Raw genomic sequence first — 55882 nt, forward strand, 5'->3', positions numbered from 1 at the left:
CGCGGCTTCGATGCCGCCATGGCTGTTGCGCAGGAAGCCGTAGATGATGATGCCCCCGACGCGATTGCGCGAGCAGAAGTCCACCAGCTTTTCGTAGTCCGCCAAAAAGCCGCCGGGCGGTTTCTGGTAGGGATTGAAGACGCCGATTTCCTGATGGCCGATCTGGGAAAGCTCCCAGTTGGTGGAGTGGTCCCAGGTCCAAAATGAGCGATAGGCCATGCCGGGCGCGCCAGTGATTGGGGCCTTAGACAGGGCTGAGAGGTCATGATCGGTGGCAATGCGTTCGATGAGTTCTTCGACGCCGTAGATCACACCCGAAAACGGTCCGCCGCGCACCTCGATGACGTCGCCCTTGGCGCTGATGACATGGGCGCCTTCGGCCAGCGAAGCGTCCAGCACCAAGCTTATGGCTCGCGTCGCAAGCGGGGTGTTTGCCAGAGCGTCGCGCAGGCGTTTGGCCGCATGGGGGTGCTCAATTGCGCCATCAATCGTCATAGGGCGGGGTCCATCTCCTCAGATTGACAGAGTAGAGCAGCAGGACTATCAAATATCAACATCAATTTTTGCTGGTGATAATTGATGATGGTCCCCAGCACACCCTTCGGAGTGTTCATGTCAGCGGAAATCCACCCCAATCTCGCCGGTTTGCAGCAGACCTGGCCGATGCCGAGCGCGCCGCGGCCGATCACCATATTGGGGGCGGGCGGCATTGTTCGGGATGGGCATCTGCCAGCCTATCGCAAAATGAATTTGCCCGTCGCGGGCATCTTTGACGTAAACCCGGAAACGGCACGCAAGCTGGCGGCTGACTTCGGCGTTTCAGTCGTGCACGCAACGCTGGAAGAGGCGCTGGCTGCATGCGGTACGGATGGCATTTTTGATCTGGCGCTGCCGCCGGCGGCAATCCTCTCGACAGTCGAACAATTGCCGCACAATAGCGTGGCGCTGATCCAGAAGCCGTTGGGTCCGGATGGCGCTACGGCGCGCAAGATCGTCTCGGCGCTCGATGCCCGCTCGGTTACTGCCGCGACCAATTTCCAGCTGCGCTTTACCCCGTCGATGCTGGCCATTCGCGACGCTGTGCGCAAAGGTCTGCTCGGCGACGTGGTGGATGTCGAGGTGCGGCTCGCGGTCTATATGCCGTGGGAATTGTGGTCGTTCATCCCGCATCTCGATGCGGTGGAAATCCCGCTGCACTCGATCCACTATCTCGACTGGATCCGCTCCTTGCTGGGTGAGCCGGAAAGCGTTTACGCCAAGGCGGTCAAGCATCCGCGCTATCCGACTTTGGCCGATGCGCGATCCAGCATCATTCTGGACTATGGCGACCGGGTGCGCTGCGCCCTGTCGCTCAACCACACCTACAATTATGGCCCCGAACATGTCGAAGCGACGATCCGGGTCGAGGGCAGCAAGGGCGCGGCGCATCTGACCGTCGGCTATCTGATCGACTACATCAAACCCGTTCCCGAAAAGCTCGAATTCATCACCGAAGGCGGCACCTGGACTGAGCTGCCGCTGCAGGGCGAGCGCGTGCCAGACGCGTTCGGATTCGTCATGGCAAATCTACAGCGTTACGCGGCGGGCGAGGACACGGTGCTCGATACCGATGTGCACGACTCGGTGCGGACGATGGCGCTGGTCGATGCTGCGCTCAAGTCCAGCAGGCTGGGCGGCGTGGTGCCGGAATAATCGCGATTCTGATTTCGTATAAGAAATTACACTTTCATAAGTCAAAGTTCTCGTGCTAGCGTTTTGAGGTGGAGTTGGGCCGGAGTGGGATTGGCCTTGCTCGATGACGAGGGAAGTCGCGCCGCCGTAGCCGAGGGGCAGGGGCCGACTGCAAAGGAAGGGAAGCGGACATGACGACAGTTTTGAATTTCGCGACGATGCGTCGGCAGCTGCAAGCTGGCTGCGCGGCGGTCGTGCTTGGTGTCGCGGCGCTCGGCGCGCCGGTTTTTGCGCAGGACGTGACGACGATCAAGGTCTTGAACTGGCAGCCGGGCGGTCCCGAATATTGGGCAGCGCTGGTGGCAGCCTTCGAGGCTGAGAACCCCGATATCAAGGTCGCGCTCGAGACAGTGCCCTTCGATCGCTACCCTGAAGTGCAGGGGCCTTACATCACCACCAAGAGTGGCCCGGATGTGATGGAGAACAATGGCGGGCTCGAATTGTTCGACCGCCGCTCCGCCTATCTGGCGCTACCACCAGAGGTAATGGCTGCAGGTGATGATCTCATCACGCATAGCGGCGGTTGCCTCAATTTCGATCCGACCCAGGCCTGCTACGGACTGCCCTTCGGCTATCAGGGCAACGTCATGTATTACAACAAGGCCGTGCTGACCGAGGCTGGCCTCGATGCTGCAAATCCACCCACGACGTGGGACGAAATGGATGCCGCCTGCAAGGCAGTCCAAGCCATCGGCAAGACCTGCCTCGCGCATGGCATGACGGGCGTGTTCCCGGCCTATTGGAACTTCCCCGAGATCGCGCGCAACTACCTGACCGAAGACGATATGCGCGCCATTCTGGCCGGCGACATGCCGTGGACTGATCCAAAGATGATCAGCATTCTGGAAGCCATGGCATCGATCGGTGAGCGCGGCTGGATCAACTCCAACTCGCCCTCGATCAGCATGCTGCCCGATGGCGCCGATATCTTCTCGAGCGGCAATGCAGCGTTCGCCAGCACCATCATTGCAGACGCGGTCAACTGGCAGGCTTTTGGCACTGCTCTGGGCGACGAAAATGTTGGCGCCATGCGCTGGCCAATGCTGGTTCCCGACGCGCCGCTCGCCAAGAGCTTCTCGGGTGTCGAAAGCTCGGTGTTCGGCGTCAGCTCGTGGACCGACAAGCAGGAAGCATCGCTTAAGTTCGTCAAGTTCATTGCCGGCGTTGAAAACGGCAATCTGCTGACTTCGCTGGGTGGCGGCATTGCGCTCAACAAGAATGTCGATCCCAACCTGATCCCCAAGTCGCAGGCGCTGGCTCAGATCCGCGAAATCATCAAGACGCCAACCCTGCATGTGGGCGTGTTGCTGAGCGGTCAGGAAGCCGATGCGCTTGGTCGCGGCTGGCAGGAGGTGACCCTCGGTCGCCTGAGCGTTGCTGACTGGGCCGCGCGCCTCCAGATCGCGCTCGAAGAAAGCCCCGGCAAGAACTGATTGCCCAATCGCGGGGTGGCTTTGGTCACCCCGCACCAATCATCTGCAAGGCAGGATCATGAGTTCTCCGGACATCGTCACACCCCGGGCCGCGTCTATCGCGCCCAAGAAGCGTCGCGGCCTGTTGCGGCCCAATACGCTGCTGATCATTGCCTTGGTCCTGCCCGGCCTGTTGCTGGCTGTGCTGTTCAAGCTGGTGCCGCTGATCCGCGCCTTCTGGCTAAGCCTGTTGCAAACGCGCGGCTTTGAAGAGCCGACATTTGCGTGGTTCGCCAACTACCAATCCATGCTGCGCGACCCTGTGTTCGCTCAGTCATTCAAGAACGCCGCGATGGTGTTCGTCACGCTGCCGGTATGGATTTTCCTGCCGCTGGTGATTGCGCTGCTGCTGTTTCAGCGCACGCCGGGCTGGAAGCTGTTCCGCGCCGTTTATTTCCTGCCCTACATGATCGCGCCTGTCGTGGTCGGCATCATGTTCCGTCAGATTCTGTCGCCCGAAGGTCCGCTCAACGCGTTCCTGATCGGCATTGGTTTGGGCCCGCTCGCCATCGAATGGCTCAACGGGCCGACCAGCGCGCTGTTTTCGCTGACGGCTGTGGCGCTCTGGGCCTTCTTTGGTCTGGGCGTGCTGACCTATCTCTCCGGTCTCGCTACGGTACCACAGGATGTTGTCGAGGCGGCGCGGCTTGATGGCGCCGGGTTCTGGCGCCTGCTGGTGAGCATTGCCATGCCGCTGATCAAGCCGGTGATCGGCTATTGGACGGTGCTGTGCATGTCGAGCATGCTGATCTGGATGTTCCCGCTGATCTACGCATTGACGCGTGGCGGGCCAGGCAGCGCGACCATGCTGCCCGAATATCTGGTGTTCATCACCACGTTCGAATTCCTCAATCGCGGCAAGGGTGCGGCCATCGGCATGGCGCTGTTCGTCTTCGCCGCTCTGGTGTCGGCCTTCGTGGTCCGCCGCATGTATCTCGAAGGCAAGGGGCGATCATCATGAGCGTGACCGCACAAATGATCGATCACACCAGTCGCTCAAGGGCGCGCAGCATCGTCAAGCGCGGACTGGCCAAATGGCTAGTGACCTTCGCGCTGGTGGTCGTTGCCGTTGCCGCGCTTTATCCACTGCTGTTCACCATCATCAACTCGATGAAGTCGCGTGTCGGCTATGCGCAGAACCCGCTGGGCCTGCCGCTCGACATCACGTTCGAGAACTATTTCGACACCTTCAACCGGATGAATGTGCCACGTCTGCTGTTCAACAGCATCATCACCACAACCGGTGGTCTGCTGCTGTCGACGGTGGCTGCTCTGTTCATTGCCTATGCGGTGACCAAACTGCGGATGCGCGGTGGCAATCTCTTGTTCCTGTTCATCATTTCGATGCTGGTCATTCCGAGCCAGGTGGTCATCTATCCGCTCTACGAGACCATTCTGGGCCTTGGGTTTGGTGGCACCTATCAGGGTCTGATCCTCGCCTATGCAGCCTTCGGTCTACCGATGAGCACCTATCTGCTGGTGGCCTATTTCCGGGCTATCCCTGACGAGTTGATCGAAGCCGCGCGACTCGATGGTGCGGGCGACATGCGCATCCTGTTTCAGGTTTTGCTGCCGATTTCGACCCCGGCCATTGCGGCGCTGTCGATCCTCAACTTCGTCTGGATGTGGAACGATCTGCTGCTGCCGCTGGTCATCATGGGCGGGTCAGACAAGACCACGCTGATGGTGGGTGTGGCTTTGCTATCGGGTCAGTATGATGTGTCGATCCCGTTGATCAGCGCCGGTTTGATCATCGCGCTGTTGCCGGTAATGCTGGTCTATTTCCTGTTCCAGCGGCAGATCCTGAACGGCGCAATTGCTGGGGCCGTGCGATGAGCGACACGGGGCCAGCCGCGCCGATCCTTTACATCTATCGCCTGAAGCCGGGCATGGGTGCGGAGTATGATCGGCTGCATCAGGCGGTCTGGCCGGACCTGCTCGCGCTGCTCGATGAGGCGGGGATTTACGATTACCAGATCTGGCGACACGCCGAGATTGTGGTCGCACGAATGCGAACACGTGATGGGTTCGATCATGCGCAGGCAGTAACAGGTGCTAGCGCTGTTCAGGCGCGCTGGACGGCGGCGCTCCGGCATGTGTTTGCCGAGATTGCCGACAAAAACGGCGAGCCGCTTTGGCTCACCGAAGTGTTCAGCCATCGACCCGCCGAGCAGGTGCGGTGATGCAGCCTCAATCAGGTTGGGCGGGCCGGGGGACGCTTTTCACGGATCGGCGCCAAGGGGAAACTCGGCGTTGGCAATGTGCCGCCGAACGCAGCGGTAATCGTGCTCGCCGCCTCGAACTGGGTGCGGCACGCGGCCTCGAACGTCACGCGTTCCTTGGCCGAGGGCAGATATGGCATGGTCAGTACGGCCAGCGCACTGCCTTCCGCGTCAAGGATCGGAAAGCTCACATCGGTAATGCCCTGCAGGCCTTCGCCGGCGATCATTTCATAGCCACGGCGACGGATAGCGTCGATGCGCTGCTCGAGCGCTTTGGCCTCTTCGGCCGACGAGTTGCGCTCGATTTCCTTGAAGGCCCAGTCCTTGATGACCGGGCGCTGGAAGGCAATCAGCACGCGGCCCGAGGCGGTTGCGGCGGCCGGGTTTTGTGTTCCGACGCGCAGTCGGAAACCCAGCGGCGCGGGGCTATCGACCTGGGCGATAACGCGAATTTCGAGATGGTCGAGAATGGCAATGTGCAGCGCCTGGTAGGCGGTGACCGAGGCCGAATTCATGATCGGAACGGCAATGTCGAGCAGGCGCCGCATCGGCGGATAGCGGTTGGACAGGTCATGCAGGCGGTTGGACAAAAAGAATCCGTCATCGCCAGGTCGTCGCTGGATATAGCCGCGACGTTCCAGCACCATCACGACGCGGTAGACTTCCTGCAGCGAGCGGCCGAGCAGTTGGGCAATTTCGCTCTGGCTGACGCCGCGCGACATGCCGGCCAAAAGCTCAAGCACATCAATGCCTTTTTCCAGCGCCGGAGCGCCATAAGCCTGCTTGGCTTCGCTGGGCGCAGATGGCTTGGCGGCCGCTTTGCGGGCGCGCGTTGGCGGGGTCTCGGCGGCGGCTTTGGGTGTCTTTGGCATGCTGTCCTGCTCGTTCGAGTCGGGAGCGTCAATATCACAAGAGAGAATGAATTATCATATATAAAATCAACTGCGACGTCACGTCATTGCGTGCCGCCAGCTTTGACGCGTCTTTCCAAAGACTCCCTGCACTCCAATACCAAGAGCAGTAAATGGATCGCAATATAGCTAAACAATTGACCCCTGCCACTGTCGACTTCGACAAGCCCGGCAAGCAGATCGGCGTGTTCCATGTGCCCCTGTCTGTCCATGATGACGCCTGGGGTGTCGTTCCGGTTCCCGTTGCAGTGATCGGCAATGGCAAGGGCCCGACAGTGATCCTTGAAGGCGGCAATCACGGCGACGAATATGAGGGCCCGATTGCGCTTGGCGAGATGATCCGCGATCTCGATCCCGCGACCGTGCAGGGTCGGCTGATCTTTATTCCCGCCATCAACCAGCCTGCCGTTGTCTCGGCGCGGCGTACGTCGCCGATTGACGGCATCAACATGAATCGCACTTTTCCGGGCGACCCGATGGGCACCACGACCCGGCAGATCGCGGCCTATGTGAACGATGTACTGTTCCCGATGGGCGATGTTTTCATCGATCTCCATTCGGGCGGCTCGTCGCTCGATATCATCCCAAGCGCGGTGATCGAGCCCGGCACAACGCCCGAGCAGCACGCGGCCAATGTCGCGGCAGCCCAGGCATTCGGCGCGCCGATTGCGGTGGTGATCGACAATCGCGGCGATCCGCGCACGGCGACGGCGTCGGCCGCCTTGGCCGGCATGACGGTGATCGGCACCGAAATGGCGGGTGGCGGGACGGTGTCGATTGACGCGCTGGCTTTGTGCCGTCGCGGCATTCGCAATGTGCTGGCGCATGTTGGCGTACTGCCACAAAGCGAGGCCTCGCCCATCGAAACCGCATCCAAGCTCTATGAGCTGACCTCGCTAGCGCATGTTATTTCCGAAGATGACGGCGTGTTCGAGCCGATGCATCGTCTGGGCACCGATGTGGTGGCAGGCGAGCTGGCCGGGCGCATCCATTTTCTGACCCAGCCGGGCCGGACGCCGGTTGACCTCCACTATCGCACCAGCGGTTTGGTTTATGGACGGCGTCAGCCCGGTCGGGTTCGCCCCGGCAACTGCTGCCTGGTGGTCGCAACGCCATATGGGAGGCCTGACGCATGATCACGCTGAGCGACGTTCAGGCGGCGGCACCCCGCATCGCGCCCTATGTGCGGCACACCCCGACCATCGCGGTAAACGCCGTCTCCGAACCGGTGACCGACGCCAGGTTGTCGCTCAAGCTGGAATGCCTGCAGGCCACCGGCTCGTTCAAGGCGCGCGGTGCGACCAACAAGCTGTTGTCGCTGCCCAAGGAGGCTTTGGCCAAGGGCATCGTGACCGCTTCGGGCGGTAATCACGGGCTGGCGGTGGCGCGCGCCGCGCGTCTCGCCGGGGTGCCAGCGACGGTCTATGTTACCGAAAGCGCCACGGCCGAAAAGCGTGAGAAGCTTAAGCGCTGGGGCGCGACGGTTGAGGTGTTGGGCGCGATCTGGAACGAGACCAACAAGGCCGCTTTGGCCTTCGCGGATCAAACCGGTGCCGCCTATTTTCACCCGTTTGCCGACCCCGCCGTTGTCGCAGGACAAGGCACGGCGGGCTTGGAACTGCTTGAGGCGATGCCTGACATCGATGTCGTTCTGGTTGCCATCGGCGGTGGCGGCTTGGTGTCGGGGATGGCCGTCGCGCTCAAGGCAATGAAGCCCTCGATCCGCATTATCGGTATCGAGCCGGAAGGCTCGCCAACGCTCAAGGCGTGTCTCGATGCGGGACGTCTCGTGCATCTCGACAAGGTGACCAGCCGCGTCGCGACCATGAGCTGCGCCGAGACGGACCAGCGCGTGTTCGAGACGGTTCGCGACAATGTCGACGACATCGTGCTGGTGCCCGATGATGCCATGCTGGATGCAGCGCGCTGGCTGTGGTTCGAGATGGGCATTGCGGCCGATCTGAGCGGAGCGGCGGCTGTCGCTGCCCTGCGCACCAAGACCGTCAAGTTTTCGGCGGAGACGGTGGTTGGCGCGCTGGTCTGTGGGGCCGGGCCGGACGGGCTCTAGAATTCTCCCTGGGAGTCGAAGGCCAGAAAGGGGGGCGTTTCGAGCATGCCGGGGACGGCGTAGTTCGAAGCGGCTTCCTGCAACAGGGTGAGCAGGGTGGAATAGGGTTCGACCCGACGATATTGCGATGGGATGAGAGCGACGATGCGGCGGGGCGGGGCCTGAACCCGGTAGAGCCGCACGCCGGTTGCGGCCCCATTGGTGCCCAAGGTTGCAAGGGCTGGTGCCATGCAAATGCCGGAGCCGGCGCGGACCAGACCGATGGCGGTTTCAAAGCTGCGGCATTGGGCGACGATGCGGTGCTGCGGCAGCATGCGGTCGTACCAATCGGCGACGCGATTGGCGTGCTGGCTGCCGAAGATGAACTGGATGGATTGGTTGAGGATCGTCCAGTGCTCGGGAGCCAGTTGGCTCTGCGGATCGGTCAACCCTTCCAGTTCCAGCTGCTCGGGCACGACCAGCACATAGGGGTCATCGAGCAGTGGCACCTGCATGAAGCCGACGCCCGCCTGGGCGACCGAATTGGCGGCCAGCAGACCGACATTGATGCGGCGGCCATAGAGCAGGTCGAGGATCTCGTTGGGCGCGCTTTCCTGGATGTCGAAATCAAGTTCTGGGAAGCGCTTTTGCATGATGCCAATGGCCGTCGGCAAAAGGCCGCGGATGGCAGAATTGATGCCGGCGAGGCGCAGCGTCAGACGTTGCCCGCCGCTGAATTGAGCCAGCCCGTCTTCGAGCTCGTTGATGGTGCGCAGCACCTGTTCCACCTTTGGCAACAGGTAGTTACCGGCCTCGGTCAGCTCCATTTCGTTGGAGCGACGGTGAAACAATAGCGTGCCGACATTGACCTCAAGCTTGCTCAATTGCTGGGACAAAGAGGGCTGCGCCAGACCCAATTGCTTGGCGGCTTTAGTCAGGGTTTCCGAGCGCGCCACGGCCCAGAAAACTCGCAGCTGATGCAGGGTCAGATCGGCGACTTTTTGCTGGCGGGCACGGCTGCGCGGCGCGGTTTTCGGGCGGGGCGGAGGCCCATCGGCTGCGCCGGAACGGTCGTCGTCCATTGGTGTATCATCCTCCCTGTTCGCAGCGCGTCTGTGTCGCTGTCGACGGCCAAAGTCTACTTCAAGCTGCTCGCCTTGGGAGAAAATATTTGTTTGCCATTCACGGTTTGGCCGCTACCCATTAGGCGAGTCGCGGTCGGACAGGGAGGGCAGTCCGGACGACGAAACGCTCAGTTCGCCCGCTAAACGACGTTCCAAAGGACACCGCTCATGACCGAGCTGGCGCCGCCGCCAAGTCGCGCAGAACCGCCTGTTGCGGCGCCTCCGGGCTCAACCATTTCGTCGGTTGCAACGCTTGCCGCCCGCGCCAAGAATCGCCGTCGCCGCGAGCGTGGCGCCGTGCTGGGCACCCAGTTCTGCATCGCGCTTTTGCTGCTGGTGGGGATGTATGCCCTCAACGCCACGGCGGGCAACCTGACCATGCCGAGCCCTTTGGCGGTGTTCGACCAGAGCGTCAAAATGTGGTCGGACGGGACCATGATCAAGGCGCTGGGTGAGTCGCTGACGGTGCTCGGCCTTGGCTTCCTGCTGTCGGCAACGACTGGCATTGCGGTGGGCATTTTGCTCGGTGGCTTTCGGTTTATGGGTCGGGTGATGGACCCGTTCGTCAATGCGATGAACTCGACACCGGGCGCGGCTTTCATTCCGCTGATCATTGTCTGGTTCGGGCTCTACACCGAGGCAAAGGTCGTCGTGGTGTGGAATGCGGCGCTGTTCCCGATCCTGATCAACACGGCTGCCGGCATTTCCAATGCCAACAAGGATCTGGTCGAAATGGCCCGGGCTTTTGGCGCCAATCGGGCGACGCTGTTCTGGAAGGTCATGGTGCCTGACGCGCTGCCGTCGATCCTGAGCGGGCTGCGCATCGGCGCGGCCATCAGCACCGTCGGCACCGTCATCGCCGAGTTGACCATGGCGCAATCCGGCCTTGGCGGCCTGCTGATCGCGGCCGGCAATCGCTTCCAAATGGACCGTTATTTCGCTGTCGTCATCGTGCTGATGGCGCTGGGCACAATCATCACCGCGCTGCTGCGCCTTGCCGAACGCCGTATCGGCCGCTGGCGCCTGTCACTGGCGGATGGACGCTGATTATGGACACGACATCTGAACCCCTGATCTCGCTGCGCCATGTCGGCAAGTCGTTCAAGGACGGCAAGGTCCGCGCGCTCGAAGACATCTCGTTTGACGTGCGTCCCGGCGAATTCATCAGCCTTGTGGGCCCCAGCGGTTGTGGCAAGACCACGTTGCTGCGGCTGATCAACGGGTTGATCCCGACCGATGACGGCACGGTGCGCGTGATGGGCGCGACGCCGCAGCCGGGGCCCGATCTGGCGATGGTTTTCCAGTCGGCGCGGCTGCTGCCCTGGCTTACGGTGACGGGCAATATCGAGTTTGCGCTGTCGCTGCGCGGGCTTGATCGCAAGGAGCAGAGCAAGCGCTCGATGTCGCTGCTCGGGGCCGTCGGCTTGCGCGATTTTGCCGAGGCTTTTCCGCATGAATTGTCGGGCGGCATGCAGCAGCGCGTCGGGCTGGCGCGGGCTTTGGCGGTGGAGCCTAAGGTCTTGCTGATGGACGAACCCTTTGCGGCGCTCGATGCCATGACCCGCGAAGTGCTGCGGCGGGAATTGCTGCAAATGTGGTCGAGCCGGCGCATGGCGATCGTTTTTGTGACGCACGATATCGACGAGGCCATCATGCTGTCGCAGCGCATCGTGCTGCTGCGTCCGCGCCCCGGCCGGGTCGATGAAATCGTCGATGTCGACCTGCCAGAGCCGCGTTGGCAGAACGATCCGCGGACGCTGCCGGCCTTTGCCGCGATGCGGGACCATCTGTGGTCGCGCATCCATGACATGGTCCGTGATGGAGCCGAACTCGAAGAATTGGCAGGGGCGTTTCCCAAGGCCGACGCGGGCGAAACTCCAGTCCGATAGGAATTTCCTATAGCAGTGATAGGTGCTTAGGTCGTCGCGGCAACTGGCTTTGTGGCGACCGCTACCCTAGCATTTCCATACAAGGCTCCGCGGGGGATCGGGGCCATAAGGTATGGTTTTGCATGGACGGACTACGCGCTGAATTCTTGTCGCCGCTACAGCGCGCTGACTGGACTTATGATCGGGCGGCACATCTGCTGGAGCGTGCTGGCTTTGGTGGCACCCCCAAAGAGATCGAGCGCCTTGCCGCGCTGACGCCGGAAGAAGCTGTAGCGTCACTGGTCGATTACGCCGAGATCGACAACAGCCATCTCGCAGCGTTTGAGGAATCGGGTTTCTGGGACCCGACGCTCAAGGACTTTCCGGTCAGCCGTCCGGCGGCGACCACGCTTGCCGAAACCACTGGCGAAGCTATGGGGGTGCAGGTCAAGCCTGCCGGTGCGCGGCCACTGCAGCCGGTGACCAATCGATTCTTTTTCTGGCTGCGCGCCAGTGTGCTCGAAACTCGACGCCTCGGTTTCTGGTGGGTCGACCGGATGGTGCGCACGACGCGGCCGCTCGAAGAAAAGATGACGCTGTTCTGGCATGGTCACTTTGCCACCAGCGAAGAAAAGCTGCGTGATTATCGCAAGATCAAGCTGCAACTCGAAACCCTGCGCGCTGGCGCGACGGGTAATTTTGGAGCGCTGCTGGTGGCGGTGGCCAAAGACCCGGCCATGCTGGTTTTTCTGGACGCGGCGCAGAACGTGAAGGGCGCGCCCAACGAGAATTTCGGCCGCGAGGTCATGGAATTGTTCACGATGGGCGTGGGCAATTACACCGAAGACGACATCCGCGAAGCCGCCCGGGCGTTTACCGGGTGGGGCAATGACGACCTGACCTTCGTCGTCGATCCCGACAAGCATGATGACGGCACCAAGACCTTCCTTGGATGCACCGGAAATTTCACCGGCGAAGACATTCTGCGCATCATTCTCGACCAGCCGCAGACGGCGATCTACATCGCGAGCAAACTCTACAGCTTTTTCGTACGCGAAGAGATTTCGTCCGGTTTCGCATCACAGCTGGGCGCGCTGCTGCTGCAGAACCGCTACGAGATCGCGCCGTTCCTGCGCACAATTTTTCTGTCCGAAGATTTCTACAGCGAAGCCTCGACGGGCACGCATATCAAGTCGCCGACCGAGCTTTTGGTCTCGACCTATCGCAAGCTCGGGCTGGCCGAACTGCCGGGTATTCCTGACCCCTACATGGTCAGCAAGACGCTGGGCCAGGTGCTGCTCTATCCGCCGACCGTCGCCGGTTGGGGGCAGGGGCGTGCGTGGATCACGCCGGGACTGTTGTTCGAGCGCGGCAATTTTGCGCGCGAAGTGATGTTCCCCAACATGCTCGATTTCGTCGACCCCAACCACGATGCCGGTGGCGAAGTGCGGCGGGTCAATCGCAACATTATCGCAGGCATGGAAATCACGGCGGCAACGCTGGAAGAGGGATCGGCGCTCAGCTCTGCGGCAGGCATCCAGGAGACGTTCAACACGCGTTATGCCAGCCTTGTCGGCTACCAGGAAGCGCTGCGCAAGCTCAAGCCAACACCACGCGCGGCGGCCCAGTTCAGCCTCTCGGACATCGTCACGGCTGAGGGGGCGACAACCACCACAGAAGCGGTCGATGCGCTGACACGGCGGCTGTTGCGCCTGCCGCTTTCGCCGCCTGCGCGAGAGGCGCTGATCGCGACGCTCGACGAGCAGTTGGGTACCAGCCAGCTGGCTGAGGCCGACACGTACATGGAGCACGCGCTTCGGCTCGTGGGCCATCTCATCATGAGTTCACCCCAGTACCAACTCGCCTGACCGGGCGGCAGCGGAGACGGCACAATGGCCAAATCACCCAAGCTTACCGGCGCCGACAAGGCCGGGCTTTTGCAATCTGGCTTCGGTAGTATGGTGCTGGGCGGCGCCGGTGGCATCAGCACCTCGCCCGTGTGGTCGAAGGTGGCCGGCGCGCAGGCCGATCTCAATGACCGCATCCTGGTTATCGTCGAACTCTCCGGCGGCAATGACGGGCTCAATACCGTCATCCCCTATGCCGACGACGCCTATTACAATGCCCGGCCCAATCTGGGGATCAGAAAGGACAAGCTGCTCAAGATCGACGAGCATTTCGGCTTTCAGAAAACCATGGCCGGGTTCGAGCGGCTTTATAAAGACGGGATGATGAGCGTGGTGCATGGCGTGGGCTATGACCAGCCGTCGTTTTCGCACTTTTCGTCGATGGCCTTCTGGCAGACCGGCGCGCCCAATAGCGGCGAGGCCTATGGCTGGCTGGGGCGCATGGCCGACGCAATTGATCCGCTCGGCCACACCACAAATTTCCTTGTCAATATCGACGATCATCAGTCGCTTGCCGTGCGCTCGATGAACCATGTGCCGCTGGTGTTCGATAATCCCAATAACTTCACCCGCCGCATGTTCGACGAAGAGAAGGCCGCTTTCGCCGCCATCGACAGTCGCGGCAATGGCAGCGCCAATGCGGCGCAGGATTTCCTGTTCGATATTGCGGCCAGCGCCAACAGCTCCGAGCAGTTGGTGCGTGATGCGTGGAACAGCTACACGTCGCCCATCGACTATGGCCTCGTACCATTCGGGCTGGAACGCGTCGCGGCGCTGATCGCGTCGGACTTCCCGACCAAGGTCTATTACGTCCCCTACCGCAACAACGCCTTCGACACGCACGTCTATCAGGGCGATCTGCATGCGCGTCTCTGGTCCTACACGTCCGACCATATCTCGGCCTTTGTGCGCGACATGGAGCGGATCGGGCGGGGCGATGATGTGGTCGTCATGGTGTTCAGCGAATTCGGCCGCCGCGTCGCCGAAAACACCAGCCTTGGTACAGATCACGGTACGGCGGGTCCCGCCTTTGTCATCGGCAAGCCGGTGACCGGCGGCCAGTATGGCGGCATTGCCAGCCTGACCGATCTCGATGACGGCAATCTCAAATTCACCACCGACTATCGCCGCATTTATTCGACGCTGATCAATGGCTGGATGGGGCATGAGCACCCCTCCGCCATCCTGCGCGACGAGTTCAAGCCGCTGCCGATTTTCGGGCGCGGCGCCTGACCCCCAATTTCGATCCAAAAAGCGGCAAGAGTCCGCAGGAGAACCTTATGACTGTGCAAATGAAATCCTGGGCCCGCGTGGCCGCCTTGCTGCTGAGCGCGGCAACTCTGGGCCTTGTGGCTGCCGGCCCTGCGATGAGCCAGCCTAAGGATGTGTTGGAGATCAAGCTGGCGCTCGGCGTGATCGATGCCAATTTCAACCCGACCAACGCTTCGGTATTCAAACTGGCCGAGAGCATGGGCTTTTATGCCAAGCACGGCGTCAAGGTTGAGATCATTGCGCTGGACGGTAGTCCGCAGGCGGTCGCCGCACTCAATTCGGGCGCAGTCGATATCGCCGATATCAGCATCGACGCCGCGATCCGTCTGCGCGCAGACAATGATCTGCCGGTGCGCGGCATTGTCGGCGTGTCGATGGGCGGCAATTTCCTGATCGCCGCCAAGGACGAAATCCAGACCATCGAAGACCTTAAGGGCAAGGCCTATGCGATTGCCGACAACGGCAGTCTTGATCACCAGCTGACCCGCGTCGTGCTGCGCAGCTTTGGTTTCCCAGAAACCGATCTGAGTTTTGTCTCAATCGGCGCGCCAGACGTGCGCGTGCAGGCGCTCGCCGCCGGTCGCGTTGATGCGACGACGGTGTCGTTTGGCACCTATATGTCGATAGCCGATGTGAAGGGCGTGCATGTGCTGCTCGACTCCAACGAATTCTCCCAGCGCGGGCCAGCGCTGTCGAAATTCGTCGCGGCGCTCGACAGCACGATTGAAACCAAGCGCGAGGCGCTGCAGCGCTTCACCGACGCCCTCATCGATACCTCGCGCGCCATGGCTGAACACCCGCAGGAATGGATCGACGCTGCCGTCGAAGCCCGTCCTGACCTGACGCCAGCCAATATCAAGTCGACCTCGGACCTGATCGCCAAGCGCTGGTGCGTCTATGGTTGCATGAACCCGACCGAGTTGGAGAAGTCGGTCGACTTCGTTTACGGCAACCCAGACTTTGCTGAAGTGAAGGTGGTTGGCTTTAATGACGTCGTCGATCTCAGCTTCACCGAAAAGGCTTACGAAAATCTCGGCGCCTATGACGGCACGGTGCTGGACGTTCGCTAACGCGCTCAAGTATTTTGGGCCGGATAACGTCCGGCCCAAATGTGATGACGCCCAACAGGTTGTGAAACGTCAAAATAATTGCGCATCCCGGCCCAAGGTTTTATCCATCTGCCTCGTCATAGGATGAAGCAGATGAGGGGGCAGGGGACGGGCGTGGTGTCGTAAGGGTCGAGCTTTGCGTTCGAATACCCTTGCTGGTCGTGTGGTTGGAGCGGGCGCATTGGCGGGCCGACAATCGGTTTCGACTGCGGCAGATGCTCATTTCGTGCTCCCAAGGACTATCCCAGGAAGCGCCATGAACGTCGCCAGATTCGTATTTTCGCTCGCTCTCGTTGCTCTCGCGCCAGTCTCGCAGGCCTTTGCTCAAGAGGAGCTTGGGCCGCTGGCCGGTGCTCCTGATCAGCAATTGCTCAAGGGCTGGTTTGGTGGGGCGCAGGACGGCTGGTATGTGCTGCGCAATGATACGCTCGAAGGCTCCGAGCAGACGCTGATGCTCGATGCTGGCGCGGCGCCACCGGCCGGGCGCGCCGTTTCGGTCAATGTGTCGCTCAAGTCCAGCGTGTCCGAAGCGGCGATTGGTATTCTGGCGCGCAGCGCGAGCAATGACGATCTGTGCCTGATGGAAATCACTGCCGACGCGGCGGCAAACCTGTTCTGCATCATCGGTGGCGAACACAAGGCCATCGCCAAGGTGGCCAAGGCCGCCCGCATGGATGGCAGCGACGTCATCGAAATGATCGAGGTGCCGGGCAGCGCCCGCTTCCTGCTCAACGGCGCGACCATCGGCGATGTTACCTATGCTTCGGCGCTTGGCGGCGAGCTGGGCATCATGGCCTATGAGCGCGGCACGTTCGGGCTGGCCGATTTTGAAATTGTCGATCTTGGCCCTGCCGCTGGTGGTTCGGGTCTGCCGCCCAAGGGTGGGGCCGGTCTGCCACAGGCGGAAGGCACCGGCCTGCCGCCAAAGGGCGGTACGGGCAGCACAGCTCCGGCAGAAACAGCGTCGGAAGCCAGCGGTTCAAACACCGGTAGCCGGATGGCAGACATTATGGGTCCGCTGGCCGATGCCATCATGGCTGCGGACGATAAAGAGGGCTGGCAGCTGGCCTTTGAGGGCAATTGGCTGGTTTTCATCAATGATGAAACGCCCTCCAGCGAGAACTTCTTCACCGTGCCTTCAGGGCCGCTCAATTCGGGCCAGCGCATCACCAGCCTTGAGGTTGGCATCCTGCCGCCGCAGGGCAAGAAGGCGAGCGACTTTGCCAAGTCGGCTGCGGGCATCCTGATCGAAAGCAATGATCGGGCAGCGTCCTGCCTCGGCGAGATCACGGCCGGTGGCGATGGTCTGGTGCTGTGCTTTGGCGCCGATGGCAAGTCGACCGAGATGGGCCGACTGGCTGGCGCCGCGCTCGGTGGCGGCGACGACGTGCTGGAATTTGTCGAACGGCCCGGCACCGGCGAGTTCCGGCTGAATGGCAAACGCCTCGCTGAAATCCCGAACCATCCAGCTTTGGGCGGTCACATCGGTGTTTTGGCCTATGAGCGCGGCGAGTTCTATTTCGGCGGCTTCACCATTTCGTCGGGCGCGCCCTCGGCACAGGGCAGCAATAGCGGCAGCAGCAGTGACAATACCGCAAGCGACGGCAGCGGCCCCCTGCCGATGTTCGGCCACGAAGAAACGCGCCTGATCGGCGTCTATCTTGGGCTCGCCAATGGCATTTTTATGCACGAATTCGGCCACGCGCTGATCGGTGAACTGGACGTACCATCGACCGGTCCCGAAGAAGACGCGGTCGATATTTTCTCGGCGCTGCGCGTGGTCGAGCCGACCATGTATCCGACGGATGATGCGACGCTTAATGCCATTGGGCGCGAGGTGGCGATCTATTCGGCGCTGCCCTGGTATTATGGTGGCCTGATCAGCGAAAAGACCGGCATGCAGACGCCGTGGCAGGACGAGCATACCGGCGACCTCAAGCGGTTCCGCAATGTGTTCTGCGTGATCTATGGCGGTAATCCCGGACTTTATGGCCATGTTGCCGAACAGGTCGGACTTGATGAGCGTACGTTGGACCGTTGCGAGGGAGAGTTCACTCGCCAGAACCGGGCGTGGCGCACCATTTTGGCGCCACATACCCGCGTTGGTGAATGGCATCCGGAAGGGCTGTTGCCTGCTGATGCGCCGGGCGCTCGCATCCAGACCATATTTGAGCCGTCAAAATCGCGCGTCGGGCAATTTATCGCCGAGGCTTTCAGCGAAGGGCTGACCGGGTTTGGCGACGAGTTGGCCAAGACCTACGCTCTGCCACGAGACCTCAAGGTGATCTACAAAGATTGCGGCGAGCTCAACGCCTGGTACAGCCCGCGCGAGGGTGTGATCACCATGTGTTACGACCTGATCGAAGATCTGGCCGTGATGATCTCGGATGTCGAAATGGGCACCGAGGGCGGCATGGATGTGAGCGCGACGACGACGTCGCCAGCGCAATCCTCGGCACCGACAGGCACTACGGCAACGGCCAGCAAGGGCTCGGGCAAGAGTGTCGGTGTGGCCGCGACCGGCAATGCGTCCAACCCAATCGACGAGCTGGCTGAACTGGGTGTTCCGACGACCAGCGTGCTGTTTCCTGCGCCCTATCGCGGCGCGACGCCCGCCGGGCATTCGCGAGCCAAACTGGTGACCACAGGCGATCTTGCCGCGCTGATCGGTGGCGGCAAGCCATTGTTGCTGATTGATACGCGCGGGCAGGACGAGATCATCCCCGGCGCCTATTCGGTGGTCGATGCCGGCAAGGACGGTAGCCTGACCGATAGCTTCCAGTCGGTCGTCAACAGCTGGCTCGAAGGCGAGGCGTCCAACGACAAGTCGCTACCGGTTATCTTTTACGGTGAAGGCCTGCAGGACCGCTCATCCTACAATGCCGCTTTGCGCGCCGGCGCCTTGGGCTGGAATGCACAATGGTATCGCGGCGGGACGGAAGCCTGGCGCTCCAATGGCCTGCCACTGGTCGAACAGGAATAAACGTAATCGACGTAAAAAGGCCTCGGCACACTGAAATGTGCCGAGGCCTTTGTCGTTTCTAGAGATCGCTGACGCTGTCGGCCAGGGCCTGCTGCTTTTCAGTCAGCTGCTGCTGGGCCTGCTGGCGGCGGGCTTCGAGATCGACGATGCGATCTTCCTGCTCTTCCAGTGAGGCGATGTAGCGCTGGGCCAGCGTGCTATCGGCTGGAACGGCCGCCAGGTTCTCGCGGATGCGGGCCTGCGTGTCCGACGCGTTTTCGAGATCGGCGTCGAGGCCATAGACCGTCTGCTCGATAGTTGCGAGTTCGCCACGGCGCTCGATCAGATCGGCCAGAATTGCCGAGACTTTTGGATCATCGGTAAGGCTGGCCCAATAGGTCAACGAGGACGCATCGGCATCGACGAGGCCGAACTCATCGCTATTGGTGCGTTCGATGGTGGCGCGAACCTCTGCGGTGCCACCGGCTTCCACGCTGGCGCGCAGGCGATAGTGGGTCGGGGTCTGTTCATCGAGCGAAGGCGACGAGAAGGTCCAGCCTTCGCTGCGGGGCTGCTCGATGATGACAGTGCGGGCAGCGTCCTGTGCGCCCTTGATGGTATAGACCGTCTCGGAACGGGTGGTGCTGGTCATGCGGAACACACCCTTGGCGACGCTGGCGCGATAGGTGGTCTGCTGCTCGCCACGATCAGTCGTGACCTCGACCTTGCGGTCCGAGGCAAAGCTGAGCATGCGGCTTTCCTCGCTTGGAACACCCATCAATTGCGCGTCGCCGGCATAGCCTTCTTCTTGCGGCGCGTAGACCGTGACAATGCCTGGTGACAGGCTGGCGCCGGTGGTGTTCTTGAGCCGCAGCGCCGAGATGGGGTGAACGTCGCCCAGTTCGGGGCGGTAGAGGGCGATACGCTCGGCGCTGAGTTCGGTATCGATGAAGGGCACCGAAAGCGTCTGCCCGGCGAGCAGGTTGACCGGCGTCGGCAATGCATAGGTCGCGGCGGTTTCACCATCTGCAGCAACGGCCTGAGCCACCGGGCCGGAAGCCATGCCGCCCGAGATTGGCGCGGGGGCAAAGGCGGGTGCCGCCTGCACCACGGGCATGTCGAACGACATTTCGCGGTTGAGCATGTCGGCGCTCTGTTCCAGCGCCATGCCCTTGAACTGGTCGGGTGGCGGTGGGGCGCTGGCCTGTGCGAGCACCGCAATCTCGGGGCGCTGGTGCCAATAGCGATCATAGAGGCGCTGCGACAGGGTCACCGGCGCGCCCGAGGTCAGTGTCAGGGACACGTCGGACCAGTCTTCGCCGGTGGCGTTTTCGATCACCGCCCAAGCCTGCAGGCGCGCGACACCATCGGCATCAAGGATCAGGCGATAGGCGGTTTTCCAGATCGGGGCGGGCACGACATAGTCGAGCCAGACGTCACGCGCCGTACCGCCTTGCAGGGCGATGGTGACGGCGCGCATATCTTCGATCTGGCTCTTGCCGCTGACGGTCGCTGCGGCGCGGAGCTTTTCGCGCATGGCAGCGTCGAGAATATCGAGTTGGGTGTCCGAGCGCAGTTTGAGCACCGCGATCTGGCCCTCTTTGGTCATGACCGAGAGCAGCGGCTCGCCGTCCTTGCCCTCCTGCTCGCCACTGACTCCCAGCACCATGCCTTCGACCACGCGACCAGCCGAAGCGGCTCGAACGGAAATGCCCTGCAGGCTGCGCAACAGGGTCGGCAGCGCATTCATGTCGTCGGGGGTAAAGGGCAGGCCGCGGAAGGTCTCATCGACGGCCGATGGACCATCGAGCGTGATGGAAGCGACGCCGCCGGCTGGATCATAGACTAGAAGGCTTTTGAGGATGTCGCTGACCTGATCGATCGGCACGTCAAAACCAAGCGCATCGGTGCCGTTGACATGCACACCGCGCCGAATTTCGGCGAGGCCACCAGCCGATAGCGTCACTGCTTCGATCTTGTAGCCGGTATCGTCCTGCGCAAAGGCCGACCCCATCGGCAGCGTCATGGCCAGGCAGGCGCCCAGCAGCACGCGGCGCAGCGGCATCGGAGATGACTGTCGCTGTGAGCCCAGCACCATCTGGGGCGTGCCAAACCGCGCCAGCTGGCAGGTATCTTGTTGGTGCATTGCGTGGGAATTGTTGCCGTATGTCATGCTGATACTCCGTCTGACTGTCTTGAGGATGGCATTGTCAGTGAGACGACAGTGGGGCAGCACTCCTTTGGCGACGCCAGTAAAAAATAGTGCGGGGCTCCGGCTTTGGCCAAACCCCCGCTACGGTAGATTTCACTTCATCAGATTGCAGAAGATCATGAAGGACGAGATGGTGTCGTTGAAACCGTATTGGCTGAGGTTGACCAGGCCCTGGCCACCCCAAAGGATGATCTCGCGACCGCCCTTGTTGGTGTGCTCATAGAGCCCGACCGAGCAACGGACGCGACTGCTGTCATCGCATTTGAGCGAGGAAATGCGGTCGTTCCACCATTCGCCGGTATAGGTGACATATTCGGCGTAGGAATCCTGATTGGAATAGGAATTGGCCAGCCAGCCGACAGATTTGTGCCAGGCTTCGCCGCGGCCATTGTCATGTTCGTAGAAAGTGCAGCCCTTACCGCGGATGGCGGCGGGCAGGGCGACGTTGCGCAAGTTGGTGACACTGGTGTCGATCTGAATATTGTCGAACGTCTTTATGCCGAAGGCAAAGGCGGGGTTTGCCAGGCAGGAAATGGTGATGACGGCTGCAGCAATAGTCTTGATGTTGATCATGATAATAATCCCTCTATTTGATCGCTATCAATGTGCGTTGCTTGCGCTGAACTCGTTCTGAATGAGCCGGTCATCCTTGGTTGCCGGTTGGATGATGCGTGTTGTTTCAGCGTCGGCGATGCTGCGGCCGATAATGACCGCCCAGCACAGATTGGCATCCGTCATTTGAAGGAGGGATCGCGGCCCGGTCAGGCCGTGATGGCGTTGGGCTTGTAGATTGCCAGTGGCCGGATCTCGTACGCGCCGCCCTGCGGATTGGCCACGGCCAGATCCCTGGCGAAGGCGATGGCTTCATCGAGCGTGTCGCAATCGGCGACGAAGAAGCCGAGGAACTGTTCCTTGGTCTCGGCGAAGGGGCCGTCGATGATCAGCGGTTCGCCCGAGGTCTTGCGCAAGGTGGTGGCCGAGGTGGTGTTCTGCAGCCGCACGACTGGGCCGAGTTTGCCCTTGCTGGCCATTTTGTCTTCGACCTGCGCGAGACGGAGCATGCAGGCGTCGTCTTCCTCCTTGGTCCAGGTGGCGACGGCGTTTTCATCGTTATAGCACAAGATTGCATAGAGCATTTGGGGCCCTCCTCGTCAGCATGGTGACGATGAACTATGCCCAAAACAAAGCTGCTCTGCAGAGGTTTTTATGCGACCGGTGGCGGCGTGTTGCGGGCGATGGTGACGGTGGCGCCCAGCGAAGCAAAAATGATCGCGGCGATGCCGGCCAGTTGCCAGTGGGTCAGGTTTTCGCTGAGGATGAGAAAGCCCGACAGCGCGCCGAGCGCCGGCTGTCCGCTCATTAGGATTCCGAACAGGCGCGACGGGATATGGGGCAGCGCCACCATGTCGAGCGCATAGGGAATGGCGCTGGACAACAGCGCTACGCCCAGCGCGATCGGCAGGATGGCCGGATTGAGCAGGTCGGTGCCGGCTGTGGCAATGCCAAAGGGCAGGGCGATGATGGCGGCAATCGAGACGCCAAGCGCCGTGATATGGGGTCCGCCGCCTGTGCCGGCGCGTTGGCCAAAAATGATGTAGCCAGCCCAGCATGCTCCGGCGCAGAGCGCCATCACGACACCCATCGGGTCGAGGCCTTCGCTGGTCTGGCCCAGTGGCAACAGCATGGCGAGGCCGCCGATGGCCAAAATGATCCAGAAAAAGTCGAGCGGCTTGCGGGAGCCGGCCAGTGCCACGGCCAGCGGGCCGGTGAATTCCAGCGCCACGCCAACGCCCAACGGAATGGTGGTGATGGCGGCGTAGAAAAACAGGTTCATCGCGCCCATCACGACGCCATACATAAAGACAGCGCGCCATTGCCTTGCGTCGAGCTTTTTGCGCCATGGTTGGAAAATGGCGAGCAGCACGATGGCGGCCAGCGTCAGGCGCAGCGTCGTTGCACCGGCCGCGCCCACCAGCGGAAACAGTCCCTTGGCAAAGGATGCCCCGGTCTGGGTAAACACCATGCCGAGCGTGACGAGGATGACGGAGAACAGAACGGATTGGGGCCGCACGAGGAGGGCTTTCGCAGTGACAAGATTGCTCTAGCAGGGTTTAGCAATCACGCCTACTAGGGGCTACGACCCCTTACCTCTCCCTTCGGGGGAGAGGTCGATCCGAAAGGATCGGGTGAGGGGGCCTGGGGGCAGATACGGTGCTTGGACAAGGCCCCCTCACCCGTCGCGGCGCGCCGACCTCTCCCCCGAAGGGAGAGGTGAGGAAGCGATGAACATTGACCCGACTCTCAATGCGCTTTAGCCCTATCCGGACAAGAACAAAGGCGGAATGGTATGGAATACCGTTATCTCGGACGCTCGGGTCTCAAGGTTTCGACGCTGACCATGGGCACCATGACCTTTGGCGGATCGGAAAAGGTCGGCCATACCGAACAGACTGACGCCACCCGCCAGGTTGATCTGTGCCTTGATGCCGGGATCAATCTGTTCGACACGGCAAACGTCTATAACGCTGGTGTCTCCGAGGAGATGCTGGGCGCGGCCCTGTCGCAAAACGGCCGCCGCCAGAAGGCGCTTGTCGCGACCAAGGTCCGGTTCAAGATGGGCGAGGGCCCCAATGAAATTGGCCTGTCGCGCCATCACATCATCGCGCAGTGTCATGCGAGCCTGAAGCGCCTCAAGACCGATGTGATCGATCTTTATCAGGTGCATGAATGGGACGGCATGACGCCCATCGAAGAGACCATGGAAGCGCTCGATACTTTGGTGCGCCATGGCCATGTTCGCTATATCGGCTGCTCGAACTATTCGGGCTGGCACATCATGAAGGCGCTGGCCGCCGCTGACAGCCGCCACAACCAGCGCTTTGTCTCCCAGCAGATCCACTACACGCTGCATTCGCGCGAAGCCGAGTATGAACTGGTGCCGATCAGCCAGGACCAAGGGCTGGGCATGTTGATCTGGTCGCCACTCGCCGGTGGCCTGCTCTCGGGCAAATACCGTCGCAATGGTGGGCCAGAGACGGGCCGCCATGTGGGCGGGCATCGCGAGCCGCCGGTTTATGATTGGGAAAAGCTTTACGACATCGTCGATGTCGTGGTGGCCATTGCCGAGGAGCGTGGCGTGTCCGGCGCGCAAGTCTCGCTGGCCTGGTTGCTTGGGCGTCCGGGCGTGACCTCCGTCATCATTGGCGGGCGGACCGACCAGCAGTTTGCCGACAACCTCAGGGCCGCCAATTTCAAGCTCAGCGATGGCGAACGCGCGCGGCTTGATGCGGTCAGCCAGCCGCCACTGATCTATCCTTACTGGCACCAGACCTTTACGGCCAATGACCGGTTGGGGCCGGCTGATCGTGACCTGCTCACCCCCTACGTGGAAGACTTCAAGCGTGGCTGATTTTCTGTTCGAGCCGCATGCTCCCGTGAGCATTCCTATTGCGCGCGGTGGCCTGTTTGCCGTGCGCCGCGTCTATTGCGTTGGCCGCAACTATGCCGAGCACATTCGCGAAATGGGCAATGACACGCGCGATCCGCCGTTCTTTTTTGCCAAGCCCGCCGATGCGGTCGTGGTGGGTGGCGCGGGCATCCCATACCCGCCTCAGACCGAAGATCTGCACCACGAGGTCGAACTCGTCGTGGCTATTGGCGTCGACGGCAGCGACATCGCGGTCAAAGACGCGCTGAGCCACGTCTACGGCTATGCCGTCGGGCTCGACATGACGCGGCGCGATCTGCAGGCCGACGCCAAAAAGGCCGGTCGTCCTTGGGAAATGGCCAAGGCCTTCGATTTTTCAGCGCCCATCGGCACCATCGAACCCGCCAGCGCCATCGGCCATCCGGACAAAGGCGCTATCACGCTTTTGGTCAACGGCGCCGAACGGCAGCGTGGCGATCTGGGCGACCAGATCTGGAATGTCAGCGAAGCCATCGCCTATCTCTCCCAGTTCGTCACCCTCAAGGCAGGCGATCTTATCATGACGGGTACCCCGGCCGGTGTCGGTGCGGTGGTGCGCGGCGATGTGCTTGAAGGCAGCATTGCCGGTGTCGGTAGCGTCAGGACTTCGATTATCTGATGACAGTCTGGTCTCCCCAGCAGGACGCAGCGCTCAAAGCGGTGTCCGATTGGCTCAAGGATCGCAATGGTCCGCAGGTGTTCCGGCTGTTCGGCTGGGCGGGCACGGGCAAGTCGACGCTTGCCGTGCATCTGGCGCAGGATGTGCGCAGCGTCAAGTTTGCGGCCTTTACCGGCAAGGCGGCCCTGGTCATGCGCAAGCGCGGCTGCAAGGGCGCGCAGACCATCCATAGCCTGATCTATACGCTTGTCAGCGAGAAGGAAGGCGAGCCGCGCTTCGTGCTCGATGACGAAAGCCCGGCCGCCGATGCTGATCTCATCGTCATCGACGAAGTCTCGATGGTCGATGAGCAGTTGGGCCGCGATCTGCTGAGCTTTGGCGTCAAGGTGCTGGTGCTGGGCGATCCGTTCCAGCTCCCGCCGGTGCAGGGCGCTGGCTTTTTCACTGCCGACGAACCCGATATCATGCTGACCGAAATCCATCGGCAGGCCGCGGATAACCCGATCATTCACCTTTCGATGCAGGTGCGTGAAGGCGGTTACCTCGAGCGTGGCAGCTATGGGGAATCCATCGTCGTCGGGCGCGAGAATGTCGATCGCAATGCTGTGCTCGAAGCCGATCAGGTGCTGGTCGGCCGCAACAAGACGCGGCTGCAATACAATGACCGATTGCGCGAGCTGAAGGGCTTGCCCTTCCATGAGCCGGTGCTGGGCGACCGCATGGTTTGCCTGCGCAACAATCCGCGCAAGAAGCTGCTCAACGGCCAAATCTGGATCGTCACCGAAGCCACGCGCCGCACCAATGGCAAGTGGTCGCTGCTGCTCGGCGCCGACGAAGGCAAGGGCGAGGCCAAAGTTCTGACCCACAAGGCGTTCTTCTCGGGCGAAGAAGACGCGATGAGTTGGCCGGAACGACGCCAGTTTGATGAGTTCACCTTTGGCTATTGCCTGACTGTCCACAAGGCGCAGGGCAGCCAGTGGGACAATGTCTATTTATTTGACGAAAGCTTCGTGTTCCGCGAGGAGCGCGCGCGCTGGCTTTATACCGGCATCACCCGCGCCGCCGAAAAGATCACGGTCGTCTCGTGACCCTGCTCTCGGTACGGCACGAGACCGTCTATCGCTATGCGCGGCCGGTCAAATTTGGCGATCACCGCATGCTGGTGCGTCCGCGCGACAGCGCCGAGCAGACGCTGGAATCGTTCAAGCTGCACATCACGCCCGAACCGGCCCATATCCGTTGGATTCACGACGTGTTCGGCAATGGCATCGCCATCGCAGAATTCGGCAATGAAGCCGAGGAGCTGCGCATCGTCGCCTCGATGGTGCTCGACCACGAACGTCCGCCGCTGCCGACGTTTGAAATCGACCAGCGCGCCCGCAACTACCCGTTCGACTATGGCGATGTCGATGTCATCGACCTGACACCGACGCGGCGTCGCCAGTTCCCCGAGGAAACCGAGGTGGATGACTGGGCGCGCCAGTTCATCAACAAGCAGGGCGCAACGGATACGGCCGTGATGCTGATGGACATGACCCATGGCATCAAGGCGCAGTTCAACTATCTGCGTCGGCCTGATCCGGGCACGCAGCGACCCGCAACAACGCTCTCAAGCGGGCAGGGCACCTGCCGCGATTTTGCGCTGCTGATGATCGAGGCGGTGCGTTCGCTGGGTTTGGCGGCACGCTTTGTCACCGGCTATCTCTATTCGCCAAGCCGCGAAGACAGCCATCAGGGCGGCGGCGCGACCCATGCCTGGTGTCAGGTCTATCTGCCGGGCGCGGGTTGGGTCGAGTTCGATCCGACCAATGGCATTATCGGCACGCGCGACCTGATCCGGGTTGGGGTCGCCCGTGAGCCACGACAGGCCATCCCGATTTCGGGGACCTTTGTGGGCAATAAATCGGACTATCTCGGCATGAGCGTCGACGTCGTCGTCGAACGCGTGATCAGCCCGCAGGATGGAATGGGCTGATAGCGGTCGAATCTCAATTCCGCGAAACGCTGACCGCGTCCGTGGTCCATTCTTGCCGGATATCGCCATCCAGTGCGTCGCTCCATACCCGGATCGGCAGTGGATTGACCGCGCCATAGATGGTGGCAAAGGCCGTGTCGGCGGCGTCGCGACCGCAGCCGATCCGCACCATGCCGTCGAGCGCCGCCATGCGGGTGGCATCGAACAGATACCAGCGATCCCCGAGATAGGCCTCGAACACCGCGTGGAAATCCTGCGGCACGAGTTGCCAGGCGTAACAGCTGACAAAGCGCGCCGGGATACCCAGAGCACGGCAGAAGGTGATGCCGAGATGGGCGAAGTCGCGGCACACGCCAGCGCGCATCGAGAACGTGTCGGCGGCGGTGGTGGTCGTGTCACTGGTGCCGAACAGGTAATCGACCTCGGCATTGATCCAGTTGCAGATTTCGGTGACGCGACCGAAACCGGGCGCAATGCCGCCGAACTGGCGATTGGCAAAGCGCGCCAACTGGTCTGAGGGGCAATAGCGCGAAGGATTGAGGAATGGCAGCGTTTCGAGCGGCAGTTTGGCGACCGGCACTTCGTTGATGGTGCCGGGCTGGCTGTGCAGCGCGTCGAGCTCGATCTGAGCTTCGTAGCGGATCTGCAGCAGGCCTGGCGCTGCCGTCAGGCGCAGATAGCGGTTGCCGGTTTCCTCGGCGGTTTTTTCATCGCTATCCTGGAAAGGCGTGATGGTCAGCTTTTCGCCGATAATGTGCTGGCGTCCGCCGCCCATGGCCTCGATATTGAAGATCAGCGTCGCGCCGCCATCGAAAACTTCGTAGCCGATTTCGCACCCGACCGATAACTGCATAGGCTGCCCCTTGATGTTGGGTCGACAACACGCCCGCAGGCGAGAAGTTCCTCTCGCTGCGGCGGGTCAGTGACCATGCCGGTTTAGCCGGTGCTGGTGACAAAATGAAATCTTGGCGCCAAGCTGGCCTAATTGCTGACATTTCTGCCAGTCAGAGTGCTTGCGCATCTTTAGAACCTACACCATCTTGGCGATAGAGATGAGCGAAATTTCATAACAGTGATGCCGGAGGCATGATGCACCACGACACCCCCCTGATCACAACGATCGTCGCGGGTCTGGTGCTGGCATATATCTTCGGCATGATCGCCAATCGGTTCAAACTGCCGCCGCTGGTGGGCTATCTGTTTGCCGGTATTCTGGTTGGTCCGCACACACCCGGTTTTGTTGCAGATCAGGCGCTGGGCGCCGAGCTGGCCGAACTTGGCGTGATCCTCCTGATGTTTGGCGTGGGCCTGCATTTTTCGCTCAAGGACCTGATGAGCGTCCGCGCCTTGGCTATTCCGGGCGCGCTGGTGCAGATCGCGTTTGCCACCTTGCTCGGGCTTGGCCTTGCCATGTTGATGGGCTGGGGCATTGGCGCGGGCCTGTTGTTCGGCCTCGCGCTGTCGGTTGCGTCAACCGTGGTGCTGCTCAAAGCTTTGCAGGATCGACGGCTGATCGACACCGAACGCGGGCGCATTGCGGTTGGCTGGCTTATTGTTGAAGACCTGGCCATGGTGTTGGCACTGGTTCTAGTGCCCGCCATTGCCAGCCTTTATGGCACCGATACGGGCGTGCACGACCCGTTCGTCTCGTTCGTTGAACGCATCATCAATGGCCCGGTCGGCATCTGGGGCGTTTTGGGGCTGACCATCGTCAAGGTCGCCGCCTTTGTCGGCTTTATGCTGATCGTCGGCCGCCGCATCATTCCATGGGGCCTGCACGCCACGGCCCATACCGGCTCGCGTGAACTGTTCCGGCTGGCGGTGCTAGCCATTGCGCTCGGCGTTGCTTTGGGTTCGGCAGTGCTGTTCGGCGTATCGCTGGCGCTGGGGGCGTTCTTTGCCGGCATGATCCTCAGCGAGAGCGAGCTATCGCACCGTGCGGCGCAGGAAACCCTGCCGCTGCGCGACGCTTTTGCCGTTCTGTTCTTCGTCTCTGTCGGCATGCTGTTTGACCCGATGATCATCGTCACCAATCCGCTGCCGGTGCTGGGCACGGTGTTCATCATCGTCATCGGCAAGTCACTGGCGGCCTTTGGCATCGTGCTGCTGTTCAAGCGACCGGTGGCGACGGCGTTGACCATTTCTGCGTCGCTGGCGCAGATCGGCGAGTTTTCCTTTATTCTCGCCAGCATGGGCGTGGCTTTGGCCATTCTTCCGCCGGAAGGGCAGGACCTGATCCTTGCCGGTGCGCTGATTTCCATCGTGCTCAATCCGCTGGTGTTCTGGGGCGTCGATCTGGTCAAACCGCGCTTTGAAGCCCGCGTCGCACAGCGCCGGGCCGCCCGCGCCGAGCATGATGGCGTGCGCATCGAACCAACCGATCGCGTTGAGGCTTCTGTGGGTCCGATCACTTCCGATGCGCCCAATGATCCAGCCATCATCGTGGATGGCGCGATTGACGATGACACCATCGAGCCAACCAAGCTGACCGATCACACGGTGCTGGTGGGCTATGGGCAGGTCGGTCGCATCATCGCCGATGGCCTACAGGCGGCAGGTGCACCGCTGCTGGTCATCGAGGATTCCGACAACGACGTGGCCGCCGCCCGCGAGGCCGGGCTTGAAGTGTTGTTCGGCAATGCCGCCAGCATCGATGTGCTCAAGCTTGCCAATCTGCAGCACGCCCGCTCGCTGATGGTCGCCATTTCCAATGGCTTTGAAGCGGGCACCGTTTGCGAATCCGGTCGCAAGCTCAATCCGGGCATCCGCATCATCACCCGTGCCTATTCTGAAGATGAGGACACCCATCTGCGCTCGCTGGGCGCCAATATCGTCATCCGTGGCGAGCGCGAAATCGGCATGGGCATGCTGGCCTATGCGCGCGGAGAAGGTGCGCCCGCTGTGGTCCCTGTCGATGTTCCGCCCGAGCCAAAACTGCCACCTGCAGAGAACGTGCTGGCCAAGGCGGCCGCGCTGCCCGTCGTTGCCGAAGTGGTGAAAGCCGTCGTGGTCGAAGAGCCGGTTGTCCTCGAGGTGGTTGAGGGCAATGTCAGCGAGACCCTGATCGAACTGCCAGGGCCGACTGCTGAGGCGGTACTCGATAGCGTTGAAGCTATTCCAGAGGTTGAAGGCGACATTGCTGAAACCGAAGCTGCAGAACTGAAGCAGCAGGAAGCGGATCAAATCAGCGAGGGCGGCATCGCGCCGCCAGCAGAAGACATTGCTGCAGAGGAAGCGGCGGTCGCCGAGGGCTCGACTGCGGAAGACGCCGAGCTGAAACAGCAGGAAGCGGATCAGGTTAGCGAGGGCAGTATTGCGCCCCCTGCCGAAGACATTCCGGCGGATGAAGCGGCGAGTGTCGAAAGCCCGGCAGAGGCCGATACCGAGTTGAAGCAGCAGGAATCCGACGAAATCAGCGAGGGTGGTATCGCGCCGCCAGCCGCGGATGTTGAGGCTGAGGAAAAGCCGGCTGCGCGGATAGTGCCGCTCGTGGTGCCTGAGCCCAAGGGTTAGGCGCTTGCCATAGAGCGGCGGGTGCGGATAGGTCATTGCCGGACATGGAATTTGTCCGTTGGGAATGGTTGGGTAGATGATCTCGCAGAAAGCCAAATACGCCTTGCGTGCGCTGGTTTCCCTCGCGCGCACCGGCCGCGGTCACACCATGATGATCGGCGAGATTTCCAAGGAACAGGCAATCCCCAAGAAATTCCTCGAACAGATCCTGCTTGAGCTGAAACGCGCCGGCTTCGTCGCCAGCCGTCGCGGTCGGGCCGGGGGCTATGAGCTGCTCAAGGACCCCGAGCACATCATGTATGGCGAGGTGTTGCGGCTGATCGACGGGCCCATCGCGCCGCTGCCCTGCCTCTCCAAGATCGCCTACCGGAAATGCGAAGATTGCCGCGAGGAAGCGGCCTGCGAAATCCGCCACGTGTTTGAGCGGGTGACGCTGGCCACGCGCGAAGTGCTGGACCAGACCAGCCTTGCGGCTTCGCTCCGTCTAGAGGATCTGGCGATTTGACGAAGACGTATGAAGGCGGTTGCCTGTGTGGCGCGATCCGGTTTGTCGCGACCGGTGCACCAGCCAATCCACACAATTGCTCATGCCGGTACTGCCAGCAGCATAGCGGTGCCGTCAGTTTGCCCTGGGTCGAGTTTGCGCGTGACAACGTGCAATGGACCGGCAGTGGCGGGATGCCCGCGACCTACCGGTCGTCGGACTATTCCAGCCGGGCCTTTTGCCGCGACTGCGGCAGTTCCATCGGCGCGATTGACGACGAGCCCACTGTGGCGCTGCTCGTCGGCATTTTCGATGATCCAACGGCCGCCGAACTCGCGCCGACCAGCCATTCCTTTGAGGATGGCTTGCCGGATTGGGCGCGTCAGTAACTAGCCGAAGACAACCGTCTTGCGACCGTTCAGCATCACCCGGCTTTCGAGGTGCAGCTTGACGGCGCGGGCCAGCACGCGGCTTTCGATGTCCCGGCCAGCGGCCACCAGATCGTCGGGGCTCATGGCATGAGTCACGCGGGCAGTTTCCTGCTCGATGATCGGACCTTCATCAAGATCAGGCGTCACATAGTGTGCCGTCGCACCGATGATCTTGACGCCACGCTCATGGGCCTGATGGTAAGGCTTGGCGCCCTTGAAACTCGGCAGGAACGAGTGGTGGATGTTGATCACCTGCCCGAACAGGCGGGTCGACAGGTTGTCGCTCAGCACCTGCATATAGCGGGCCAGCACCACCAGATCGGCGCCGGTCTGCTTGATGATGCCCAGAACCTGTTCTTCCTGTTGCGCCTTGGTGTCCTTGGTCACGGGCAGCAGGTGGAAGGGGATATTGGCGTCTTCGGCGATCTTTTTGGCGTCTGCATGGTTGGAGATGACGGCGGCGACCTCGGCGTCGAGCCAGCCGACGCGGATCTGATAGAGCAGATGCAGCAGTGTGTGGTCGAACTTGGAGACCAGGATGACGATGCGCTTCTTGCGGTTCTGGTCGGCCAGATCGGTCTTCATCGAAAAGCGTTCGATGGGCGACTTGAGCGCGCGCTCGATGGTGCTGCGCTCCATGCCATCGGGGGCGGTGAAGGCGAGGCGCATGAAGAATCGGCCGGTTTCGCGATCCCAGAACTGGTTGGATTCAGCGATATTGGCGCCCAGCGCGGCCAGTTCCGTGGTGACGGCTGCGACGATGCCGGGGCGGTCGGCGCAGGACAGGGTCAGGACAAAATTGGCCGAGGACATGGGTGGGCGGCTCCAGATAGACGATGCGTCATGCGGACAGCCGCATAACCTTGGCCAGCGGTATCAAGGGCTTGGGCGGTCACGTCAAGACCAATAAAAAGGGCCGCCCCCTATAGGACGGCCCTTCCTGAGTTTCGTCGGCCTCGAGTGCCGCGGAGGTGGGTGCTAGCCGAGATCACTCCCGATCAGCACAACAAATCCAAGACCTTCTTCGAGAACCAAAACCTCATAAGACACTGGGATCACCTCCTTCACGTTGGTTGAACATGACACGAGCATGACAGATTTTTGAATCTGCGCAACTGCCGGTCAATCACAATTTTCGTGAAGGCTAGGCGCGCGCCTTTTTTGGGCGCGAGCGCAGCTGGATGATGGTGGCCGCCAAAACGCCCAGCGCCACGATACCGATGATGATGGTGGCGAGCGCATTGACGTCTGGCGAAACGCCGAGGCGGATCTTGGAGAAGATCACCATGGGGAGGGTCGATGAGCCCGGACCCGATACGAAGCTGGCGATAACCAGATCGTCGAGCGACAACGTAAAGCCGAGCAACCAGCCCGAAACCAGCGCCGGAGCGATGATGGGCAGGGTGATGTCAAAGAAGGTGCGGACAGGGCTGGCACCTAGGTCCATGGCTGCTTCTTCAAGGCTGCGGTCAAAGTCGGACAGGCGCGACTGCACCACGACGCAGACATAGGCCATGCAGAAGGTGGAGTGCGCGATGATGATGGTGACGATGCCACGCCCTGCCGGCCAGCCCAGCATGCTCTCCATGGCCACAAACAGCAGCAGCAGCGACAGACCGGTGATGACGTCCGGCATGACCAGCGGCGCCGAGACCATGCCGGCGAACGCTGTGCGCCCACGGAAGCGGCGGAAGCGGACCAGAGCGATGGCCGCCAGCGTGCCCAGTACCAGCGCGATGGTGGCACTGACGGCCGCGATCTGCAGGCTCAGCCAGGCGGCGCCCAGCATCTGCGGATCGCTGAACAGTTCGCCATACCACTTGGTCGAAAAGCCCGACCAGACGGTAACCAGTCGGCTTTCGTTGAACGAAAACACCACCAGCGACACGATGGGCGCATAGAGGAACGTAAAGCCAAGGGCCGCTGCGATAGGGAGGAACCAGCCACGACGCATGTTACTTCTCCACCACAGCGTTTTGAGCGCGCTGCAACAACATGATGGGGATGACGACGACCACCAGCATGGCGATCGCCACGGCAGCGGCACGCGGCCAGTTGGTGTTGGTGAAGAACTCGTCCCACAGCACGCGCCCGATCATCAGCGTACCCGGTCCGCCCAGAAGCGATGGGATGACGAACTCGCCAATGGCTGGGATGAACACCAGCATGGACCCGGCGATCAGGCCAGGCATCGACAGCGGCAGCGTCACCGACAGGAAGGTGCGTACGGGGCGCGCGCCAAGATCGGCCGAGGCTTCGAGCAGGGAGGAATCGAGTTTCACCAGCGTCGTATAGAGCGGCAGGATCATGAAGGGCAGATAGGTATAGACGATGCCGACATAGACCGCGAAATCGGTCTGCATCATCACCAGCGGCTCGATACCGAACAGGCCCAGGAACTGGTTGATGACGCCATTGCCACGCATGAAGCCGGTCAGCGCATAGACGCGCAGCAGGAACGAGGTCCAGAACGGCAGGATGACCAGCATCAGCAAAATATTGCGCCACTGATCGGGCGCCCGAGCAATGGCATAGGCCATCGGGTAGCCGATCAGGAGCGTAATGACGGTCGATATAAAGGCGATGCGGATCGAGGATAGATAGGCCGCGACATAGAGATTGTCGCTGAACAGGCGCAGGTAATTGGACAGATGCAACGTCAACTGCACCGTGCCGTCTTCGGTGGTCAGTAGCGGCGAATAGGGCGGACGACCGAACTGCTTGGTGCTGAGCGAAATGCCAAACACCACGGCAAGCGGAATAAGAAAAAACACCAGCAGCCAAACCACCGGCGCGAGCAGCACCAGTGCCCGGCCGGAAATGCCGACCTTGGCCAGACCGCGCTCGACCACGCGCCAGGGGCGCAGGCGGCGAGGGGGTGGCAGATTGGTCTGCAGCGCGCTCATATCGTCAGCACCGAACCGGCGTCGTCGCTCCAGCTGGCATAGACGGTTTCGTCCCAGGTGATGGCGTCGGGATTGCCGCGCACGGTATTGGTCTGGGTGACGCGCAGCCGCTTGCCGCTTTCGAGCAGTATTTGATAGACGCTCATGTCGCCGAGATAGCCGATTTCTTCGACCAGACCTCGGGTGATATTGGCGTCGCCTTCCGGCTTTTCGCGGCTGAGCTGGATCTTTTCGGGACGGATGGCGACCCACAGGATCTGGTCCGGTGCGCAGTCGACGCCGTGGCCGACAAAGATATCGCAGCCCAATTCGGCCGAGCGAATGCGGACATGGTCCGGCTCGTCCTCGATCACGACGCCTTCGGCCATGTTGACCGAGCCGATGAAGCCGGCGACGAATTTGGAGTTAGGGAATTCGTAAATGTCGGTGGGCTCGCCGATCATGGCGATTTCGCCCTGGTTCATTACGCCGATACGGGTGGCGAGGCTCATCGCCTCTTCCTGATCGTGGGTCACCACGATGAAGGTCACGCCCAGCGTTTCCTGAATCTTGACCAGCTCGAACTGGGTTTCTTCGCGCAGCTTCTTGTCGAGCGCGCCAAGCGGTTCATCGAGCAGCAGCAATTTTGGACGCTTGGCCAGCGAGCGGGCCAGTGCCACGCGCTGGCGCTGACCACCCGATAGCTGATGCGGCTTGCGCTTGCCGTAGTCCTGCAGTTTCACCAGCGTCAGCAGCTCGGCGACGCGGTCGGCGATCTCGCCCTTGGGCAGGTGATCGCGCTTGAGGCCATAGGCGATGTTTTGTTCCACATTCATATGCGGGAACAGCGCATAGGACTGAAACATCATGTTGACGGGGCGGTTATAGGGCGCGACCGCCGTCATGTCCTGCCCGTCGATTTCGATGGAGCCGCTGGTGGGCTGTTCAAAGCCGGCCAGCATGCGCAGCAGCGTCGACTTGCCCGAGCCCGAACCGCCCAGCAGGCAGAACAGCTCGCTCTTATAGATATCAAGCGACACATCGCTCACGGCAAAGACGTCACCGAATTTCTTGGTGACGTTCTTGATGCGCACGAAGGGCTTGGCTGCGGGATCGCGCCAGGGCCGAGTGTCGATTGCGAGCTGGGGTTTCTTGGCCATGACGAACTCTGCAAAAAGGCTGAGGGGCGGCTGATGCCGCCCCTTGGGTCATTCTCTTAGTGGCCCGTTTTGATGCGGGTCCACGTGCGGGTCAAGAGTTCTTCGAAGTCCGGGCTGTGCGCGGTCAGAGCGAAGGCCTTGGCCAGGGTCTCGGCTGGCGGATAGATGCCGGGGTTGTTCTTGACTTCGTCAGCCACAAACTCGGTCGCCTTGAGGTTGGGGTTTGCGTAGAACACGTAGTCGGTGATCGCCGCCACAACTTCTGGCTCAAGGATGTAGTTGATGAAGGTGTGGGCATTTTCCGGATGCGGTGCGTCAGCCGGGATGGCCAGGAAGTCGATCAGCGTAGCAGCGCCTTCCTTGGGGATCAGATAGCCCACTTCAACGCCGTGACCGGCAGCAGCGGCTGCGTCCGAAGCGATGAACACGTCACCCGAATAGCCGAGCGCCAAGCACGTTTCGCCATTGCCCAGATCGTCGATGTACTGGCTGGAATGGAAGTAGCGGATATAGGGCTTGACCGAGGTCAGCAGCGTTTCGGCCTTGAGCAGGTCTTCGCCATTTTCCGAATTGGGGTCGAGGCCCAGATAGTTCAGCGCAATGCCGATGACTTCCGATGGGCTATCGAGCACCGAGATGCCGCATGACGCGAGCTTTTCAGCCAGTTCTGGCTTGAACAGCAGGTCCCAGCTGTCGATGGGGGTATCTGGGCCAAGCGCGGCCTTTACCTTGGCGACATTGTAGCCGAGGCCGATCGTGTTGATCATGTAGGGCACGGAATGGGCATTGTCGGGGTCGAACTCAGCCGCCGTTGCCATGACGCCTGGATCAAGATTGACCAGGTTTGGCAGCTTGGATTTGTCGAGCTGGAGCAGCAGGCCTGCCATCACCTGACGCTGCAGGAAGTTGCCGGTCGGCACCACGATGTCATAGCCCGAGCTGCCGGCGAGCAGCTTGGCGTCGACGATCTCGTTGTTGTCATAGACGTCGTAATTGACCTTGATGCCGGTCGTCGCCTCGAAATTGGCGATCGTGTCCTCGGCGATATAGTCGGACCAATTGTAGATATTGAGGACTTTCTCCTCCTGGGCCAGTGCCGGGCTGGCAATCACGAGGGCGCCAAGGGCAAGTGCGAGCGACTTGTTCATCTGGATGGTGATCTCCTGTTGGGGAAGGTCTTGTTCTTGTTCGTTGCGACGCCTTGGCGTGGCAATTTCTCGGTGCCGTGCCGTTTGGGCGCGGCGTAGCTCAATCGCGGGCGCTCATCTTGGAGCGTCCGAACGGCAAAACTGGAAAAGCGTGGGGGCTACAGAAATAAAGCGCTCAAAAGCGCTGTGGGACTTGGCTGGACTATGCCCCGAGCGGGGCGCGTATCGGTCGGCGAACCATCGCCGATCAATGATGACCGTGTGCAGCGAAGTGCCCTTTCCCGCCAGAATACGAGTGGACCCTAAAACCAAACGCGGCAGCGGACAAGGGATTTGGCCCATGTTTTTCGGGGACTTGACGCCCTGCGACATGAGGGCGCAAAACGCGCGTCAAACGGGGTGCTCATGGCCCCCTTCAGAACCCCTATAGCGAGCGATCCGATGAGCGCCAAAGCCTACCTTTCCATCAGCCCCGAAGTGAAGCAGGCTCTGGCCGCGGGCAAGCCCGTCGTGGCGCTTGAATCCACCATCATCACCCACGGCATGCCCTATCCGCAGAACCTGGAAATGGCCAACAATGTCGAGGCCGTGATCCGCAAGCACGGCGCTGTTCCCGCAACCATCGCCATCATGGATGGTCGCTTCTGCGTTGGCGTGTCGGGCGAAGACCTCGAGCGTCTGGCCCAGACCGGCGGCAAGGCTGCCAAGGCCAGCCGTCGCGACGTCGCGTCTCTGCTGGTCAAGGGCGAGATCGCTGGCACGACGGTTGCCACGACCATGCAGATCGCTGCGCTTGCCGGGATCCATGTGTTCGCCACCGGCGGTATTGGCGGCGTGCATCGCGGCGCCGAAGATACGTTCGATATTTCGGCTGATCTTGAAGAGCTGAGCCGCACGCCGGTTTGTGTCGTCTGCGCCGGTGCCAAGTCGATCCTTGATATCGCCAAGACGCTCGAAGTGCTCGAGACCAATGGTGTGCCGGTGCTCGGCTACGGCACCGAAGATTTCCCGGCCTTCTGGGCGCGCCAGAGCGGTCACAAGGTCGATCATCGCTTTGACGATGTGGCTGACATTGCCAAGGTCGTGGCCATGCAGGCCGATCTGGGCATGGGTGGCGTGCTCGTTGCCAACCCGATCCCGGAAGCCGATGCGCTCGATCCTGCCGCTATCGAGGCGCGCATTGCCGAAGCCATCGCCGGTGCCGAAGCCGAAGGCGTTTCGCGCAAGGCGCTGACCCCGTTTCTGCTCAAGCGCATTTTTGAGCTCACCGACGGCAAGTCGCTGGTGGCCAATATCGCGCTGGTCGAAAACAACGCCAAGGTTGCAGCCGGGATCGCCGTGGCGCTTGCCGCGCGCAATGCGCCCCAGCCGGCCCTGCGTCGCGCATGAGCGGCAAGGTTCTCGTCGTCGGGGATGTGATGACCGATGTCATCGTCATGCCCGAGGGCCCGATCGTCAAAGGCAGTGACCGGCGCGCCACCGTGCGCAGCCGGCCCGGTGGGTCGGGCGCCAATCAGGCGGTGTGGCTTGGCGCCATGTCGGCCGATGTCGTGTTTGCGGCCCGCGTTGGGGCCAGCGACAAGGCGATGTATGAGAACTACTTCCGCGGGCTTGGCGTCGTGCCGGTGCTCGGGGGAGACAAAGAGCAACCTTCGGGCGTGCTCGTCACCATCGTTGATCCCGATGGCGAGCGCAGCTTCCTGACCGACCGGGGCGCTAATCTCAATTTGTCGGCCGATGATCTGCCGTCCGAAATTTTGGACGATATTGGGCTGGTCATGGTCTCCGGCTATAGCTTTTTTGCGCCCGGCCCACGCGCTGCGGTGCAGGCGCTGTTTGCGCAGGCCAAGGCGCGCGGCATTGCCGTGGCGGTCGATCCCGCTTCGGTGGGGTTTCTGGTCGAAGTGGGCCCGGCGCAGTTCCTCGAATGGACGGCGGGCGCCGATTTCATCTTTTCCAACGAAAGCGAAGCCGAAGCCCTCACGGGCATTACCGGCCATGTCGAACAGACAGCGGCGCTGGGCAAATTGTTCGGCACGGTACTGATCAAGCGCGGTGGACTTGGTGCCGTACTGGGTGGGCGCGACGGGGTGCGGGTCTCGCAGCCGGCGTCTGAAGTCAGCGTCGTTGACTCAACGGGCGCCGGCGATGCCTTTGCGGCAGGTTTTATCTCCGCGCATCTGGCCGGTGAAGACGAAAGCACTGCTTTGGCGCGCGGCATTGCTGCTGGCGCGAAGGCCGTGCAGTCGATTGGTGGCCAGCCCGACTAGCGGCTCGCCTCGCTTTGTTCAAACTCTGCCCGCATGACAGCGGTCCCACGGAGGAATATTTTGATGAATCGTCTCGTTGCCGCCACCGCACTCTGCCTGTCGCTGACCCTGCCAGCCATGGCGGATGGCAAGATCTATGTGCAGTTGCCGGATCTGTCGTCCTATACCGGCAAGCAGGCCGAAGACTTCCTTTATCAGGTCGTTCTGGCCAACGTCGTCGCGTCAAATTGCGAGGGCTATGAGGTGACCGACGAGGAATGGTCGTTGCTGACCGACTCCGCCGATCTGCTGGCCTATGGTCAGCTCAATCTCAATTCCAACAGCTATGACGACGACTATTACAAACCAGCTTTCGATGCGCTCGATGAAGCAACCACCTGCCAGGCAGAAGGCCCGGCCGTCGAAGCCATTCTCGAAGACCTCGAAAGCCATGGTGGTTCGCGCGTCGCGTTGCCCGATCAGGACGCGGCCTATGTTGAATGGCGCGCGCTGATGGATAAACTGCAGGCCCAAGCCAATGGCGAACAGCCTGCCGCGCCAACCGGAAAGACCAAGCAGAAATGATGATCGTCGCCGCCGTTCTCGTCACACTGGTGGCGCTGCTGCACCTTTATATCATGGTGCTGGAGATGTTCTTGTGGGCCAAGCCACGTGGCCTCAAGGCTTTCGGGCTGGCGCCGGAATTTGCGCAGCAGACCAAGGTTCTGGCGGCCAATCAGGGGCTCTATAACGGCTTTCTGGCTGCCGGCCTGCTCTGGGGCGTGCTGCATCCGGCCCGCGAGTTCGGCTGGCAGATCTGCATTTTCTTCCTCGCCTGCGTGGCAGTGGCCGGGATCTACGGTGCCGCAACCTCGAGCCGCAGAATCTTGTTCATCCAGACGGTGCCGGCTGTGATCGCGCTGATCGCGGTGATTTTCGCTTAGCTAATGCTACCTTCGACTGTCCCTCAACCGTCATTGCCCGGCTTGTCCGGGCAATCCATCCATCAGCGAGTGTAGGGACATGGATCACCCGGACAAGCCGGGTGATGACGGTGGAGCCGAAAGTAGTGGCCTATTGCAGGGCGAACGACTACTAGCCCGCAAAGCTCGCCAAGACCCGTACCCAGCTGCGGATGCCGCGGTGGTAGCTGTCGAGATCATACTTCTCGTTGGGCGAGTGGATCTGGTCGTCGATATGGGCAAATCCGATCAAAAGGGTGTCGAGCCCCAGGATCCGCTTGAAGTCGCCCGCGACCGGGATGGAACCACCAGCGCCGGTGATCACCGCCTGCTTGCTCCATTCACCCGAAAGACCCTCAAGTGCCTGACGCAGCTGCACGCCATCGCTTGGGACGGTGATGGCAGGGGAGCCGCCATGGCCGCTGAACTTGACCGAGCAGTCTGCCGGGATCAGCGCTTCGACATGCTTGCGGAACGAGGCGCGGATCTTATCGGGGTCCATGCCCGATACCAGCCGGAAGGAAATCTTGGCGCTGGCCTTGGCCGGAATCACGGTCTTGAAGCCGTCGCCGGTATAGCCGCCGATCATGCCATTGATTTCGCAGGTTGGGCGCGCCCACAGCATTTCGAGCACGCTGCGGCTCTGTTCGCCAGCGGGCACGGACAGACCAGCCTCGCCAAGGAACGCAGCTGAGTCAAAGCCGAGGCCTTCCCACTGCGCTTTCAGCTCAGGGCTGATTTCGGCCACGTCGTCGTAAAAGCCGGGCAGGGTCACCGAACCGTCCGGGGCGCGAAGGCTGGCGATGATTTCGGCCAGCAACTGGTTGGGATTGCGCGCCGCATTGCCGAACATGCCGGAATGGAGGTCCTTGTTGGCACAGGTGATCTCGATTTCTTCAGCCACAAGGCCGCGCAGCATGGTGGTGACCGAAGGCGTCTGGCGATCCCACATGTCGGTGTCGCAGACCAGCGCGATGTCGGCGGCAGCGAGTTCGGCGCGATTGGCCTCCATAAAGGGTGGAAGGTTCTTGCCGCCACTTTCTTCCTCGCCTTCGAGCATCAGAGAAATCTTGATCGGCAGCGAGCCGGTCACGGCCTTCCAGGCGCGGCAGGCTTCGATGAAGGTCATCATCTGGCCTTTGTCATCGGACGCGCCGCGCGCGACGATGATCTTGCGACCATTTGCGTCGGTCTTGAGCTGCGGCTCGAACGGATCGGTGTGCCAGAGGTTCAGCGGATCGACAGGCTGCACGTCGTAGTGCGCATAAAACAGCACGTGTGTCCCCGGCTGGTCTGGGCCGTGCGCCACCACCACGGGATGGCCCGGCGTTGGCCGCGCCTCGGCGGCAAAGCCCAGCCCGTTGAGCTCATCGGCGATCCAGTCCGCAGCGCGCTGACATTCGGCGGCATAGGCGGGGTCGGTGGAGATGGACTTGATGCGCAGGAGCGCATAGAGGCGTTCCAGGCTTTGTTCGAGCCCGGCGTCCACGCTGGCGAGCACGGCATCGAGTGGGGTGGCTGTTGTCATTGGGGCGAATCCTTTTTGCCGCCACCCTCGCCAAACTGGCTGGCGCTGTCCAGCCGCTCAGCCGGCGCGATATTGTAATACTTATGGTGCCGTGATTAGTTCGGGCCGCAAGTGGGGGAGCAGGATGGCCATACGTCACACACCGGGGCACACATCGGGCGAGTTGATCGCTGCGATCGCCGGCCGGGTGCCATCCCGAAACCTGCATTCCATCGTGCTGTGGCAACTGGGCGTCGCCATTGTCGGCGGCGACTATCCAGAAGGCACCATTCTGCCATCCGATACCGAATTGCTGGCGCAGTTTTCCGTGTCTCGCACCGTGTTGCGCGAGGCGCTGAAGACGATTGCCGCCAAGGGCATGATCGAAGCCCGCGCCCGCATCGGCACGCGCGTGCTGCCGCGCCAGCGCTGGAACCTGTTCGATGCCGACGTCTTGGCGTGGCATTTTGAAACTGGCCCGGATGTCGCGCTGTTGCGCAGCCTCTCGGAAATCCGGATTGGCGTTGAAGTGGAATCGGCGGGCCTTGCCGCCACCCGGCGGTCGGACGCGCAGGCCGAGGCGCTGGTCAGCTGCGCCATTCGCATGGGCGAGGCCACCACGCCGGAAGAGTTCGCGCGCACCGATCTCGAATTTCATCGCACCGTCGCCGAAGCCTCGGGCAATCCATTCATGGCCTCGATCAGCGCGCTGGTGGAACTGGCCCTGACGGCGGTCTTCACCATCAGCTCGCCCGTCAAGGACGATAGCGCCATGAGCGCCACAGTCGCCGCACACGGGCGGATTGCTCAGGCGATCCTTGCCGGTGACGCCGAGGATGCACGTGCCGCCATGAAGGCGGTGATCAGCGAAGGCTTTGCCCGCTCCTCTGGCCGGCTTGAGGCAGACCGTCAGCCCGCTTCGGCGCGCTAATATCGCGCGGTGAATTGTTTTGCTGCAGGCGTTATGGTTTGCCAGCAGGGCAGGACGCTCGCCGTGGCGGACGTGCCCAAAACGATCGGAGAATTGTGATGAGCAGGCTGGTTCTGACGATGCTGGCGCTGATGCTGTCGAGCAGCGTGGCGTTCGCCGATACGATCAAGATTGGCGTGGTGGGGCCGTTCTCCGGCCCGGCCGCTTTGCAGGGGCGCAATTTTCAGGCCGGTATCGACGCCTGGCTCGCCGTCAACGGCAACACGATTGACGACGACACGATCGAGATCGTCTATCGCGACCTGCCCGCCGCCGATCCGTCACAGTCAGCTGCGCTGACCCAGGAGCTGATCGTCAGCGAAGGCGTGCAGTATCTGGGCGGCTATTATTACACCCCTGATGCCTTGGCCGCCGCGCCGATCCTTGAGGAGGGCAATGTGCCGATGGTGGTGTTTAATGCCGCCACCTCGGCGCTGGTCAATGCCAGCCCGTTTGTCGTGCGCACGTCGTTCACCACTTGGCAGACCTCGACGCCGATGGCCGCCGTGGCGCGCGAACGCGGTATCGACAAGATCATCACCGTCGTCTCAGACTACGGCCCAGGCGTTGACGCGGAAAATGCCTTCGTCACCGGTTTTACCGCAGCCGGCGGGCAGATCGTTGAATCGCTGCGCATGCCGATGAACACCAACGATTTCAGCCCGATAATGCAGCGCATCAAGGATTCCGGAGCCGAAGCGGTGTTTGCGTTCCTGCCCGCCGGGCCCGCGACGCTCGGTTTCGTGCAGGCCTATGTCGAAAACGGCCTCAAGGACGCCGGCGTTCAGTTGCTGGCGCCTGGCGATCTGGCGCAGGAGCCCGACCTTGCCGCGCTAGGCGATAATGCGCTGGGCCTGCTCACCACATTCCACTACGCGGTCAGCCACGACTCGCCGGAAAACGCCGCCTTCGTCAAAGCTGCCACCACTGCCATCGGCAATGCCGAGCAGCTGAGCTTTCCCGCCGTCGGCGCCTATGACGGGATGTATGTCATCTCCAAAATGATCGAAGCCACCGGCGGCAAGCAGGATGCCGCAACCGCCGTCGAAGCCGTCAAAGGCCTGAGCTGGATCAGCCCGCGCGGTCCTGTTTCGATCAACCCCGAGAACCGCCACATCACGCAGAACATCTATCTGCGCGAAGTGGCGTTCGAGGATGGCGAATACATCAACAAGGAAATCCAGACGTTCGAAAACCAGGGCGACCCGGGCTGGAAAGCGCCGTAGGGGAACATTGGGGATGGGCACGCTTGCCTCACCTCGAACCCAGTACTGTCCTCGGGCTTGACCCGAGAACCTCTCATCGGTCGTGCCGTGTTGCGAGTGGCCCTCGGAGCAAGTCCGAGGGCAGCGCGGCGGTTTAATCTGGCCTTAGCTCAAGCCGAAAGTTTGCCGCTTGCCCACCATTCTCTCCATCGCCGCTGATGCCCTGGCCTACGGCATGGTGCTGTTTGTCATTTCGATTGGCCTCAGCGTCACGATGGGGCTGATGAAGGTGGTCAACCTTGCCCATGGCGCCTTCGCCATGATCGGCGGCTATATCGCTTCTTATGTCACCCAGCAAATGGGCCTGCCCTTCGGCGTGGCCATTCTCGCGGCAGTGCTCGGCACGGTGCTGATCGCTATCCCACTGGAGCGGTTCCTGTATCGCCGCATCTATGGTGCGCGCGATCTGACGCAGGTGCTGATGACCATCGGCATTACCTTCGTCATCATCGGCGTCGCCAATTTTGTCATGGGCCCGAGCCTCAAGACCATCGCTTTGCCGAGCGAGTTACAGGCCCCGGTCGATCTCGGCTTCCGCACTATCGCGGCGCATAAACTGTTCGCGGTGGCCGTCGGCGTCGTGGTCGCGGGGGCGTTGTGGTTCATTATCGAGCGTACGCCATTTGGGGTGCGTCTGCGCGCGTCGGTCGATGACGCGGCAATGGCCGGGGCTCTCGGTGTCAAAACCAAATGGGTCTATGCCGTCAGCTTTGCCCTCGCTATCGGGCTTGCCGCACTGGGTGGCGTCGTGGGCGCACAATTGCTGCCCATCGAGCCATACTATGCCATGCATTACATGGTGACGTTTCTCGTCGTTGTATCGGTCGGCGGGGCCGGGTCGATCACCGGCGCGCTGGTTGCCGCGCTGCTGCTCGGTGCCGTGCAGACCACCGGGCGCTACCTGATGCCCGAATATGGCGAGTTCTTCTTTTATCTCGCGGTGATCGCCATCGTCTGCGTGTTCCCCAATGGCCTGATGGGGCGGTTTAAATGAGCACGGTCTCAAAGGCAAGGCCCGTCGTACAGGACATGATCGCGGTGCTGATCCTTGCCGGCATTGCCGTGGTGCTGTTCTTCCTCTTTCCCACCAATCTGGCATTACTGACCCGCATCATTGCGATGATGCTGCTGGTGCTGTCGCTTGATCTGGTCACTGGCTATTCGGGCGTCGCGACGCTGGGCCATGCGACGGTGTTCGGGGCGGGCGCCTATGCCGCGGGCATCTTTGCCGCCAAGTTCGGCGTCACCGATCCGCTGCTGATGTTGGCCATCGGCGCCTTGGCTGGTGCTATTGCGGGTGCGCTCTCCAGCCTCGTCATCCTGCGCGGCCATGGCCTCAGCCAGTTGGTGCTGTCCATTGCCGTGGTGTCGCTGGCCCATGAGGCGGCCAACAAGCTGTCGCAATGGACCGGCGGCAGCGATGGCCTTTCCGGCATTTTGCCGTCGCCGCTCTTTGGCGTGTTCCGCTTTGACCTGTTCGGCCGCACGGCATTCATCATGGCGGTGGTGCTGCTGCTCGCGGTGTTTGTCGGGCTTCGCATCATCGTCCGCTCGCCCTTTGGCATGCTGTGTCGCGGCATCAAGCAGGACCCGGTCCGCGTGCGGGCCATGGGCGCGCCGGTCTATGCCACGCTGGTCAAGATGTACGCCATTGCGGGCGCCGTCGCGGGCCTGGGGGGCGCGCTATCGGCTATCGCCACCAAGGTCGTCGGGCTCGATAGCCTGTCTTTTACCACCTCGGCGGAAGCGCTGGTCATGCTGGTGCTGGGCGGGGCGGGCAGATTGTTCGGTGCCATGCTCGGCACGCTGGCCTTCGTCTGGTTCGAAGATCGCGTCTCGGCCATCAATCCATTCCACTGGCTGACCATCGTCGGCGTCCTGCTGGTCGTCGTCGTGCTGTTCGCGCCCAAGGGGCTGGTGGGCGCTATCGAAGCGATCTGGCAGCGGTTGCGGAGGGCGCGGCCATGAGCGTCTTCGACGTCCGCAATCTCCGCAAGAGCTTCGGTGGCCTCGCTGTCGCCGACGATGTGTCACTGGTGCTCAACAAGGGTGACCGGACGGCGCTGATCGGCCCGAACGGCGCAGGCAAGACCACGCTGGTCAATCTCGTCACCGGGCTGGACAGACCCGATGCCGGATCGGTGTTTCTCGACGGCCACGACATCACCACCGCCTCCCCGTCGTCGCGGGTCAAGCATGGGCTGGTGCGCAGCTTTCAGGTGACGCGGCTATTTTCCGAGATGACACCGGAGGAACATGTGGCGCTCGGCATTTTGCAGCGCATGGGTAAGGCGGGGCGCATGTTCGCCGACTATCGTCGTATGCCCGAGGTGGTGGCTGAAACGGCCGACATTCTAGGCCTGCTTAATCTGACGCACCTCGCTCTGGTGCCTGTCAGCGCCATCGCGTATGGCCAGCAGCGTCTGCTCGAAATCGCCTTGGCCATGGCCCTGCGGCCCAAAGTGCTGCTGCTCGATGAACCGGCCGCGGGCGTGCCGAGTTCCGATATCGCGCTTATTGAAAATGCGCTGGCGCAGCTCCCACCAGATCTGGCCGTTCTGATGATCGAGCATGACATGGATTTCGTGTTCCGTTTTGCCCGCCGCGTCATCGTTCTGGCGGCTGGTACGATCATTTTCGATGGCACGCCGAGCGAGGTGTCCAAGGACGCGCGGGTGCGCGAGGCCTATCTGGGGAGCTATGGCGATGACCGCAGCATCGCTTAACGTCTCGGGCCTATGCGCTGGCTACGGCCAGACGCGCATTCTCGACGAGGTGAGTTTTGTCGTTCCGGCCGGTGGACGCCTCGCCGTACTCGGCCGCAACGGCATGGGCAAAACGACATTGTTCGCGACCATCGCCGGACAGACCAAGCTCCATGGTGGCAGTGTCAAACTGGATGGGCAGGAGTTGACCCGGCTCGACGGTTCGGCCCGAGCCTTGGCCGGTGTGGGCTATGTGCCACAGAGCCGGGCGATCTTTAAATCGCTGACTGTCGAAGAGAACCTCTTCGTCGGGCTCAAGGACCGGCCCAAATCGGCCATCGAAGAAGCCTATGTGATCTTTCCGCGATTGCGGGATCGGCGCAAAAATCTCGGCTCGCAACTATCGGGCGGCGAGCAGCAGATGCTGACCACCGCGCGCACCATTCTGGGCCAGCCGCGCGTGCTGTTGCTCGATGAGCCGCTCGAGGGGCTGGCGCCGGTGATCTGCGAAGAACTGATGGCTGCCTTTGATCAGCTGGCGGGCAGCAAGACCATGACGATCCTGCTGATCGAGCAGCGCATCAAGGCCGCGCTCGCCTTCGCCGATAGCGTGCTGATCATGGAGCGCGGCCGAGTCGCATGGTCGGGAACACCTGCTGACCTCGCCGCACAGCCTGAGACGGTCGAGCATCTGCTGGGCGTAGGACATTGATCCCAACAGTCCGAAAGTGCTGCTGCATTTTCGCCACAACTTGGCAAAGCTCTGCGGTGGCGAGGAAAATTGCGCAGGATACTGGTGGCGTTCGGTCAAATGGCGGCTAAACGAATTGGTCACCGTTCCCCCCAACGAGCCCCGTTCCCATGGCCTTTCCAGATCTCAACCTGCCCAGTCGTCCGCTCGCCATCGCACGCGGCTCCGTTTCTCCGCCCTATGGCAACATTTTCGGACTGCTGGTCTTTCTGGTCATCGCCGGGTTTTTGGTGTGGTGGCAGGGGCCGGGCCTTGTCCGCGACGTACAGATCAATCAAAACCCGCAGGTTCTGAGCAAGGGCCAGGTGCTCGATGGCGAATGCACCACGCGCCGCGGCATCACCGATTGCGATGCGCGGCTGGTCTACAATTACAACGGCGTGGACTACGACACGACAGTCTCCATCGTCTTTGTCGATTTATCGAGCGGCGACTATCTGGCCGACGTGGTCATCTCCAAGGACAAGCCGGAGTTGGCGACGCTGACGCTGGCGCTCGACATGCTGTGGAACCGCCTGATCGTCTTCGCGCTGTTGCTGCTGTTCACCGGCGGCGGGGCGAGTGTGATTATCGTCCACGGTATTCGCGTCTGGAACGTCAATCGCGCGGTGACCACACCCGGCAGGCTGACAGTGCTGCCCGTCTCCATCGCCGCTAATGACAAGAAGCGTGGGGGTTTGCTGGTGAACTTTATCGATCACCCCAAGGGTCCCAAGTCCAACCGCACCAACTACACGCGTTTCAAGTCCGGCGAAGAACCGCTGCTGGCGACAGATGCCGATGGCCTGATGTATGGTCTGGCCGTGCAGCACGAGCGTGCCGCCCTGCCAATCCTTTTGGATAGCAAGCTGATGCGGCTCGACATGACCGATGCCGAGCGCAAGGTGGCGCTGGCTGGGCTCGGCGAAACGCAGGTTCCATGGTCCGAATTTCAGGTCGCCACGAAAGCGCCAGCCCAAAAGAAGCGCAATCCCCTGCGCGTGCTGATGGGCCTGCTCATTGCCATCGTGCTGATTGCTGCGCTGGTTATGGGGTACTGGCTTTGGTACGTGACCAGCGCTGGCAATGCTTTTGACGCCGTCGGTATCGAGCTCAACAACATGATGCCTGGCCCGGTCAATGCGTGGGGCTGCGAACAGCTGCAAGCCCGCTTCGGCGATGAACGCGCGCCGTTTGGCTGCACGGCCGACGACTATACCAGCTGGCGCTAATGCGCCTCCGTCGTCAGACGAGCGTTTGAATCCTGAAATTGCCCCGGGCTTTGCTCGGGGCAATTTCGTGTTCAGCCATTGGACCGGCAAGACTTGCCAAATCTCCTGCTGTCGACCAAGACAGGGTGGGGCTTGGGAGGAGTTGAGATGACTGAGCGTACGTCCATGCTGGCGCCATTCCGGCATGAGACATTCCGACTGCTGTGGCTGGCGACGCTGGCGTCCAATCTGGGCGGTCTGGTGCAGTCGGTCGGCGCGGGCTGGATGATGACCACGCTCACCGACTCCCACAATATGGTGGCGCTGGTTCAGGCCTCCACGACGCTCCCCATCATGGTGTTCTCGATTGCCTCGGGCGCGCTGGCGGACAATTTCGACCGCCGCATCGTGATGATCGTCGCGCAATGTGGTTTAGCGGTGGTGTCGCTGGCGCTGGCCGTGCTGGCCTTCATGGGCATGCTGACGCCTTGGTTGCTGCTGAGTTTCACCTTCCTCATCGGCTGCGGCACAGCGCTGTTTAATCCATCCTGGCAGGCCTCGCTGGGCGATATCGTGCCGCGTGAAGACTTGCCGGGCGCGGTGTCGCTCAATTCGATGGGCTTTAACCTGATGCGCAGCGTCGGCCCGGCGATCGGCGGTATCATCGTCGCGTTCGCCGGCGCCGCAGCGGCCTTTGCCCTCAATGCGATCACCTATATTCCGCTGATTGCGGCGCTTGTGCGCTGGAAGCCCGAGCGGGTGCCGAACCGGCTGCCGCGCGAGCATTTCGGCAGCGCCATGTGGGCCGGCATTCGCTATGTGTCGCTGTCGCCAAACCTCACCACCGTGCTGCTGCGCAGCTTCCTGTTCGGCATGGCGGCGGTGTCGATCCTGGCGCTTCTGCCATCCATCGCCAGTGAATATGTCGGTGGCGGCGCGTTGGTCTACGGCACTTTGCTGGGCTGTTTTGGACTCGGCGCGATTGGCGGGGCGTTTCTCAATAGCCGCATCCGGGCGCGCTTTAGCAACGAAGTCATTGTGCGGCTGGCCTGCCTTGGTTTTGCGCTGAGCTGTATCGGGCTCGGTTTCAGCCGTGATGCGGTGCTGAGCCATTTTGCGCTGCTGCCGGCCGGGGCCTGCTGGGTGCTGGCGCTCTCGCTGTTCAACGTCTCGATCCAGCTCTCTTCGCCGCGCTGGGTGGTGGGACGCGCACTCTCGCTCTATCAGACCGCCACCTTTGGCGGCATGGCGCTAGGCAGCTGGGTCTGGGGTCTGAGCGCCGACGTCTTCGCCCCGGAATGGGCGCTGGCCATGGCCGCTCTGGTGCTGGTGGTCTGCGCGCTGGTGGGGCTCAGCCTGCCGCTGCCGCAGTTCAACTCGCGCGATCTCAACCCGCTCAACACCTTCAACGAGCCGCTGCTCAAGCTTGATCTGCGGCCCCATAGCGGGCCGATCATGGTGATGATCGACTACCAGATCGACCAGGTCGATATTCCGCGCTTTTTGGCGCTGATGGCGGATCGGCGACGCATCCGCATCCGCGACGGGGCCCGGCAGTGGGGCCTGCTGCGCGATCTTGAAAAGCCCGGCATCTGGGTCGAGACCTATCACGTGCCGACCTGGATCGACTATGTGCGGCACAATCTGCGCCGCACCAAGGCCGATGCCGACAATACCGAGCAATTGCGCGCCCTGCATCGTGGCGACGGCCCGCCACTGGTGCATCGCATGATCGAACGCCAGACCGTGCCGCTCGATGATGACACGCCGCTCAAGGATGCACCGGAAATCGGTGGCGGTGGCTAGCTCGCCTTTGTGAGGCCGACCAGCCGAGCAAAGGTCAGCGCGCCGATCACGCCGAGGCACGAGCAGAGCAGGAATACCCAGCCCGACAGCGAACCGGCATGGATGCCCGACAGCAGCACGCCCACGGTGCAGCCCAAAGCCGTCATCGCGCCCCAGCCGAGCAGCAACCCGCCGCCAAGGCCACGCACAACGTCGAGGCCGGTCAGCGCGCGTGGCTTGAACTGGCCCGCGAGGAACGAGGTGATGAAGGCTGCGCCGATCAGGCCGATAACAAAGAGCCCGTTATTGGACAGCAGCGTCTCCTTGATGATGGTGGCGCAACCGCGCAAGCCATCGAGCCCGAACAGCGTGCCGGGCAGGACCGCCCAAGCCGTGCCGGCGGTGCGTACGATGCTGCCCAACTCGGCAGTGACGCCGAGTGGCGCGACGCGGAAATAGGCGAGCGTTGAAATGATCCCGATCAGAACTCCACCAGTAACGGCGGGCCAGCGCTGCACGAAGACGCGCGAAAGGGTTTCGCGTAGAGTGAGGGCGGCTGGCGCCGCGACTTGTGAGGGGCGGGCCCACCACAGCGCAGCCAGCGCCAATGCGCTCAGCAGGACCAGTGTTGCGGCGAGCGAGCCGGCATAGTCGAGGCTATTGGGCAGCCAGAGGATGAAGGCATTGGAGGTGATGGCGAGGAACAATGGATTCCAGGTGAGGAAGCCGATGCCGAAGCCGATGGCCGCGCCGATGATGGCAAAGGGCGAAATCACCGAGCCCTCGGCTAGCCGGTAGAAATGGGCTGAGAGGCACGAGCCTGAAATGGCCATGCCGAGGCCGAAGACAAACGACGCAATGACCAGCGTCAGGCTAACCGGGCCGATATGGGCGGTCGGCGGCAGGCGGCCGGGGGCAGGCGTTGGCAGCCAGGCGCCGAAAATGGCGGTATAGCCGATAGCGCCGACGGCGAGCGCGACGAGAATAGCGATGACGCCAGCTGCCTCGCGTTTTTCGATCAGGTCACGAAAATTGCAGTAAAAGCAGAAGCGGGAGCGCTGCAGCACCACGCCAAAGGCGGCGCCGATAGCCAGCGAAAAGGCCAGCGGCCGCCCTTCCGGGCCCCCACCATTGAGCGCGATGAAACCTGCCGCCAGTGCGACAAGGATCAAGGCGGGAACGCCGAAGCGGATTGCCGGAATAGTCATATTGCCCCCATGCGAACGGGCGCCCTGTGGGGCGCCCGCGTTTTAGCGTCGGTTCAGTGATCGATAGCCTGCGCTAAAGATCAGATCTTGCCCCACACGGTGCCCGATGGGTTGTCGATCGGTACGCCAACGGCATTGCCGTATTCTGTCCACGAACCGTCATAGTTGCGGACTTCGTAGCCGAGGATGCGGCTCAGCACAAACCAGGTATGGCTTGAGCGCTCGCCGATGCGGCAGTAGGTGATGATCGGCTTGGAGCCGTCGATGCCGATGGCGGCAAAGGCAGCCTTGAGTTCGTCAGCCGACTTGAAGGTGCCGTTCTCGTTGACCGCACCGCCCCATGGGAAGTTGACGGCGCCCGGAATGTGGCCGGCGCGGATCGAGAGTTCCTGCACGCCTTCTGGAGCAAAGATTTCGCCGCTGAATTCCTTGGGGCCACGGATGTCGACCAGCGATACGTCAGCGCCGTTCTCGACCACTTCGAGCACGTCAACCAGACGCGCACGCAGATCGGCAGCTTCAGCCGGCAGTTCGATGGTGGAGGCGGCGTATTCGGGCGTTGCCGTATCGAGGGGCAGGCCTTCGGCTTCCCACAGTTTGCGGCCGCCATCGAGCAGCTTCACATCATTGAGGCCGTGGATATCGAACACCCAGGCGCCCCAGGCGGCGAACCAGTTATTGTTGTCGCCATAGAGGACGACGGTAGTGTCTTCGCCGACGCCGGCCTGCTGCAGCACGGCCTGGAAGTTTTCGCGGCTGACGATGTCGCGGCGGATCGGGTCGACCAAATCGGTGTGCCAGGCCAGGTTGATGGCGCCGGGGATGTGGCCGCGCTCATAGACGCCGGTATCGACGCTGACTTCAAAAATGCGCACGTCTGGATTGGCGAGGTTTTCCTGCACCCAGTCTGCGGTGACCAGAGGGCCTTCCTGTGCCTGGACGGTGGTGGCCCACCCTGCGATGGCCAGCGCACCGGCAAAGACTGCAGCCGTTCTAAAATTCATTGTGTGTCCCCAAATGTTCAAAAGCGTCAAGACGCGTCCTGAATAAGTGTGCCCACTGATGGTGGATGGGGCAAAGCACACTGGTCTAAATTGCCGCCGCTCAGGAAAATCGATTGGCCCGCATGGGGTTATTCTGAGTATATCAATTCGATAGAGTATCACCCGGGTCGGATAGACCATGTGGCGGTTCTGGCCGGTGAGGATGCTTTTTCCTACACTGCAAAGGCTTTGACATCGGCCTGTGGATAGACTGCTGCTGCTAAAAGCTGTGGCGGATGAAGAAGGATTTTCCCGATTGGCGCTCGACTAGGGCACGCCTGAGGCTCGTATCAGTCTAGCGAATTGATAGACTAATGGCGTTGCTAGCGTGTCTCATAAGGAAAACGAGAATGGTCCATTTCTTCGGAATCCTCAGCCCCCGCTTCGAAAAGCCCGTCGCCGCATCGGAGGCGCCGCACAAGCGGTCTTTCTTTGGCGGGCTGCCTGATGCTGCCTTTGGCAGCGTGCCCATGAGCCGGGCCGAACAGGACGCCTGCTATCTGTCGGGCGCGGTGCCCTCAAGCGCCACCGCAGTGGAGCGCGAATATGGCGGTGCTCCGCGGTTCGCCAGGTTTGCACGGCCAATCGACTGTTGAGAGGTGGCCCGTGTCACAAACCACGCTCATTGTGCCCGGGCTGCATGGATCTGACGCCGGACATTGGCAATCCTGGTGGCGCCAGGACCATCGGCATGCCGTCTTGGTCGAACAGACCGATTTCTCAAACCCCGATGCGGACGCATGGCTTGCGTCCCTCGAAAACGCCGTTCGCGCCAATCCGCATTGCCTGATCGTCGCGCACAGCCTCGGCTCGATCCTGACCGCGCGGCTGGCCACGAGTTCAGTGGCGCCGCTGGTGGCAGGAGCGCTGCTGGTGGCCCCGGCCGAAATCGAGCGCACGCAGAGCGTGCATCACCGAACCTATGAATTCGGCAAGATGCCGCGTCGGCCCTTGCCGTTTCCAAGCCTGGTGGTTGCCAGCCGAAACGACATTTACATGCCGTTCAACCAGATCCGCGAGTTGAGCACCGCCTGGGGCAGTCCGATGCACGACCTCGGCTTTGCCGGGCATATCAATATCGCCAGCGGTTTCGGCCGCTGGCCGCAGGGCTATGCTTTGGCTCGTGAGCTGGAAGTGAGCATCGACAAACTTGCCCACGCCTAGGCTAGTGCTTGTGGTCGCCCATACAGCGGCCATGGTCGGCCAGAGCCTCGACGATCTGACAATCGCAGATCCGGCCGTGGCCACATTCCGAGATCATCCGCTCCAGTTCGGCGCGCAGCGCCATCAGGCTCTCGATACGCCGTTCGACCTCGACCAGATGGTTGCGCGCAATGCTGTCGACCTGATGGCATGAGGCCTGCGGCTCGGCGCTCATCGCCAAAAGCTCGCGAATGTCCTCGATCTCGAAGCCCAGTTCGCGCGAGTGGCGGATGAAGTTCAGCCGATCCACCTCGGTCTTTCCATAGCGGCGTTGATTGCCCTCGCTGCGTGGCGCGGAAGACAACAGGCCGATCTGTTCATAATAGCGGATGGTCGGGACTTTGACCCCGGAACGCTTCGCCAATTCTCCAATCGAGATGTTCATTTTTCCTCTTGAAGCTCTAGTGGCTAGAGCTTGTAGCATGGTCCTCACAAGATGAAAGGCCGTGCTGATGACTGACGAAATTTCCACCAAAACCCGCTTCCGTGTCGGCGGCATGGACTGTGCGTCCTGCGGCGCCAAGGTGCAGAACGCCGTCAGTCGGCTGGCCGGGGTGGATGCGGTGGAGATTTCGGTGACCGCCGGCACCATGAGCGTCACCCATCGCGGCGACGTTCCGGTTTCGGCCATCGACCACACCGTCAAGTGGCTCGGCTATACCGTCGCGCTCGCCGATCAGCCGCTCAAGGCTGCGCAGGCGGGTCACCATGACCATGATCCCGATCACGACCACGGCACGCCGGAGACAGCCGTCTGGTGGAAAAGCCAGAAGGTGGTGCTGACCGCGCTGTGTGGCCTCGCCCTCGTGCTCGCCTATATCGTCGGACGCATCGTGCCCGATATTGGTCACTGGGCGTTCCTGGCGGCTATGGCAGTGGGCCTTGTGCCCATCGTTCGCCGCGCCGTCGCTGCCGCTCTCACCGGCATGCCATTCACCATCGAAACGCTGATGAGCATTGCTGCCATTGGCGCGGTCTTTATCGGCGCAACCGAAGAAGCGGCAACTGTCGTTCTGCTGTTCCTCGTTGGTGAAATGCTCGAAGGGCTTGCTGCATCGCGCGCCCGGGCAAGCATTCAGGGCCTCGCCAATCTTGTGCCCAAAACGGCGCTGGTCGAGACCGATGGCGTGACCAGCGAAGTCGCGGCATCGGCGCTTCGCGTCGGCATGACCATTCTGGTCCGCCCGGGCGATCGTATCCCCGCAGACGGTGAAATCATTGACGGCGATAGCGCGATCGATGAAGCGCCCGTCACCGGCGAAAGCATTCCCAAGCGCAAGGGCATTGGCGAGGCGGTGTTCGCCGGCACAATCAATACCGACGCCGTGCTGCGCGTGCGCGTTACCGCTGCAGCCGAAGACAATACCATTGCCCGCGTCGTCAAGCTCGTCGAGGAAGCACAGGAAAGCAAAGCCCCGACAGAGCGGTTCATCGACCAGTTTTCGCGGGTTTATACGCCGGCCGTCCTCGTGGTCGGGGCGCTGGTCGCGGTCGTGCCGCCGCTGCTGTTTGGTGCCGACTGGTCGGAGTGGATCTACAAGGGTCTCGCCGTCCTGCTGATCGGCTGCCCATGCGCTCTGGTGATTTCCACTCCCGCCGCCATTGCGGCCGGTCTTGCGGTCGGTGCGCGGCGCGGCCTGCTGCTCAAGGGCGGCGCGGTGCTCGAAGGGCTGCGCAAGATTACCCTTGTCGCGCTCGACAAGACCGGCACCCTGACCGAAGGCAAGCCCGTCGTTACCGACATCGTGGCGTTTGATCGCTCCGAGCGCGATGTGTTGTCGCTCGCTGCGGCGCTTGAAACCGGTTCGAGCCATCCGCTCGCCGTCGCCATCCTCAATCGCGCCAAGATCGACAACGCACCAGTGCCGCCAGCCGCAGCCGCCAAGGCCGTCCCCGGCAAGGGCGTGTCCGGTACGGTGGGCGGCAAAACCGTGTTTCTCGCCTCGGCCGATGCTGCTGGTGAAACGGTGGCCCTGTCACCAGACCAGTTCGCCCAGATCACGCGCCTCAACGATCAAGGCAAAACCGTCTCGGTGCTACTGGTCGACGGTGCGCTGGCCGGACTGCTGGCCATGCGTGACGAACCCCGCGCCGACGCCAAGGCCGGATTGCGCGCTTTGACCGACGCCGGTATCCGCACGGTGATGCTGACTGGTGACAACAGCCGCACCGCTGCCGCAATCGGCGAAAGCCTCGGCGTCGAAGTGCGCGCTGGTCTCCTGCCAGAAGACAAGCAGCGCATCGTCCGTGACCTGCAATCCAGCGGCGAAGTCGTTGCCAAAATCGGTGATGGCATCAATGACGCACCGGCCCTTGCCGCCGCCGATATCGGCATTGCCATGGGCGGCGGCACTGACGTCGCGCTCGAAACCGCCGACGCGGCAATCCTCCATGGCCGCGTTGCCGACATTGCCAACATGGTTGGCCTGTCCAAAAAGGTCATGCGCAATATCGGCCAGAACATCACCATCGCGCTGGGCCTCAAGGCAGTGTTTCTCGTCACCACCATCGCCGGCATAACCGGCC

52 protein-coding genes and 1 pseudogene (2 of these 53 only partly in view) are annotated in these 55882 nt (G+C 61.8%); 35 read left to right on the forward strand and 18 right to left on the reverse strand.

All coding sequences use genetic code 11. From position 1 onward, the window contains the following. Positions 1 to 495, reverse strand: partial view of a hypothetical protein gene (locus ABIE28_RS20045; RefSeq protein WP_354066060.1) — the beginning only. 1107 nt of this gene lie to the left of the window's left edge; only the first 495 of its 1602 coding nucleotides appear in the window; the start codon lies at positions 493 to 495; its stop codon lies beyond the left edge, outside the window. 117 nt (positions 496 to 612) lie between these two features. On the opposite strand from ABIE28_RS20045, the gene ABIE28_RS20050 reads away from it, so the two are divergent. The 5 genes from ABIE28_RS20050 to ABIE28_RS20070 all read left to right on the forward strand — a co-directional run bounded on the left by ABIE28_RS20050 (position 613) and on the right by ABIE28_RS20070 (position 5386). Then, entirely contained in the window at positions 613 to 1692 is a 1080-nt protein-coding gene (locus ABIE28_RS20050) for a Gfo/Idh/MocA family protein (RefSeq protein ID WP_354066062.1), read from the forward strand. Positions 1693 to 1862: 170 nt separating this feature from the next. Continuing rightward, positions 1863 to 3164: an ABC transporter substrate-binding protein gene (locus ABIE28_RS20055; RefSeq protein WP_354066064.1), complete on the forward strand. Its 1302-nt coding sequence runs from the start codon at positions 1863 to 1865 to the stop codon at positions 3162 to 3164. A gap of 58 nt (positions 3165 to 3222) precedes the next feature. After that, the gene (locus ABIE28_RS20060; RefSeq protein WP_354066066.1) at positions 3223 to 4164 is read left to right on the forward strand and encodes a carbohydrate ABC transporter permease; all 942 of its coding nucleotides are present in this window, start codon (positions 3223 to 3225) and stop codon (positions 4162 to 4164) included. Next, complete coding sequence (locus ABIE28_RS20065; RefSeq protein WP_354066068.1) at positions 4161 to 5039, forward strand: carbohydrate ABC transporter permease; 879 nt, start codon at positions 4161 to 4163, stop codon at positions 5037 to 5039. Before ABIE28_RS20060 ends, ABIE28_RS20065 begins: the two co-directional genes overlap by 4 nt. After that, positions 5036 to 5386, forward strand: coding sequence for an L-rhamnose mutarotase (locus ABIE28_RS20070; RefSeq protein WP_354066070.1), 351 nt, complete (start codon positions 5036 to 5038; stop codon positions 5384 to 5386). Before ABIE28_RS20065 ends, ABIE28_RS20070 begins: the two co-directional genes overlap by 4 nt. Before the next feature lie 11 nt (positions 5387 to 5397). On the opposite strand, the gene ABIE28_RS20075 is transcribed toward ABIE28_RS20070, so the two are convergent. Further along, positions 5398 to 6297 carry an IclR family transcriptional regulator gene (locus ABIE28_RS20075; protein WP_354066072.1) on the reverse strand — a complete coding sequence of 300 codons (900 nt, stop codon included), beginning with the start codon at positions 6295 to 6297 and terminating at the stop codon, positions 5398 to 5400. A gap of 152 nt (positions 6298 to 6449) precedes the next feature. Between ABIE28_RS20075 and ABIE28_RS20080 the strand changes: the two genes are divergently transcribed. Together ABIE28_RS20080 and ABIE28_RS20085 are read left to right on the forward strand one after the other, a co-directional pair. Beyond that, complete coding sequence (locus ABIE28_RS20080) at positions 6450 to 7472, forward strand: succinylglutamate desuccinylase/aspartoacylase family protein (protein ID WP_354066074.1); 1023 nt, start codon at positions 6450 to 6452, stop codon at positions 7470 to 7472. Continuing rightward, complete coding sequence (locus ABIE28_RS20085; RefSeq protein WP_354066076.1) at positions 7469 to 8404, forward strand: threonine ammonia-lyase; 936 nt, start codon at positions 7469 to 7471, stop codon at positions 8402 to 8404. Before ABIE28_RS20080 ends, ABIE28_RS20085 begins: the two co-directional genes overlap by 4 nt. Here the strand turns inward: ABIE28_RS20085 and ABIE28_RS20090 are convergent. After that, complete coding sequence (locus ABIE28_RS20090; protein ID WP_354066078.1) at positions 8401 to 9465, reverse strand: LysR family transcriptional regulator; 1065 nt, start codon at positions 9463 to 9465, stop codon at positions 8401 to 8403. The two genes, ABIE28_RS20085 and ABIE28_RS20090, sit on opposite strands and share 4 nt — an antisense overlap. Positions 9466 to 9675: 210 nt before the next feature. Here ABIE28_RS20090 and ABIE28_RS20095 point away from each other — a divergent pair, with 210 nt between their 5' ends. The 6 genes from ABIE28_RS20095 to ABIE28_RS20120 all read left to right on the forward strand — a co-directional run bounded on the left by ABIE28_RS20095 (position 9676) and on the right by ABIE28_RS20120 (position 18646). Continuing rightward, the gene (locus ABIE28_RS20095) at positions 9676 to 10554 is read left to right on the forward strand and encodes an ABC transporter permease (protein WP_354066080.1); all 879 of its coding nucleotides are present in this window, start codon (positions 9676 to 9678) and stop codon (positions 10552 to 10554) included. A 2-nt stretch (positions 10555 to 10556) separates the two neighbouring features. After that, entirely contained in the window at positions 10557 to 11396 is an 840-nt protein-coding gene (locus ABIE28_RS20100) for an ABC transporter ATP-binding protein (RefSeq protein ID WP_354066082.1), read from the forward strand. A 122-nt stretch (positions 11397 to 11518) separates the two neighbouring features. After that, complete coding sequence (locus tag ABIE28_RS20105) at positions 11519 to 13243, forward strand: DUF1800 domain-containing protein (RefSeq protein ID WP_354066084.1); 1725 nt, start codon at positions 11519 to 11521, stop codon at positions 13241 to 13243. 24 nt (positions 13244 to 13267) lie between these two features. Continuing rightward, positions 13268 to 14515 carry a DUF1501 domain-containing protein gene (locus tag ABIE28_RS20110; RefSeq protein WP_354066086.1) on the forward strand — a complete coding sequence of 416 codons (1248 nt, stop codon included), beginning with the start codon at positions 13268 to 13270 and terminating at the stop codon, positions 14513 to 14515. Positions 14516 to 14562: 47 nt separating this feature from the next. Further along, positions 14563 to 15624 carry an ABC transporter substrate-binding protein gene (locus ABIE28_RS20115; RefSeq protein WP_354066088.1) on the forward strand — a complete coding sequence of 354 codons (1062 nt, stop codon included), beginning with the start codon at positions 14563 to 14565 and terminating at the stop codon, positions 15622 to 15624. A 295-nt stretch (positions 15625 to 15919) separates the two neighbouring features. Further along, positions 15920 to 18646 (forward strand): DUF4344 domain-containing metallopeptidase, encoded by a 2727-nt coding sequence (locus tag ABIE28_RS20120; protein ID WP_354066090.1) that lies wholly within the window; start codon positions 15920 to 15922, stop codon positions 18644 to 18646. Between the two features lie 58 nt (positions 18647 to 18704). On the opposite strand, the gene ABIE28_RS20125 is transcribed toward ABIE28_RS20120, so the two are convergent. From ABIE28_RS20125 to ABIE28_RS20145, 5 genes are all read right to left on the reverse strand, one after another. Next, positions 18705 to 20798: a DUF4139 domain-containing protein gene (locus ABIE28_RS20125; protein WP_354066092.1), complete on the reverse strand. Its 2094-nt coding sequence runs from the start codon at positions 20796 to 20798 to the stop codon at positions 18705 to 18707. Between the two features lie 132 nt (positions 20799 to 20930). Then, positions 20931 to 21410, reverse strand: a complete 480-nt coding sequence (locus tag ABIE28_RS20130) for a hypothetical protein (protein WP_354066094.1) — start codon at positions 21408 to 21410, stop codon at positions 20931 to 20933. A 27-nt stretch (positions 21411 to 21437) separates the two neighbouring features. Then, complete coding sequence (locus tag ABIE28_RS20135) at positions 21438 to 21575, reverse strand: hypothetical protein (protein WP_354066096.1); 138 nt, start codon at positions 21573 to 21575, stop codon at positions 21438 to 21440. A 23-nt stretch (positions 21576 to 21598) separates the two neighbouring features. Beyond that, entirely contained in the window at positions 21599 to 21973 is a 375-nt protein-coding gene (locus ABIE28_RS20140) for a YciI family protein (protein WP_354066098.1), read from the reverse strand. A gap of 68 nt (positions 21974 to 22041) precedes the next feature. Next, complete coding sequence (locus ABIE28_RS20145; RefSeq protein WP_354066100.1) at positions 22042 to 22908, reverse strand: EamA family transporter; 867 nt, start codon at positions 22906 to 22908, stop codon at positions 22042 to 22044. A 276-nt stretch (positions 22909 to 23184) separates the two neighbouring features. On the opposite strand from ABIE28_RS20145, the gene ABIE28_RS20150 reads away from it, so the two are divergent. From ABIE28_RS20150 to ABIE28_RS20165, 4 genes are read left to right on the forward strand one after another with little or no spacing between them, the layout of a single operon-like run. Further along, positions 23185 to 24246, forward strand: coding sequence for an aldo/keto reductase (locus ABIE28_RS20150; RefSeq protein WP_354066102.1), 1062 nt, complete (start codon positions 23185 to 23187; stop codon positions 24244 to 24246). Then, entirely contained in the window at positions 24239 to 24922 is a 684-nt protein-coding gene (locus tag ABIE28_RS20155) for a fumarylacetoacetate hydrolase family protein (RefSeq protein ID WP_354066104.1), read from the forward strand. The genes ABIE28_RS20150 and ABIE28_RS20155 overlap by 8 nt, the downstream gene beginning before the upstream one ends. Next, positions 24922 to 26010 carry an ATP-dependent DNA helicase gene (locus ABIE28_RS20160; RefSeq protein ID WP_354066106.1) on the forward strand — a complete coding sequence of 363 codons (1089 nt, stop codon included), beginning with the start codon at positions 24922 to 24924 and terminating at the stop codon, positions 26008 to 26010. The genes ABIE28_RS20155 and ABIE28_RS20160 overlap by 1 nt, the downstream gene beginning before the upstream one ends. Beyond that, positions 26007 to 26897, forward strand: coding sequence for a transglutaminase family protein (locus ABIE28_RS20165; protein ID WP_354066108.1), 891 nt, complete (start codon positions 26007 to 26009; stop codon positions 26895 to 26897). The genes ABIE28_RS20160 and ABIE28_RS20165 overlap by 4 nt, the downstream gene beginning before the upstream one ends. 13 nt (positions 26898 to 26910) lie before the next feature. Here the strand turns inward: ABIE28_RS20165 and ABIE28_RS20170 are convergent, their stop codons facing one another. Continuing rightward, positions 26911 to 27750, reverse strand: coding sequence for a transglutaminase-like domain-containing protein (locus ABIE28_RS20170; RefSeq protein WP_354066110.1), 840 nt, complete (start codon positions 27748 to 27750; stop codon positions 26911 to 26913). Positions 27751 to 27986: 236 nt separating this feature from the next. On the opposite strand from ABIE28_RS20170, the pseudogene ABIE28_RS20175 reads away from it, so the two are divergent. From ABIE28_RS20175 to ABIE28_RS20185, 3 genes and pseudogenes are all read left to right on the forward strand, one after another. Next, a pseudogene (locus tag ABIE28_RS20175) lies at positions 27987 to 29768 on the forward strand (cation:proton antiporter domain-containing protein); the annotation flags it as partial. Positions 29769 to 30486: 718 nt separating this feature from the next. Then, on the forward strand, positions 30487 to 30915 hold the full coding sequence (locus tag ABIE28_RS20180; RefSeq protein ID WP_354066112.1) for an RrF2 family transcriptional regulator: 429 nt from the start codon (positions 30487 to 30489) through the stop codon (positions 30913 to 30915). Then, a complete protein-coding gene (locus tag ABIE28_RS20185; protein WP_354066114.1) occupies positions 30912 to 31283 on the forward strand; it encodes a GFA family protein in 372 nt (123 codons plus the stop codon). Before ABIE28_RS20180 ends, ABIE28_RS20185 begins: the two co-directional genes overlap by 4 nt. Here the strand turns inward: ABIE28_RS20185 and purU are convergent, their stop codons facing one another. The 5 genes from purU to ABIE28_RS20210 form a co-directional block, all read right to left on the reverse strand. Then, positions 31284 to 32138, reverse strand: coding sequence for a formyltetrahydrofolate deformylase (gene purU / locus ABIE28_RS20190; protein WP_354066116.1), 855 nt, complete (start codon positions 32136 to 32138; stop codon positions 31284 to 31286). A 331-nt stretch (positions 32139 to 32469) separates the two neighbouring features. Next, entirely contained in the window at positions 32470 to 33279 is an 810-nt protein-coding gene (locus tag ABIE28_RS20195; protein ID WP_354066118.1) for an ABC transporter permease subunit, read from the reverse strand. A 1-nt stretch (position 33280) separates the two neighbouring features. Further along, the gene (locus ABIE28_RS20200) at positions 33281 to 34231 is read right to left on the reverse strand and encodes an ABC transporter permease subunit (protein ID WP_354066120.1); all 951 of its coding nucleotides are present in this window, start codon (positions 34229 to 34231) and stop codon (positions 33281 to 33283) included. Next, positions 34228 to 35370 carry an ABC transporter ATP-binding protein gene (locus ABIE28_RS20205; protein ID WP_354066122.1) on the reverse strand — a complete coding sequence of 381 codons (1143 nt, stop codon included), beginning with the start codon at positions 35368 to 35370 and terminating at the stop codon, positions 34228 to 34230. Before ABIE28_RS20205 ends, ABIE28_RS20200 begins: the two co-directional genes overlap by 4 nt. 56 nt (positions 35371 to 35426) lie before the next feature. Continuing rightward, positions 35427 to 36518: a polyamine ABC transporter substrate-binding protein gene (locus tag ABIE28_RS20210; RefSeq protein ID WP_354066124.1), complete on the reverse strand. Its 1092-nt coding sequence runs from the start codon at positions 36516 to 36518 to the stop codon at positions 35427 to 35429. 405 nt (positions 36519 to 36923) lie between these two features. Here ABIE28_RS20210 and ABIE28_RS20215 point away from each other — a divergent pair, with 405 nt between their 5' ends. From ABIE28_RS20215 to ABIE28_RS20230, 4 genes are all read left to right on the forward strand, one after another. Then, complete coding sequence (locus ABIE28_RS20215) at positions 36924 to 37907, forward strand: pseudouridine-5'-phosphate glycosidase (protein ID WP_502913417.1); 984 nt, start codon at positions 36924 to 36926, stop codon at positions 37905 to 37907. Then, positions 37904 to 38788, forward strand: a complete 885-nt coding sequence (locus ABIE28_RS20220; protein WP_354066128.1) for a carbohydrate kinase family protein — start codon at positions 37904 to 37906, stop codon at positions 38786 to 38788. Before ABIE28_RS20215 ends, ABIE28_RS20220 begins: the two co-directional genes overlap by 4 nt. Positions 38789 to 38851: 63 nt before the next feature. Further along, the gene (locus tag ABIE28_RS20225) at positions 38852 to 39352 is read left to right on the forward strand and encodes a hypothetical protein (protein ID WP_354066130.1); all 501 of its coding nucleotides are present in this window, start codon (positions 38852 to 38854) and stop codon (positions 39350 to 39352) included. Positions 39353 to 39354: 2 nt separating this feature from the next. Beyond that, positions 39355 to 39711: a DUF1304 domain-containing protein gene (locus tag ABIE28_RS20230; RefSeq protein ID WP_354066487.1), complete on the forward strand. Its 357-nt coding sequence runs from the start codon at positions 39355 to 39357 to the stop codon at positions 39709 to 39711. Positions 39712 to 39862: 151 nt separating this feature from the next. Here ABIE28_RS20230 and ABIE28_RS20235 read toward each other — a convergent pair whose 3' ends face one another. Then, on the reverse strand, positions 39863 to 41257 hold the full coding sequence (locus tag ABIE28_RS20235; RefSeq protein WP_354066132.1) for a M20/M25/M40 family metallo-hydrolase: 1395 nt from the start codon (positions 41255 to 41257) through the stop codon (positions 39863 to 39865). Positions 41258 to 41381: 124 nt separating this feature from the next. On the opposite strand from ABIE28_RS20235, the gene ABIE28_RS20240 reads away from it, so the two are divergent. From ABIE28_RS20240 to ABIE28_RS20275, 8 genes are all read left to right on the forward strand, one after another. Further along, on the forward strand, positions 41382 to 42167 hold the full coding sequence (locus ABIE28_RS20240; RefSeq protein ID WP_354066134.1) for a FadR/GntR family transcriptional regulator: 786 nt from the start codon (positions 41382 to 41384) through the stop codon (positions 42165 to 42167). Positions 42168 to 42265: 98 nt separating this feature from the next. Further along, positions 42266 to 43432, forward strand: coding sequence for an ABC transporter substrate-binding protein (locus ABIE28_RS20245; RefSeq protein ID WP_354066136.1), 1167 nt, complete (start codon positions 42266 to 42268; stop codon positions 43430 to 43432). Positions 43433 to 43601: 169 nt separating this feature from the next. Beyond that, the gene (locus ABIE28_RS20250; RefSeq protein WP_354066138.1) at positions 43602 to 44465 is read left to right on the forward strand and encodes a branched-chain amino acid ABC transporter permease; all 864 of its coding nucleotides are present in this window, start codon (positions 43602 to 43604) and stop codon (positions 44463 to 44465) included. Between the two features lie 35 nt (positions 44466 to 44500). Further along, positions 44501 to 45439, forward strand: a complete 939-nt coding sequence (locus tag ABIE28_RS20255; RefSeq protein WP_502913444.1) for a branched-chain amino acid ABC transporter permease — start codon at positions 44501 to 44503, stop codon at positions 45437 to 45439. Next, the gene (locus tag ABIE28_RS20260) at positions 45436 to 46197 is read left to right on the forward strand and encodes an ABC transporter ATP-binding protein (protein WP_354066142.1); all 762 of its coding nucleotides are present in this window, start codon (positions 45436 to 45438) and stop codon (positions 46195 to 46197) included. Before ABIE28_RS20255 ends, ABIE28_RS20260 begins: the two co-directional genes overlap by 4 nt. Next, a complete protein-coding gene (locus ABIE28_RS20265) occupies positions 46178 to 46888 on the forward strand; it encodes an ABC transporter ATP-binding protein (protein ID WP_354066144.1) in 711 nt (236 codons plus the stop codon). The genes ABIE28_RS20260 and ABIE28_RS20265 overlap by 20 nt, the downstream gene beginning before the upstream one ends. Positions 46889 to 47037: 149 nt before the next feature. Then, positions 47038 to 48138, forward strand: a complete 1101-nt coding sequence (locus ABIE28_RS20270; RefSeq protein WP_354066146.1) for a hypothetical protein — start codon at positions 47038 to 47040, stop codon at positions 48136 to 48138. Positions 48139 to 48285: 147 nt separating this feature from the next. Next, positions 48286 to 49923 carry an MFS transporter gene (locus ABIE28_RS20275; protein WP_354066148.1) on the forward strand — a complete coding sequence of 546 codons (1638 nt, stop codon included), beginning with the start codon at positions 48286 to 48288 and terminating at the stop codon, positions 49921 to 49923. On the opposite strand, the gene ABIE28_RS20280 is transcribed toward ABIE28_RS20275, so the two are convergent. Beyond that, positions 49920 to 51110, reverse strand: a complete 1191-nt coding sequence (locus ABIE28_RS20280; RefSeq protein WP_354066150.1) for a YeeE/YedE family protein — start codon at positions 51108 to 51110, stop codon at positions 49920 to 49922. The genes ABIE28_RS20275 and ABIE28_RS20280 overlap by 4 nt on opposite strands. A gap of 80 nt (positions 51111 to 51190) precedes the next feature. Then, positions 51191 to 52114, reverse strand: coding sequence for a sulfurtransferase (locus ABIE28_RS20285; protein WP_354066152.1), 924 nt, complete (start codon positions 52112 to 52114; stop codon positions 51191 to 51193). Between the two features lie 389 nt (positions 52115 to 52503). Here ABIE28_RS20285 and ABIE28_RS20290 point away from each other — a divergent pair, with 389 nt between their 5' ends. Beyond that, positions 52504 to 52749 (forward strand): hypothetical protein, encoded by a 246-nt coding sequence (locus ABIE28_RS20290; RefSeq protein WP_354066154.1) that lies wholly within the window; start codon positions 52504 to 52506, stop codon positions 52747 to 52749. A 10-nt stretch (positions 52750 to 52759) separates the two neighbouring features. Further along, positions 52760 to 53317, forward strand: a complete 558-nt coding sequence (locus ABIE28_RS20295) for an RBBP9/YdeN family alpha/beta hydrolase (protein WP_354066156.1) — start codon at positions 52760 to 52762, stop codon at positions 53315 to 53317. A 1-nt stretch (position 53318) separates the two neighbouring features. Here the strand turns inward: ABIE28_RS20295 and ABIE28_RS20300 are convergent, their stop codons facing one another. Continuing rightward, positions 53319 to 53741, reverse strand: a complete 423-nt coding sequence (locus tag ABIE28_RS20300; RefSeq protein WP_354066158.1) for a MerR family transcriptional regulator — start codon at positions 53739 to 53741, stop codon at positions 53319 to 53321. Between the two features lie 67 nt (positions 53742 to 53808). On the opposite strand from ABIE28_RS20300, the gene ABIE28_RS20305 reads away from it, so the two are divergent. Next, positions 53809 to 55882: the 5' portion of a heavy metal translocating P-type ATPase gene (locus tag ABIE28_RS20305; protein ID WP_354066160.1), read on the forward strand. The gene runs 137 nt beyond the window's last position; only the first 2074 of its 2211 coding nucleotides appear in the window; it begins with the start codon at positions 53809 to 53811; the stop codon falls past the right edge of the window.

The organism is Devosia sp. 2618, from assembly GCF_040546815.1.
Lineage (GTDB): Bacteria > Pseudomonadota > Alphaproteobacteria > Rhizobiales > Devosiaceae > Devosia.

Excerpts from the sequence above, each read along its gene's own strand:
- ABIE28_RS20050 (WP_354066062.1), top strand. The coding sequence starts at position 613 with ATGTCAGCGGAAATCCACCCCAATCTCGCCGGTTTGCAGCAGACCTGG.
- ABIE28_RS20135 (WP_354066096.1), bottom strand. The coding sequence starts at position 21,575 with ATGACGGATGCCAATCTGTGCTGGGCGGTCATTATCGGCCGCAGCATC.
- ABIE28_RS20105 (WP_354066084.1), top strand. The coding sequence starts at position 11,519 with ATGGACGGACTACGCGCTGAATTCTTGTCGCCGCTACAGCGCGCTGAC.
- ABIE28_RS20290 (WP_354066154.1), top strand. The coding sequence starts at position 52,504 with ATGGTCCATTTCTTCGGAATCCTCAGCCCCCGCTTCGAAAAGCCCGTC.
- ABIE28_RS20170 (WP_354066110.1), bottom strand. The coding sequence starts at position 27,750 with ATGCAGTTATCGGTCGGGTGCGAAATCGGCTACGAAGTTTTCGATGGC.
- ABIE28_RS20090 (WP_354066078.1), bottom strand. The coding sequence starts at position 9,465 with ATGGACGACGACCGTTCCGGCGCAGCCGATGGGCCTCCGCCCCGCCCG.
- ABIE28_RS20240 (WP_354066134.1), top strand. The coding sequence starts at position 41,382 with ATGGCCATACGTCACACACCGGGGCACACATCGGGCGAGTTGATCGCT.
- ABIE28_RS20075 (WP_354066072.1), bottom strand. The coding sequence starts at position 6,297 with ATGCCAAAGACACCCAAAGCCGCCGCCGAGACCCCGCCAACGCGCGCC.
- ABIE28_RS20280 (WP_354066150.1), bottom strand. The coding sequence starts at position 51,110 with ATGACTATTCCGGCAATCCGCTTCGGCGTTCCCGCCTTGATCCTTGTC.
- ABIE28_RS20195 (WP_354066118.1), bottom strand. The coding sequence starts at position 33,279 with ATGCGTCGTGGCTGGTTCCTCCCTATCGCAGCGGCCCTTGGCTTTACG.
- ABIE28_RS20060 (WP_354066066.1), top strand. The coding sequence starts at position 3,223 with ATGAGTTCTCCGGACATCGTCACACCCCGGGCCGCGTCTATCGCGCCC.
- ABIE28_RS20270 (WP_354066146.1), top strand. The coding sequence starts at position 47,038 with ATGGCCTTTCCAGATCTCAACCTGCCCAGTCGTCCGCTCGCCATCGCA.
- ABIE28_RS20210 (WP_354066124.1), bottom strand. The coding sequence starts at position 36,518 with ATGAACAAGTCGCTCGCACTTGCCCTTGGCGCCCTCGTGATTGCCAGC.
- ABIE28_RS20115 (WP_354066088.1), top strand. The coding sequence starts at position 14,563 with ATGACTGTGCAAATGAAATCCTGGGCCCGCGTGGCCGCCTTGCTGCTG.
- ABIE28_RS20095 (WP_354066080.1), top strand. The coding sequence starts at position 9,676 with ATGACCGAGCTGGCGCCGCCGCCAAGTCGCGCAGAACCGCCTGTTGCG.
- ABIE28_RS20120 (WP_354066090.1), top strand. The coding sequence starts at position 15,920 with ATGAACGTCGCCAGATTCGTATTTTCGCTCGCTCTCGTTGCTCTCGCG.
- ABIE28_RS20080 (WP_354066074.1), top strand. The coding sequence starts at position 6,450 with ATGGATCGCAATATAGCTAAACAATTGACCCCTGCCACTGTCGACTTC.
- ABIE28_RS20260 (WP_354066142.1), top strand. The coding sequence starts at position 45,436 with ATGAGCGTCTTCGACGTCCGCAATCTCCGCAAGAGCTTCGGTGGCCTC.
- ABIE28_RS20200 (WP_354066120.1), bottom strand. The coding sequence starts at position 34,231 with ATGAGCGCGCTGCAGACCAATCTGCCACCCCCTCGCCGCCTGCGCCCC.
- ABIE28_RS20275 (WP_354066148.1), top strand. The coding sequence starts at position 48,286 with ATGACTGAGCGTACGTCCATGCTGGCGCCATTCCGGCATGAGACATTC.
- ABIE28_RS20070 (WP_354066070.1), top strand. The coding sequence starts at position 5,036 with ATGAGCGACACGGGGCCAGCCGCGCCGATCCTTTACATCTATCGCCTG.
- ABIE28_RS20215 (WP_502913417.1), top strand. The coding sequence starts at position 36,924 with ATGGCCCCCTTCAGAACCCCTATAGCGAGCGATCCGATGAGCGCCAAA.
- ABIE28_RS20125 (WP_354066092.1), bottom strand. The coding sequence starts at position 20,798 with ATGACATACGGCAACAATTCCCACGCAATGCACCAACAAGATACCTGC.
- ABIE28_RS20285 (WP_354066152.1), bottom strand. The coding sequence starts at position 52,114 with ATGAATTTTAGAACGGCTGCAGTCTTTGCCGGTGCGCTGGCCATCGCA.
- ABIE28_RS20225 (WP_354066130.1), top strand. The coding sequence starts at position 38,852 with ATGAATCGTCTCGTTGCCGCCACCGCACTCTGCCTGTCGCTGACCCTG.
- ABIE28_RS20065 (WP_354066068.1), top strand. The coding sequence starts at position 4,161 with ATGAGCGTGACCGCACAAATGATCGATCACACCAGTCGCTCAAGGGCG.
- ABIE28_RS20100 (WP_354066082.1), top strand. The coding sequence starts at position 10,557 with ATGGACACGACATCTGAACCCCTGATCTCGCTGCGCCATGTCGGCAAG.
- ABIE28_RS20180 (WP_354066112.1), top strand. The coding sequence starts at position 30,487 with ATGATCTCGCAGAAAGCCAAATACGCCTTGCGTGCGCTGGTTTCCCTC.
- ABIE28_RS20235 (WP_354066132.1), bottom strand. The coding sequence starts at position 41,257 with ATGACAACAGCCACCCCACTCGATGCCGTGCTCGCCAGCGTGGACGCC.
- ABIE28_RS20160 (WP_354066106.1), top strand. The coding sequence starts at position 24,922 with ATGACAGTCTGGTCTCCCCAGCAGGACGCAGCGCTCAAAGCGGTGTCC.
- ABIE28_RS20130 (WP_354066094.1), bottom strand. The coding sequence starts at position 21,410 with ATGATCAACATCAAGACTATTGCTGCAGCCGTCATCACCATTTCCTGC.
- ABIE28_RS20245 (WP_354066136.1), top strand. The coding sequence starts at position 42,266 with ATGAGCAGGCTGGTTCTGACGATGCTGGCGCTGATGCTGTCGAGCAGC.
- ABIE28_RS20085 (WP_354066076.1), top strand. The coding sequence starts at position 7,469 with ATGATCACGCTGAGCGACGTTCAGGCGGCGGCACCCCGCATCGCGCCC.
- ABIE28_RS20300 (WP_354066158.1), bottom strand. The coding sequence starts at position 53,741 with ATGAACATCTCGATTGGAGAATTGGCGAAGCGTTCCGGGGTCAAAGTC.
- ABIE28_RS20265 (WP_354066144.1), top strand. The coding sequence starts at position 46,178 with ATGACCGCAGCATCGCTTAACGTCTCGGGCCTATGCGCTGGCTACGGC.
- ABIE28_RS20150 (WP_354066102.1), top strand. The coding sequence starts at position 23,185 with ATGGAATACCGTTATCTCGGACGCTCGGGTCTCAAGGTTTCGACGCTG.
- ABIE28_RS20220 (WP_354066128.1), top strand. The coding sequence starts at position 37,904 with ATGAGCGGCAAGGTTCTCGTCGTCGGGGATGTGATGACCGATGTCATC.
- purU (WP_354066116.1), bottom strand. The coding sequence starts at position 32,138 with ATGTCCTCGGCCAATTTTGTCCTGACCCTGTCCTGCGCCGACCGCCCC.
- ABIE28_RS20205 (WP_354066122.1), bottom strand. The coding sequence starts at position 35,370 with ATGGCCAAGAAACCCCAGCTCGCAATCGACACTCGGCCCTGGCGCGAT.
- ABIE28_RS20255 (WP_502913444.1), top strand. The coding sequence starts at position 44,501 with ATGATCGCGGTGCTGATCCTTGCCGGCATTGCCGTGGTGCTGTTCTTC.
- ABIE28_RS20110 (WP_354066086.1), top strand. The coding sequence starts at position 13,268 with ATGGCCAAATCACCCAAGCTTACCGGCGCCGACAAGGCCGGGCTTTTG.
- ABIE28_RS20055 (WP_354066064.1), top strand. The coding sequence starts at position 1,863 with ATGACGACAGTTTTGAATTTCGCGACGATGCGTCGGCAGCTGCAAGCT.
- ABIE28_RS20140 (WP_354066098.1), bottom strand. The coding sequence starts at position 21,973 with ATGCTCTATGCAATCTTGTGCTATAACGATGAAAACGCCGTCGCCACC.